Origin of the sequence: Paenibacillus sp. RC84 (genome assembly GCF_041260495.1) — a bacterium.
In the GTDB taxonomy this organism is placed as follows: Bacteria; Bacillota; Bacilli; order Paenibacillales; family NBRC-103111; genus Paenibacillus_F.
Genome location: NZ_JBGBYL010000001.1, coordinates 634,388 through 690,853, shown reverse-complemented (window position 1 = coordinate 690,853; position 56,466 = coordinate 634,388). Strand labels below are relative to the sequence as shown.

Below are 56,466 nucleotides of genomic sequence, written 5' to 3'. Positions count from 1 at the left end.
CTCCGATGATTATGCCGATGTAATCGGACAGCATCACGCCAAGAGAGCCATCATGATTGCTGCGGCCGGTATGCACAATATTTTATTTATCGGCCCTCCCGGCACGGGCAAAACGATGCTGGCCCGCCGGATTTCCGGTATACTTCCGCCTCTGTCCGACGAAGAAGCGCTTGAGGTGACGAAAATTTACAGCGTATCGGGAAAATTGGGCACGATCAGCCGGTTTATGCGGCAAAGGCCCTACCGCTCGCCTCATCACACCGTTTCGGCGGCCGGCCTCATTGGCGGCGGCTCCGTACCAAGGCCCGGCGAGGTAAGCCTGGCTCACCAAGGCGTCCTTTTTCTGGATGAGCTTCCCGAGTTTTCGCGGAGCGTGCTGGAAGTGCTGCGTCAGCCGTTGGAAGACCGTAAGGTAACCATAGGGCGGGCACGCGCCTCCTTCACCTTTCCGTCCGGGTTCCTGCTTGCCGCATCCATGAACCCCTGCCAGTGCGGATTTTACGGAACCGAGACCGCCGAACAAAGCTGCATCTGTTCTCCGCTTAAAATCAGACAGTACAGAGCGCGCATTTCAGGACCTCTCCTTGATCGGATTGATTTGCATGTAGAAGTTCCCCGGCTGGACTATACCGCCATGACGGACAAGCGCCCTTCGCTTTCCTCTGAAGACATGCGCCGGCAGGTATTTGCCGCTCACCGAAGGCAGCAGCTTCGTTATGAAGGCAGTTTTATGCGTTTTAACGCAGAGCTCGGCGGCAAATGGCTTCGTAAATACTGCGTACTGCCGCCCGAAGCCGAAGACCTTCTCCGCCAGACATTCGACCGGCTCCGCTTAAGCGCGCGGGCACATGACCGGATTTTGAAAATCGCGCGGACGATCGCGGATCTGGAAACAAGCGACGGGATTACTTACGGACACATTGCCGAAGCGATCCAATATAGAAATCTGGACAAATCTTATTCCCTCTAGCGGTGCAAGCGAGAAATCGTCCCGGAACGGGAGGGGCTTTTTAGAGACTCTAGCGCAATGCAGCCGTCATTTCAAAATCACGCAAAAATACCGCAAAAGCGAAGCTCCAATACGTGACAAAAATTCGCTGCAATCCCTTACCGCATGCAAAACAACTTGTGATTGATCACCTTCATGGGGCGTTTCAGCTAACCCACGGGGATTTCATACGGTACGAAAACAAGAAAAGGCGCCCGTTCAAGCGACGGGTGCCTTTTCTCACGATCATCTGTATGTCCGGCCTGCAGTTTCGAACCGAACTTATGAACTTTCAAACCGTTCATTCAAAACGCTCCCGGCAGATGCTCCAGACGGTTAAACTCTCCTTCAGGTGTCAGCTCGACCGTGATCACATCAAATCTCACCTTTCGTTCGCTCTGCTTGGCGGCATACAGGTACATTTGTGCGATCTGACGCACTTTCAGCTGTTTCCGGGCGTCCACGGATTCTTTCGCCGTACCGAACCGTCCCGTAAGCCTGCGCGTACGCACTTCGACAAAAACCAGCTGATCGTCCGCTTCGGCTATAAGATCGATCTCACCCGAGCGGCAGCGCCAATTGCGGGCTGCAATACCGTAACCTTGAGCGGCTAAATACTCTTCCGCTCTCTGCTCGCCGTACCGCCCCAGATCTTTTCGGGATAAAGGCGAAAACGCCATGTTACAGCCCCTTCCGCTGACTGTCTCTCATTTCCTTCATCCGGTTGTCCGACCGGTAAATGTAACTGAGCACCTCGGCGACAAGCTGATAGAGCTCCCCCGGTATTTCTTGATCGAGCTCCAGCTTCGAGAGTACTTCCACAAGTGAAGCGTCTTCCTGTACGGGAACTCCGTTCTCCCTTGCCTTCTCGACAATCGCCTCGGCGACTTTGCCTTTCCCTTTCGCAATGACCGTAGGCGCTTTCTGCTCTCCGGGCGCATATTTCAGGGCAACCGCTTTGCGGATCGCATGGGTTCCCGCACCTTCTCCGTCAGCCGTTTCCTTGGAGGGACCTGAGTTTGACGGAGTCTGGCCTTGCTTGGCAGAAAAATTCATATGCGCAGATCCACTCCCCGGTAGGCTTCTCCCGGCACGATGGTATCCATCATAACCGCGCTTAGGGAAGAGCCGGAATCCCCGCCCGTGAAACTTCCCGACGCCTTCGGATATTCCGCTGTTTTCATAGAGAGAAACTGATAACCCAGTTTATCCAAGGCCGCTGCAATCTCTTCTTTGGAGCCGTTCAGCAGCTCGCCGATTATCGGCTTGTCATTAAACACTTGAAGACTGACCATTCTGTTCATTACACCGACGTCCACCAGTGTGTGGCCCATCGATTTCATTTGCAGGTCGAACAAAAGACGGCAGTTCTCCGCATCCAGTTCTCCGCGTTTGCCCTTGCGGGATTGGATGTGAACGGCTGCCGTGGGCTGCCCGTCCGCGCCGAGAAGCGGGACAAACAGCGTCACATGCGTAAACACCCCGCTGCGGTCCGGCGAAAGCAGCAGCTGCTGCCCGGTAATCTGCTGCAGAGCCTGCTGTGCCGACTCCCGGATCGGAGCTGGGAGATCGTCGGCCGCCGTCAGCTGGAGCAGCAGGCTCTTGAGCGTCTCGGCGCTGTCCGCCTTGAGCGCCGCAGCCTGCCCTTCGCCGGCCGCGACCAAGTGTGCCCCGCTTGCGTGCGTGGGGTTGCCCGGCTGCCTCAGGAGGCGGCTTTCGTGGTCGACGCCCACCGCCCGCAACAGCTCGCGCACCCAGCCGCTGCCGGCCGCCGGGCGCTGATCGCCCGCAGCGGCCGCACGTGCGGCGTCCGCCTCGGCGGCGCCGTCCGGGCTGGCGGCTGCCTGCGCCGCTTGGGCATCGGCCGCCGCGCGCGGCGCGCTTGCCGGCAGCCCGGGCTGCGGCTGGGCTGCCGCGCCGTCAGGCCGCGCGACGCCGGCGGCAGCCGTGCCGGGCGACGCCTGTGCAGGCGGCTCCCCGCCTGCGGCGGGGCGTCCCGAGGCAGGCGTCAGCCCTGCCGGACCGCCGGCAGGCGTGCCGGGAGCTGCGGCTGGAGCGCCGCCGCCCGCTTGCGCCGCTGTCTGCCCGGCGGACGTGCCGCCGGCAGCCTGCGTCTGCGTACCTGGCGCGGATGCCCCCGCAGCAGGCCGGCCCGCTCCTTGCGGCAGCTCCGCGGCAGCGCCAGCCTGCATACCTGCGGCAGACGGCGTCAGCCGTACGCTGCCATCAGCGGGCACTCCTGCCGCAGGCTGCGGCAAGCCCGATGTCCCCGGCAGCACCTGGCGGCCTTGACCGGCGGCCTGCGCAGTACCGCCGCTTCCATCGGGGCGAATTCCTCCCGGCTGGCGTGTATCCGCCTGCCCGGCGGTTCCCGTACCGCCTCCGGAATTTGCCGTGGACATTCCCGCTGCCGGTCCCGGCTTGCCGGTTCCGTTTTCCAAAGGGGACGCCGTTCCGTTCGAGGCCGGTTCCCCCCCCACCTCCGCTGTTGTATCCTGCATCGTCCGCAAAACATCGGCTAACTGCCGGAGCAATTTTTCTCCGCTGCCGTTTGTTCCTTCGGCCAGACCGCCGTTTTGCAGCAGCCCGCTTAATGTCTGAGCCAGATTTTGCAGCGTTTCTCCGAACGGCTTGCCGAATAAAGCTTGGTGAATGGCTCCTACCGTGTCCGCAGTCAAAGGAAGGCCCTTGCTTACCGCCACGCCCACGGCCTGCACCCACTGCTCGGGCTTCACGGAAGCCGGAATCCTGCTCATGATCTCTTGGAGCGGCGCTGCCGCTTCCTTCGTCAGCGGGATACCCTGCTGCTTCATCATCTGGACAAGCTCGCGGTTCACCGCCGTATCTTTCAACCCCGTCTGCTTCAGCATTTGTCCGATCTCTTCTTGTGTCGCCGGCACAGCCGGTCCCGCTGCCGGTTTAAGAACGACCTGTCCACCCGTGCTTTCCGGCTGCACCTGCAGCCACGCGGTCTGCCCGGGCGCCAGGGGAGTCTCCAGCTTGGCCCTCACTTGTACGCCGTCGATGGACATTTGGGCTTCCTGATTATCGTAAACCTGCAAAACCACACCCTTGACAACTTGTCCGGGCTTCAACTCCAATGTTTTGGACTCCGCCGCCTGCATACCGCCGGCCAAACCACGAATCAATCCGCTAATGTTCACGCCGACCCGCCTTTCGTTTTCGCGTTCTTTATGTATATATCGGCCGGAATCTCGATTAAAATAACTCCTGCTGCATAACCATGACATTACGGATAAAAAGCTTGCGGTGCAGAGGCGTCGGCCCGTATTCGATCAGCATTTCCCTATGCTGCCGGGTCGCGTATCCCTTGTGCTTGGCAATGCCGTATTCCGGATGAAGCTTATCCCATTCCCGGCACATCCGGTCCCGGGTAACCTTGGCGATAATCGAGGCAGCCGCAATCGACTGGCTCGTCGCATCCCCGTGAATGATCGCCATCTGCCGGGTGTTCAGATCCACTTTTTCCGCGTCGACGAGTAAAAAATCGGGTGCGGGGTTAAGCTGCTCCACCGCTAGTTTCATGGCCAGCCTGGAAGCCTGTTTAATGTTGATTTCGTCAATCGTTTTTACATCTATCGTACCGATGCCCACGGCAATCGCTTCTTTCATGATCACATCATACAATTCTTCGCGTTTTTTCTCGGAAAGCTTTTTGGAATCGTCCACGCCTTCCAATATTAAGCCCTGGGGCATAATGACGGCGGCCGCAACGACATCTCCGAATAAACAGCCGCGTCCGACTTCATCCACACCCGCTATGCGGGAGTAGCCTTTCTCCCATAATCCTGTTTCTTCCTGAAGCATGGCTGCAATCTCCTCCCGTTCTCCATTATACCGGAAGAAACGACACATTGTCCCCTATAAACAACAAAAAACGTGCGACCAATCCTCTTCGTTTTCGAAGAAGACTGTGCACGTTTAGCTGCTTTGTCCTATCACATGGCTGTAAAAGACAGCCGGCACCTTACAGATACTCTTCCGGCACTTCCAGCGAAACCCGCCCTAACTTGCCGGAACGAAGTTCGCGCAAAAACAGCAGGGAGGTCTTGTCGAGATCGACGCGTCCGCCGCTGATTATAGCTCCGCGCTTTCGGCCGATGGTCTCCATGACTTCGATAACTTCGTTAGGATTCTCGCTGTCCGCGGGAAGCTCCTCGATTCCGTAGCGCTCCTTAAGACGTTCACCGTAGTACTCGGTCATGTAACGGATCGTATGAAAGGCGATATCGTCAAGATGCAGAATTTCTTCCTTAATCGCACCCGTTGCCGCCAGCTTCATGCCCACGTTCTGGTCATCGAATTTCGGCCACAAAATTCCCGGCGTATCGAGAAGGTCCATATCCGTTCCGAATTTAATCCATTGCTGGCCTTTCGTGACGCCCGGCTTATCACCGGTATTCGCAATTTTCCGTCCTGCCAGCTGGTTAATCAGAGTGGATTTCCCCACGTTCGGAATTCCCACAATGAGTCCCCGTATGGCCCGAGGGTTGATGCCTTTACGAAGCTGGGTTTCGATTTTGGCGCTCATGAGTTCTTTGCATCTCGGTAAAATCTCTTTCACTCCGGTACCGGAAGAAGCATCAATCGGCAAAGCTTTCAAGCCTTGGTCCGTAAAATACTTCACCCATTCCGCCGTAATCGCGGGGTCCGCCAGATCCGCCTTATTCAAAAGAACGAGGCGCGGCTTTCCCTTCAGAATATCATCGACCATGGGATTGCGGCTGGACATCGGAATCCGCGCGTCGAGCAGCTCAATAGCCACGTCGATGAGCTTCAATTTATCTTCGATTTGTCTTCTTGCCCGGGTCATATGGCCGGGAAACCATTGAATCGTCATCCTATCACCTCTGCATACAAAACGAGCACTTCTTCATCAGAAGTGCACGAAACCTGCTTTATTTAGGGGCCAGAACACCAGATCCGCACGGCCGACTATTTTATCGTATGAAACAAACCCGAGTTCTGCGAAACGGCTGTCCTTACTGTTGGAGCGGTTATCCCCCATAACGAATACGGAGTTGTCCGGCACTTTAATCTCCGTCGTGCCCTCGCTGCCCGCTTCGGGGAAATTGCGCCTGTTATAAGCATGCCCTTCTTTTACCGCATTATCTATGGCTTCTTTTATGTAAGGCTCTTCAATGACCTTATCGTTGATGTATACCTTGTCGCCGTCCACCTTGATCGTTTCTCCTGGCATAGCCACGACCCGCTTGATATAATCAATGCCTTCCGGCGCATGAAGTACGATGACTTCGCCCCGTTTAGGTTCACTGAATTTATACTTGATCTTATTTACGATTAACCGCTCACCCGTATGAAAGTTCGGTTCCATGGAGGGACCTTCGACGATGAAGGGGGCAAACAGCAGCCAACGAATCAAAAATACAAGAACGGCAGCGATAAGCAGGGCTTTGATCCATTCCCACGCTTCCTTTTTTACGGGATTTTTCGCCGGAGCTGCCGCATTTTCGGTTTCGGCCGAAACTTCCTGCTCTCTTCTCTCCATCATCCAAACCCCATTTCCTGATCAAATGAACATGAGCTTTTAAGAAACTAAAAGGGGACTTGAAAACAAGCCCCCTCGGTCTTTATTATCGAATTTCTTTAATTCTAGCCGCTTTACCGCGAAGACCGCGCAGGTAGTAAAGTTTCGCACGACGAACTTTACCACGACGAGCTACTTCAATCTTTTCAATCTTCGGAGAATGAAGCGGAAGTGTTCTTTCCACGCCAACGCCGTAAGAAATTTTACGAACTGTAAACGTTTCGCTGATTCCGCCGCCGCGACGCTTGATCACGACACCTTCGAACAGCTGAACGCGTTCGCGGGATCCCTCGATTACTTTTACAAATACTTTCAAAGTATCGCCGGGACGAAAGCTCGGGATATCAGAACGCAATTGTTCTTTCGTAATTTCCTGAATGAGATTCATTTAAGATTCCCTCCTTCCACAATAGGTGTTCATTCCGCCATCTCTTAGCTGTCAAACCATGTTTGTATGCGTAGAGGACCACCCGATTCAAACAACACAACATTGGATATTCTATCATACGTTCAACAGAAAAACAACCAAAATCGTTCGTATTTTCTGTTTTGGTAGAAAAGATTCGAAACAGCTGTAAAAAATCCCCAATTTCGAGTGATTTTCAGCCCTGCTGTCCCTCTTCCTCGGCCATTTTCTCACGCAGCCAGCGTTTCTCTTTGTCCGTCAGCTCGGCATTCTCAAGCAGTTCGGGCCTGCGTTTGAACGTACGGTAAAGCGACTGCAGCCGGCGCCATTCGGTAATGTTCGCGTGATGGCCCGAAATCAGCACATCCGGGACGGTCCATCCCCTGAACTCAACGGGACGCGTGTAGTGCGGATACTCCAGGAGGCCTGTGCTGAAGGAATCCGTCACCGCCGACTGCTCGTTGCCCAGTACGCCGGGAAGCAGACGCACGACACTGTCGATCACCACCATGGCCGGAAGCTCTCCGCCCGTGAGCACATAGTCGCCGATAGACAGCTCGTCCGTCACGAGATGCTCCCGTATCCGTTCGTCGTAGCCCTCATAGTGCCCGCAAATAAAAATAAGATGTTCTTCCCGGGACAACTCTTCGGCCTTCCGCTGGGTAAACGTCTCGCCTTGGGGACACATCAGAATGACACGCGGCTTGGCACCCGCCGAAACCGGCTCTCCGGCCGTTTCCGAGCCGCTCGAAGGCACATCAAGCAGGGACTCTACCGCCGCAAAGATCGGATCCGGTTTAAGCACCATTCCCCCGCCGCCGCCATAAGGATAGTCATCCACCGTGTTATGCTTGTTGCCTGCAAAATCCCTGAAATTTACGGTGGACAGATTCACGATGCCTTTTTCCCGGGCTTTGCCCAAAATGCTCGACGTAAATACGCCTTCAAACATGGCAGGAAACAGAGTCAGTACGTCTATATTCATAAATCGAGCAGCCCCTCCAGAAGATGAACCGTTACGATCTTCTCTTCCACGTTCACATCCAGCACTACGTCGTCGATCACAGGGAGAAGCAGCTGTTTTTTATTCGGCCTGCCTACTACCCAAACATGGTTCGCGCCCGGCGTCAGAATTTCCTGAATCGTGCCGAGTTCTTCACCTTCTTCAGTCAGGACCCGACAGCCTAAAATCTCGTGATAATAGTACTCGTCCTCATTCAGACTTTCCAGGTATTTTTCTTCCACCCGCAGCAGGGAGCTCTTGAAAATTTCAACCTCGTTGATGTGAGAAAACTCCTTGAACTGAGCGATGTACATATTTTTGTGCAGCCGCGTGCTTTTAATGGTCACCGGTGTAAGTTTACCTTTGGCATCCTCGATGACCAGCTTGCTGCCGTCTGCAAAACGCTGCTCGGCAAAATCCGTGTGCGGCACAACTTTCAGTTCTCCTCGCAGACCGTGCGTGTTGACGATGGTCCCGACCGTATATAATTTATCGCTCATATCCTTTATTTTTCCACCTCTGTCCCGTTTCCATACTTGTTCCGATCCCGGACGCCGAAAATGATCAAAACCGGGTTCCGTCCGCCTGTCCGGTCTTGTTTCCTCGGACGCCCTTCCGGCAGGAAACGGTTTCTCGTGTTCAGATGCAAGAAAAAGGCTAGGAATGATCCTAACCTTTTCCTCTATGACATAATTTCAACGGTAACCCGTTTGTTTTCCTTAACTGCAGCTGACGTGACGACTGTGCGAAGAGCTTTGGCGATACGCCCCTGTTTGCCGATAACTTTACCGACATCACCCGGGTGTACGGACAGTTCATAAACGACACTGTTCTCGCCTTCCAACGCATTCACACGCACGTCTTCCGGATGATCCACGAGTGCCTTCGCGATAACGGTAATGACCTCTTTCATAAAGACCTCCGAAATGCCTGGGTAGGATTACTTCTTCAGCTTAGACTCGTGGAACTTGGTCATAAGACCTGCTTTGCTGAACAGGGAACGAACCGTATCGGACGCTTGCGCGCCGTTTTGGAGCCATTTCAGTGCTTTCTCCTCGTCGATTTTAACGACTGCAGGTTGAGCTACCGGGTTATAGTAACCGATCTCCTCGATAAAACGTCCGTCACGCGGAGAGCGGGAATCGGAAACAACTACACGATAAAAAGGAGCTTTGTGAGCACCCATACGCTTCAAACGAATACGAACTGCCATGAATATCACCTCCCACATAGAATAAACGCCTTGTATCGAAACCGCCGGCCGTTAACCGAACGGAAACTTGAACCCTTTGCCCAGCTTTTTCATGTTCTTCATGGCTTTGGGATTCATCATGCCCGAGAACTGCTTCATCATTTTGCGCATGTCTTCAAACTGCTTCAGCAGCCGGTTGACATCCTGAACGGAATTGCCGCTGCCGAGCGCGATGCGTTTGCGCCGGTTGGCATTAATGATTTCAGGCTTGCGTTTCTCTTCCTTCGTCATCGATTTAACGATGGCCTCGACACGGCCCATCTGTTTATCATCGACTTTCAGGTCTTTCATGCCTTTCATTTTGCCGGCTCCGGGGAGCATATCCAGCAGCTGGTCCAGCGGACCGAGCTTCTTCACCTGTTCCATCTGTTCGAGGAAATCGTCGAACGTGAACTCGGCATTACGCATCTTGCGTTCCATTTCCTTGGCTTTATCCGCGTCGATACCCGCCTGCGCCTTCTCGATCAGGGTGAGCATATCGCCCATGCCGAGAATCCTCGAAGCCATCCGCTCCGGATAGAAAGGCTCCAGCGCGTCCATTTTCTCGCCCATTGCGGCGAACTTGATGGGACAGCCGGTAACGGCTTTGACCGATAGTGCGGCACCGCCGCGCGTATCGCCGTCGAGCTTAGTCAGGACGACACCCGTCAGTTCCAGCTGCTTGTGGAAGCTTTCGGCCACGTTAACGGCATCCTGCCCCGTCATCGCGTCGACGACCAGCAGCGTTTCGTGCGGGCCGACGGCTTCGCGCACATTTTTCAGCTCATCCATAAGCGCTTCGTCAATGTGCAGCCGTCCGGCCGTATCGACGATCACGTAGTCGTTGTTGTTGTCCTTGGCGAACTGAAGCCCGTTCTTCGCGATTTCGACGGGGCTGACCTGGTCGCCCATGGAAAACACGGGAACCTTCAGCTGCTCGCCCAACACCTGCAGCTGCTTGATGGCAGCGGGCCGGTAAATATCGCAGGCAACCAGCAGCGGCTTGTGATTTTGCTTCTGCAGCATTTTAGCCAGCTTGCCGGACGTTGTCGTTTTACCCGCACCCTGCAAACCGACCATCATAATAACGGTAGGCGGTTTGTTCGCTTTGGCCAGCTTCGTGTGCGTTCCGCCCATAAGGTCGGTAAGCTCTTTGTTTACGATGTCGATGACGACCATGCCGGGGGTGAAGCTTTTCATCACGTCTTGTCCGACCGCGCGCTCTTTCACCTTGGCGATGAAGTCTTTGACTACTTTGAAGTTAACGTCGGCTTCCAGAAGGGCCAGACGCACTTCGCGAAGCGCCTCGCTCACATCTTCTTCCGTCAGTTTGCCTTTGCCCCGCAGCTTGTCGAATACGCCCTGCAGCCTGCCGGTTAATCCTTCGAATGCCATCTAAACCGCCTCCTTTCCCTGCTTGTTTCAATTGCTTTGAACTTGCGTCTTCTTACATGTATGGGTCTCTGCCTCGGCAGAGTTATTCGTTCTATTCCGTATGAACGATCCGGCGCATGTAATCCGCGGCCCGGTCCGCAAGGTCGCCCGGCGACTGGAGGAGCAACTCCTCCGCCTCGCTCAAAAGCTTCAAGCGGCGTTCGTGTTTCGTCAGCAGCAGAAGTTTGCTCTCGTAATCTTCGAGCATCTGCTCCGCGCGTTTCACATGTTCGTAAACAGCCTGGCGGCTGATCTTGAATTGCTCGGCGATTTCTCCGAGAGAGTAATCGTCGTGAAAGTACAGTTTAAGCACAGCCTGCTGTTTGTCCGTCAGCATGGGCTCGTAGAAATCAAACAGAAGATTAATTCGGTTCGTTTTCTCCAGAATACGATCTTCCGTCATAGGGCCCGCCTCCGTCAAGGTTATGCACTTTACACCAGCAACAGTCCTTATATTAAAGGATGTCGGATGGGATGTCAAGCCCTTCACCTTGTCAGCTAAAAATTCGCGGCGCTGCGAAATACCGCCTTCGAGAAGGCTCGCGCACAAGTACCTTTCAAGCAAACGAAAAATGCCGACCGCACGGGGTTCAGCTCGGGTCGGAGGCCCCTTAAGCCTCCGCTTTTTCCTCGGCGATCCATTTGCCGAACAGCGCATGAACGAACTGCTCGGAATCAAACGGCTGCAAATCGTCCATTTTCTCGCCCAGTCCCACGAATTTTACGGGAATGTTCAGCTCCTGCCGGATCGCAACCACGATGCCGCCTTTCGCCGTACCGTCCAGCTTCGTTAATACGAGGCCGGTCAGACCGGTTTTGTCGCCGAACATTTTAGCCTGCTGAAGGGCATTCTGACCTGTCGTGGCGTCCAGCACGAGAAGCACTTCATGCGGAGCATCGGGAACTTCCCTGCGGATCACCCGGTAAATCTTGTTGAGCTCCTCCATCAGGTTCACCTTGTTCTGCAGGCGTCCCGCCGTATCGCAAAGCAGAATGTCCGCCCCGCGGTTTTTCGCGGCCTGCACGGCGTCAAACATGACAGCCGCCGGGTCGGAACCCGCCTGCTGCTTGATGACGTCCACGCCTACACGCTGTCCCCACGTTTCGAGCTGCTCGATCGCGCCGGCCCGGAACGTATCGCCTGCGGCCAGGATGACTTTTTTACCCTGCGATTTGTACATATGCGCCATTTTACCGATTGTGGTCGTTTTGCCCACGCCGTTAACGCCGACGAACAAAATAATGCTCAGCCCGCCCGGAGCCAGCCTGATGCTGCTGTCTTCGCTGCCCTTCAGGAGCTCCGTCAGCTTCTCGGACAGCACCGGTTGAAGGTCGTTCGGATCTTCGATTTTACGTTTGCGCACTTCACCGCGCAGCTGCTCGATCAGCTCCATGACCGTGCTCACGCCGACGTCGGCGCCGATCAGGATTTCTTCCAGCTCCTCGTAAAATTCTTCGTCGATTTTTTTGCGGCGGCTGAAGAGATCGTCCACACGGTCCACGAACACATCGCGCGTTTTGGTGAGACCTTCCTTAAATTTATTCGTTACCGCCTCGGTTTTGCTCGAAATGCTCTCTTTTAACCGTTTAAAAAAACTCATCTGAAGCTGTTCCTCGCTTTCTGAAATGGCTCTTAAAGAGCCTGAAAAGTGGCTGATCGAAAATACACGTTTATATAACCGGATTTACCGCCCGTGAAATCAGGTTTCCCGGACGCGGGCGATACTTGTTTCCGGGGAATCGCCGTTTCTCGTCAAGAGGCGGAAATCATCGCTTCCTCGTCTTCAAGCCGTACGGATACAAGCTTGGAAACGCCGCCTTCTTCCATCGTAACCCCGTAAAGCACGTCCGCTTCCTCCATCGTTCCCTTGCGGTGCGTGACCACGATAAACTGGGTCGTTTCGGAGAATTCGCGCAAATACTCGGCAAAACGGGTCACGTTCGCTTCGTCCAGCGCCGCCTCGACTTCGTCCAGCACGCAGAACGGAACGGGCTTGACGCGCAGAATCGAGAACAGCAGCGCAAGCGCCGTGAGCGCTCTTTCCCCGCCGGAGAGCAGCTGCAGGTTCTGCAGTTTTTTACCTGGAGGCTGGGCTACGATCTCGATGCCCGTCTCCAGCAAGTTTTCCGGATCGGACAAAATCAGATCCGCCCGGCCTCCGCCGAACAGCTTCACGAAAACGATCACGAAATGGGAGCGAATCGCATCGAAGGTCGTTTTGAAGCGCTTCGACATTTCCTGGTCCATCTCCCGGATCACGGTGTAGAGCGTTGTTTTCGCCTCCACCAGGTCATCCTTCTGGACGGAAAGGAAATCGTAACGCTCGGACACGCGGGCGTATTCCTCGATCGCCCCAAGGTTGACATCGCCCAGCGAAGAGATGGAGCGCTTCAGATCGCGAACCTTGTTCTGTGCGCCGGTGATATCTCCCGGCACCGGGTAGCGTTCTTTGGCGAGTTCGTAGCTCATTTCGTACTCTTCGCCAAGCTTTTTGAGCAGGTTCTCGAGCTCCACGTCCAGCCGGTTCACACGCACCTCGTGCTGCAGGCACTGCTCCTCCACCTGCTTGAGCTGCGTACGCTGTTCGCGGGTTTCGTTCTCGGCCTGCTGGAGCTTGTCCATCCACCCCGCACGTTCGGAACGCTTGAACTCGATGTCTTCCGTGCATTTCTGCTTGCGAAGTTTCAGCGTATTGAGCAATTCCACCTGCTTGACGCTTTCTTCCGCATGGAATTCCATCTCCGCGCGAAGCTGCCACAGCTGGCGGCGATTCATCTCCAGCTCCTGCTTCGCTTCCGCGAGATCCTGCTGGAGCCTTCGCTGCTGATCCTGCAGCGACTGCTTCTCCTGCGAAGCGGAAGCGACGCGAACCTTGAGATCCGTCAGCTGGTTCTGCAGTTCCTCCTTCGCCGATTCGTTCGCTTTGCGCGAAGACTCGGCGTCCCGGATGGCCTGCTGAAGCGCCTCCTCTTCCTGCTGCAGCTCTTCGAGCTGCCGGCGGTTTTCTTCGATGCTGCGCTCCTGCTGGCCGCGTTCCTCAAGCAGCGTCGAACGGTCGTCGCGCTCCAGCGTCAGCTGCTCCTCCATGCGGCGCACTTCCGCTTCAAGCGGAGCCAAATCCGCACGGATCTGCTGTTCTTCGATCCGCTTCTGCTCACCGCGCCCCCGCAGTTCTTCCAGATTCGCGTTGTCTTCGACAATCTCTTTGCGGGCCTGGGAAGCCCTCGTCTTGAGCTGCTGAAGCTGCGTCTCCGAAGCTTCGATCTCGCCGTCAAGCTCCTCGATCTGCCGCTGGCGGCCGAGCAGGTTGGAGCTTTTTTTCTGAAGGCTCCCGCCCGTCATGGAACCGCCCGGGTTAACGATATCTCCTTCAAGCGTAACGACACGGTACCGGTAGTGCGCTTTGGCGGCAATCCGGTTCGCATCTTCCAGCGTTTCCGCAATAATAACCGTACCCAGTAAACTGGAAAAAATATTGTGATACTGCGGGTCGAATTTAATCAAGTCAACCCCGATGCCCACGAACCCGTTCGAAGACGTCAGCGCACCGCGCTCACTTTCACCGATCGAACGTCCCCGGATGACATCCATGGGCAGAAACGTCGCGCGCCCCATCTGCCGGCGCTTCAGGAAAGCGATCGCTTCGCGGCCGTAAGCTTCCGTCGCCACGACGATATTCTGCAGGGCTCCGCCGAGAGCCGTTTCCACGGCCAGCTCGATTTCCGCCGGCACGCTGACAAGCTCCGCTACGGCCCCGTGAATCCCTTTGAGCCCGTCGGAACGGTTCTTGGCTTTTAACACTTCCTTAACGCCGTGCATAAAGCCGTCGTAATCGTTCTGCATTTCTTTCATTGTGTCGCGTCTGGATGTGAGCGCGTCGATCCGCTGCTCCCATTTGCGCAGCATGCCGGACGATTCTTCCAGCAGAGTCTGCTTCTTCTTGAGACTTTCGCTCAAATCGAGATAAGCGGAACGGATCTTCTCGACTTCTTTACGGGTCTGCTCCAGTTTTGTTTCAAGCTGCTTCTTGCGGGCGGTGATATCGGACTGCAAAGCGGTCCTCTTCTGCCCTTCTTCTTCCAGCTTTTGAAGCCGCCGCGCCAACGATTCGAGCTGCTGCTCCGCATAACGGATTTCGTTGCGGCACTGCGCCATCGCATTCATTTTATCGAGAAGCTCGGATTTCAGCTGATCCTCCACGCCCGAATTCAAGCCGCCGCTGACCCCCTGGAGACGATTCTCCTCTTCGGACAGCTTGGCTTGATACTCGAACAGCTGCGCGCCGATATGTACGATTTTCTCACGATGCCCGGCCAGCTCCGCTTCTTTCTCCGAAAATCTCGTTTCCTGAAGAACGATGGTCTGCTCCAGCTGCTGTTCGTTGGAAGCGAAATTTTTCTTCCGTTCCTTGAGCACCTCGCCGTGGCCTTCGCATTTTTCGAAATCCTCGGAGATTTGCAGCAGGGTTTCCTGAAGCTTCTCCAGTTCTTCCTCCAGCCGTTTTGTTTCCCAGCGGTGTTTCTCCAATTGGGCATCGTGCTGGCTGACAAACGTGGACAAGCTGAGCTGCTCCTTTTTCAAAGCGGTAAGCTTCTCGTTTGTCTCCGACCAGGAGACATAGATCTGATCGATCTGGTGAACGTATACGGCGATTTCGCTGTGCTTCAGTTCTTCCTTCAGCTCTTTGTAGCGGATCGCTTTCTCGGCCTGCTCACGCAAGGGATTGATCTGATCTTCCAGCTCCGTAACGAGGTCATGAATGCGCAGAAGATTCTGCTCGGTTTCCTGTAGTTTCTTCTCCGACTCCTTCTTGCGCGATTTATATTTGACGATTCCGGATGCTTCCTCAAAAATACTGCGGCGCTCTTCCGATTTATTGCTCAAAATTTCTTCGATCCGGCCTTGGCCGATGATCGAATACGCCTCTTTGCCGATTCCGGTATCCATAAACAGTTCGGTAATGTCTTTCAGCCTGCAGGACTGCTTGTTTATAAAATACTCGCTGTCTCCGCTCCGGTGCACACGCCGGCTGACCGTCACCTCGTTGTAATCGAGAGGCAGCGACTGGGACGTATTGTCGAGCGTGAGCGATACTTCGCCGTAATTAACGGCTCTGCGCGCGTCGCTGCCGGCAAAAATCACATCTTCCATCTTGCCGCCGCGCAAACTCTTCGCGCTCGTTTCCCCGAGCACCCAGCGGATGCCGTCTGAAATGTTGCTCTTCCCACTGCCGTTCGGACCGACTACAGCCGTGATTCCTTTGACGAACTCCAGCTCCGTGCGGTCCGCGAACGATTTAAATCCGGATAATTCAATCCGCTTCAAAAACATAGATTCTTTTCACCTCAAAACTTTTCGCTAGAAAAGTTACTTCGTAAGGACTGCTAAACTTTGCGGGTAGCAAAGTTACTTCGTAAGCGTCACAAAACTTTTCGCAAGAAAAGTTATTCATAAGCATGCTCAGCTTTTCGCAAGAAAAGCCGCTTTGTAAGGATTGGCGGGCTGCGTTCACAGCTCTCCTAATTGCCTAAGCTTACGGCTGGGGAAGGAACCCCGAAGCCGCTCGGCTTTACCGGCCCCTCTGACAGCCTGTCCGGTATCCGATCTCTCGGCGTTTTTTATCAAACCGGGGGATTTATCCCCTTGTAGAAGAGCCCGGACCGGCGCTAACCCAGCCTCTATTGTACCATATCCCGCGTTCAAAATAGAGCGCAAAAGAAAAGAGCAGCTCCTGGGCTGCTCTTTCTCTGCTTTATAGGACGGCGCGCTCGGAGACGATACTCCGCCGCGTCAGCCATCTTGCTTCACTTCTAACGCTCCATGGGCACATTCAGCTTCGTCAATGCTTGGGAAGCCGCCTGCTGTTCCGCTTCTTTCTTGGAACGTCCGGCCCCTTTGCCGAGCTGTTTGGCATCCATATAGACCTCAGCCACAAACTCTCTCTCGTGAGCCGGACCTCGCTCTTCCACGATACGGTATTCGAGCGCCCCCATATTGTGGTGCTGGGTATGCTCCTGCAGCTGCGTCTTATAATCGATCACGAGCAGCTTGCCCTCCGCTGATACATAGGGAAACACATGCTGCTGCAAAAAGAGCTTAACCGCTTCAAGCCCCTGGTCCAGGTACAGCGCTCCGATAAAAGACTCGAAAACATCGGCGAGAAGCGCGGGACGCGAACGGCCTCCCGTCATTTCCTCTCCTTTGCCGAGCTGTACGTAACTCCCGAAATTGAGCTTCTCCGCAAAGTTGACTAGCGAAGGTTCACAAACGATCGACGCCCGAAGCTTCGTCAGCTCTCCCTCTGTGCGGTGCGGATACTTGAAATACAAGTATTCCGACACCGTTAGTTCCAAAACGGCATCACCCAAAAACTCAAGACGCTCATTGTCCTGGTAATTCGCCATCCGGTGTTCATTCACATAGGAAGAGTGCGTAAAAGCCTGCCTCAGCAAATCGAGGTCTTGAAAGCGGATCTCCATGTCGGCTAGAAGCTGGTTGACGTCTCGGTTCATGTTCTCACCACCGGCCGGTTGTTAGGCTTGATATTTTTTCAAAATAATCGTTGCGTTATGTCCGCCGAACCCGAAGGAGTTGGACATGGCCACCTGAACGTCGCTCTTGCGGGGAACGTTCGGCACGTAATCCAGGTCGCATTCCGGATCCTGGTCGTCCAGGTTAATCGTCGGCGGAATGATACCGTTTTCGAGCGTAAGCCCGCAAATAACGGCTTCAACGCCGCCGGCTGCACCCAGAAGATGACCGGTCATGGATTTCGTCGAGCTGACAGCGACTTTGTAAGCCTGCTCACCCAGCGCTTTCTTGATGGCCGTTGTTTCGGACTTGTCCCCGACCGGCGTACTCGTACCATGCGCATTGATGTAGTCGATCTCTTCCGGCGTGATGCCTGCGTCCTTGATCGCTTTGACCATGCAGCGGGCCGCTCCGTCCGGATCGGGCTCCGTCATATGATGCGCGTCACCGCTCATTCCGTAGCCGATGACTTCGGCGTAGATGTGGGCGCCGCGCTTCTGTGCGTGCTCAAGCGACTCCAGTACGAGGACACCCGCACCCTCGCCCATCACGAAGCCGTCTCGGCCCGTGTCAAAAGGACGGCTCGCCTTCTCAGGCTCGTCGTTGCGGGTGGACATCGCACGGAGCGCGCAGAAGCCGGCAACGCCCGTCGGGCTGATGGTCGCTTCGGCTCCGCCGCAAATCATCACATCGGCATCTCCGCGCTGAATGAGTTTGAACGAATCTCCGATGGAGTGCGTTCCGGTCGCGCAAGCGGTAACCGCCGTGCTGTTCGGACCCTTCGCTCCGGTAATCATCGAGATTTGGCCTGAAGCCATATTCGCGATCATCATCGGAATGAAGAACGGGCTAACCCTCTTCGGTCCTTTTTCAAGCAGAATCTTATGCTGTTCTTCCCAAGTCGACAGGCCGCCGATTCCGGAACCGACATAAACGCCGACCCGCTCGGGATCCGTATCTTCCTGTATGTTCAAGCCGGAGCTCTTCAAGGCGTTGATGCTGGCCGCAACCGCAAACTGCACGAAGCGGTCCATTCTTCTTGCTTCACGTTTATCTATATAATCTTCGGGGTTGAAATCTTTAACGGATGCGGCGATGCGCGTCGGATACTCGCTTACGTCGAAGCTTTCGATAGCGCTGACACCGGATTTGCCCGCAAGCAGATTGCCCCAGAAAGTATCCACTTCTTGACCCAGGGAGCTCATAACTCCAAGTCCTGTAATAACAACTCTATTCACGTGTACCACCTCTGAATTAAGGGTGTTTTCTCTCGCTTTTTCTACGTTCAGAAAATGAGGAGAAGTCCCGCCTTTATGAGAACGGGACTCTTTTTAGAACGGGACTCCAAAGATTTTTACGTATGAGATTTTATGTAATTCACTACTTCTCCCACAGTCGTAATCTTCTCAGCATCTTCGTCGGAAATCTCCAGATCAAATTCATCTTCAAGTTCCATAACCAATTCTACAACATCGAGAGAATCAGCACCTAAATCTTCTTTGAAAGACGCTTCAAGGGTAACTTCAGTTTCTTCTACCCCTAAACGGTCGATGATAATTTTCTTTACGCGATCTAGTACGTCGGACATCCGGCTCACCTCCTCCTTGGTATTATACGAGAATACGAATCAAAATGCCATACTTGTCTAAGCGGGACAACCGCCGACTGCGGCACGGGCCCCGTAGGGCGTCTTACATGTACATGCCGCCGTCGACGTGAAGCGTCTGGCCGGTCATGTAGGAACCTTCGTCCGAAGCGAGGAAACGGACGATTTTCGCGATATCTTCCGGCTTGCCGAGCTTGCCGAGGGGAATTTGCTGCAGAAGGGATGCCTTCTGCTCCTCCGGCAGCTTGTCGGTCATATCGGTGGAGATGAAGCCGGGCGCTACCGCATTGACGGTAATCCCGCGGGACGCAAGCTCCTTGGCGGACGCCTTCGTGAGACCGATGACGCCCGCTTTCGCCGCCACGTAATTGGCCTGCCCGGGGTTGCCGAGCACGCCCACGACGGACGAGATATTGATAATGCGGCCCGAACGCTGTTTCATCATGGGGCGGGTCGCCGCTTTGGTGCAGTTGAAAACGCCTTTGAGATTGGTCGCGATGACGATGTCAAAGTCTTCCTCTTTCATCCGCATAATGAGATTATCCCGGGTAATTCCGGCATTATTCACCAGTATGTCCAGACTGCCCAAGGCTTCAATCGTCTGCTTGACAAGATCTTCGGCTTCCTGGGATTTGCTTACATCGCCGCGAAGCTTAACCGCGCGTCTTCCCATCGCCTCGATCTCTTTAACGACTTCTTCCGCAGCCTGTTCGCTGCCTGCATAGTTGACTGCCACATCGGCCCCGCTTGCGGCAAGTTCCAGGGCAATCGCGCGGCCGATTCCGCGGGAAGCTCCGGTAACGAGCGCCGCTTTACCACTCAGCATGGCTTGTCCTCCCACTACATCATGAATTTGTGTGACGCTTAAATCTCGGCCTGAAGCGCCGCTTCCAGGTTGTTGACGGAAACGACTTTCACGCTCCGGCTGACTTTCTTGATCAGACCGGCGAGCACCGTCCCCGAGCCGATCTCGACGAAGGTGTCGACACCCTGCTCGATCAGCCAAGCGACGGTGTCTTCCCACAGCACCGGAGAATACACCTGGCGGACCAGAAGGTCGCGGATCTCATCCGGCGAAGTGACCGGACGCGCCGTAACGTTGGCCACGACGGGCACGGCGGCTTCCTGCAGGCTGAGGCCCGCAAGCACGTCCGCCAGCTTCTCCGACGCCGGTTTCATCAGCGAGGAGTGGAACGGCCCGCTCACTTCGAGCGGAATCGCCCGTTTCGCGCCGATTTCCTTGGCGCGGTCCACGACCGCCTGCACGCCTTCGCGGGTGCCGGAAACGACGATCTGGCCCGGGCAGTTGATATTGGCCAGCTCGACTGCGCCGGTTTCAGCGCTGACGGAGCGGCAAAGCTCGTCCAGCGCCCCGCGCTCGGCTCCCAGTACGGCAGCCATCGCGCCAAGCCCGCCCGGCACGGCCTGTTCCATAAACTCGCCGCGCGCACGCACGGTGCGCACGGCATCCTCGAAGCCGAGCACGCCGGAGGCTACCAGCGCGGAATATTCGCCCAGGCTGTGCCCGGCCGTAAAGTCCGGCACGATGCCTTTTTGGCGGAACACTTCCAGATAAGCCACACTCGCGGTAAGCAGAGCGGGTTGTGTATGATACGTAATTTTCAGTTCGTCCTCGGGTCCCTCGAATACGAGAGAAGATAAGGAGTAGCCTAGTGCCTTGTCGGCCTCGTCGAAGACGCGTTTCGCTCCTTCATGAGCGTCATAAGCATCCTTCCCCATGCCGACCGACTGGGCTCCCTGTCCCGGAAATACAAAAGCTATCTTGCCCATAAACGTCAGGATTCCCCTTCCACTTTTTTACCAGACCAGCACGGACGCTCCCCAAGTCAGACCGCCGCCGAAGCCGACCAGCACTGTCGTGTCGCCTTCTTTAAGACGGTCCTGCTCGGCAGCCTCCGCCAACGCTACCGGAATGGAAGCGGCCGACATGTTGCCGTAACGGTCCAGGTTGATCATGCATTTGTCCTCGGTCAGCTCCAGACGGTTGAGCGCGGATTGGATAATCCGGATGTTCGCCTGATGCGGAATCAGAAGATCGATATCGTTTTTATGAAGTCCCGCTTTGCGAAGCGCTTCTTCCGCGGCCGATCCCATGATGCGGACCGCGAATTTGAACACTTCGCTGCCTGCCATATAGATGTAGTGAAGGCGCTGGTCGAGGCTTTCGGGGGATGCCGGATTGCGGGAACCGCCGCCGGCGATCTTAAGAAGCTCCGCACCGGAGCCGTCCGCACCGAGTTCAAAGGACTTGAATCCGCGTCCTTCCGGCACCGCGCCGATCACGACGGCACCTGCTCCGTCGCCAAACAGAATGCACGTGTTGCGGTCCGTGTAATCCGTGATCCGCGACAAGGTATCCGCTCCTATGACGAGGGCATATTTGTAAATACCGTTGGCGATAAAATTGGACGCATTGGCGAGGCCGTAGATAAAGCCGGCGCAGGCTGCGGCCAAATCGAAGGCCGCCGCGTTCTTGGCGCCCAGCTTCTCCTGCAGAATGCACGAAGCCGACGGAAACGCCATATCCGGCGTAACGGTAGCCACAATGATCAAATCCAGCTGATCCGCCGTAATTCCGGCTTTCTCAAGCGCAATGCGTGAAGCCTCAAGCGCCAAATCGGAGGTTGCCTGCTCGGGAGCCGCCATTCTCCGTTCCCGGATTCCGGTGCGCGTCACGATCCATTCATCGTTCGTCTCCACCATAGATTCCAGTTCCTGATTCGTTAAAACCCGATCAGGCACATATTTACCCGCGCCCAGAATGCCTACAGGAATGCCATTCATTAGGACCACTCACTTCCCGTTCTTGATTTCAGTAGCGATTGCGCCAACCAGGTCGTTCTGCAGCGCTGTTCTCGCCTGGCGCACGGCGTTCTTGATCGCCTTCGCGTCGGACGAGCCGTGGCTTTTCAGCACGAGCCCGGTTAATCCGAGCAGCGGAGCCGCTCCGTGCTCCGTGTAATCGAACATTTCCTTGAAAGCGGACAAGCCCGGTTTCAGCACGGCCGCGGCCAGTTTGGTCAGCGTCGTACGGGTAAGTTCGGTTTTCAAAGCGGAGAAAACAGCCAATGCCGTCCCCTCCAGCGTTTTCAGCATAATGTTGCCTGCAAATCCGTCGCACACGATAACGTCGTATTCGGCGCGGAGAATGTCCCGAGACTCGACGTTGCCCACGAAATGTACGGGAGCCTGCTCCAGCAGCGGATACGCCGCCTTCGTCAGCTCATTCCCTTTCATCGCTTCCGTGCCGATGTTCAGCAGACCTACGCGGGGACGGTCCATGCCGTGAACCTTGCTTCTGTATATACTGCCCATGATGGCGTATTGGAGCAGGTTTTCGGGACTGGAGTCCATGTTCGCTCCCAAATCAAGCGCGAGAACACCTCTGCCGTCCAGCGTCGGGATCATCGGCGCGAGAGCCGGGCGTTCGATGCCGGGTACCCGGCCGACGACGAGAAGCCCCGTCGTCATAAGGGCGCCGGTGTTGCCGGCCGAAATCATCGCGTCGGCTTCGCCTTCCTTGACCAGCCGGCCCGCGACGACCATCGAGGCGTCTTTCTTGCGGCGTACGGCCCGGACGGGCTCGTCTTCGGCTTCGATGATCTCGGAGGCATGGATGACACGCAGATTCGAGGGGCGCTCCGTAAGCAGCGCCTCGATCTTGACCGAATCGCCGACGAGCAGAAGCTCGACATCGGTCCATTCCTTGGCTGCCGCCAGAGCCCCTTCCACGACGATTGCCGGGGCGTGGTCGCCGCCCATTGCGTCAATTGCGATCCGCATTGGCTTGCCCACCTTCTGTTCGTAGTTGTTCTTTCTTGGAGTGAAAGATGACGAAGCTGCCTTCGAAAACAACCTCGTCTCCGATAAACGTCTGCACATCCACCTTGGCCTTCCCCTTCGACAGGGACTTGACGTACGCTTTCGCGATACATTTCTCGCCCAGCATGGCAGAGCGGATAAACCGGATGTCGGCCGAAGCGGTAAGCGCGATCGGATCGTTGATGACCGCAACGGCGAGTGAATTGGCCTGGGCGAAAATATGATGCCCACGCGCGATTTTCGTACGGGAAAAAACATGGTCTTCGGTCAGTTCAAACATGGAAATGCCGCTCTTGTCGAGCTGCAGATCGATGATTTCCCCGATCACTTCATCAATGGGCAGGGAACGCACCTGGTCGTAGGAACGTTCCGCCATATGCTTGATCCGTTCGCGCAGCTCGGGTATCCCCAGCTCGAGACGGTCCAGTCGAACGGTTTGAATGCTAACCTGAAACTTGCGCATTAATTCTTCATCCGTCAGAAACGGATTATCTTCAATTGCCTGCAGCAGCTGCTGCTGACGAGTGCGTTTCGGAAGACGTTCGATGACAAGCACCACCCTGCTTGTGGAGACGGCCGGTAATATGGCCTCCTCTTATTACCTAGTACTAAAAGTAGTATATATAATTTGCGTGCAAAAGGGAAGCCTTGCGGATAAATCCGCCCTGCTCCTCCCTCTACCTTATCCGCTTACAGCTTTTGGACAAAAAAAATAGCACCTCACCTAAGATGAAGTACTATTTGTCAGCTTAATAAAATTAAGCTTGTACGATTTCTCTGCCTTTGTATGTGCCGCAGTTTTTGCAAACGCGGTGAGAAAGCTTCAGTTCTCCGCACTGCTCGCACTTAACCATGCCCGGAACTTCCAATTTGAAGTGGGTACGGCGCTTGTCGCGGCGGGTTTTGGATGTTTTTCTGAACGGTACTGCCATGAATTCCACCTCCTTAACGTAATCCCCATATCCCTACGAGTTGAAAAAATCAGCCAGACCGGCCAGTCTCGGATCGATCCGTTCGTTCTTGCAGCCGCAGTCGCGTTCGTTACGGTTCGTTCCGCATTCGGGACAAAGCCCTTTGCAGTCTTCCCGGCAAACCGGCGCCAGCGGCAGCTCAAGCTGTATATTCTCTTCAATGTAAGGGTTCAATTCCACTTTATCTTCGCGAACCAGATGAACGATCTCTTCCTCATCCTCGGAAGCCTGCGCTTCCACTTCCGGTTTCGAAGTAAAAATTTCCCGAAAGGGAATGTTCAACGTCTGCTTGAACGGAGTCAAACAACGGGAACAGCCAAACTCAAGCTCGACGGAAACACGGCCGGTTACTTCCACGACGTCGGACGCCGCTTTCGCCTCCAGATCCGTAACGATCGGTCCTGCGGACAAAATATCCTTGCGGCCCTTCAGCAGCGTTTCGCTGTTAAGCGATTCGCGGATGGCAATAGGCTGTCCTTTGGCCATGATGTCTTTAAGTTGAATCCACATGTTTTTATCACCTCAAACAAACAAAGATAATTATAGCTATTATTCTTCCGGTTTGTCAATCATTTCGGAGGAAGCTCCGCCAAATACTTTAGGGCGTCGTCCATCGTCGCGACGGGAACGATCTTCATCTTCGTTCCGATTTCCTTGGCGCGGGCCAAAGCATCCGTGTAATTGTAGATCGTACCTTTGTCTGTTTTGAGATCCTGGGGAGCAAAAAAGATTTCGGCTCCTTCGCGGTCGGCCGCGATGATTTTATGCTTGATACCGCCGATAACGCCTACTTTGCCGTCCGTGTCGATCGTTCCGGTTCCCGCGATTTTGTGCCCCTTCGTGATGTCCTCGGGAAGCAGCTGGTTGTAAATCTCCAGGGAAAACATCAGACCTGCCGACGGTCCGCCTATTTCGCCCGCTTTAATGGTAACCTGCTTGGAGGGATCGTCCGCCTGGACACTTTGCATTTCGGCCATCGTAATCCCGATTCCCACGCGGCTCTTGCCCGTATCTTTATCGGGCGGCAGCTTGGCCAGCGTGAGCGGGGCCGTCATCTCTTTATTTCCGCGGATGAAGGTCAGCGTAACGGTGTCTCCTTCTTTCTTGTTTTCCAGAAAGGCAAAAAGATCCTGAGAAGTTTGGATCTTCTTCTCGTCCGCTTTGGTGACCTTGTCTCCGGCCTGCATCACTTTCTCCGCGGGAAGACCCGGCGAGAGGCCCGTGACCATGACGCCCTCTCCTTTTATATGGAAAGGAACGCCCGCCTTCTTGTAAGCGGTCTGGATCGCGTCGCTTTGGGAAGTCAGCATGACGAACTGCTGCTGCTGACTGTAATCTTTCTCGGACATCCCCCGGAGGACATCTTTCTTGAGCTGAAGTTCGTCGTATTTGTTGGCCAGGGACCACAGATACGTCACTACGTTCGCATTGGCCACTCGGACCGTAACGAGCATAAGCGAGCCTTTCTCATCGGTATTGTCGCTCTTGGGGACGCTGACCATCGGGTGCACGGCCTCAGCCGTACCGGGCATATAAATAAAAAAAGGCAGAGGAACGTAAAACAGGATAACAAAACAGAGAAAGCCGACAAGAAGCGACGTAAAAAAACGCCTGGAACGCCTCTGCGGATGCGCTCGGCGGATGACGGGCCTCTCCCGGAAATTGTCCCCGTTCTCAAAGCCGGTTTCCCGCTCGCGTTCTTCTTGTTCCTGTTCGTCGTTGTACCGCTGGTTTTCATGATCTTTGTCGTTCATTTCAAGGGTTCCCTCCCGTTCCGTTTCCGAAAATCGGAGAATGGATGTTTGTTAGTGTATGCGGGGCGGGCTTGGTCTAAACATCTTCGGTCCGGCGTACACATGTAGCAAACGAATCGAGGTGTTTACATGCCGAAATCCCTAACGCACCGCGGCGGCGGGTATCGTACCACGCTTCTGCTCGGCAGTCTTGCGGCCGCCCTGGTCGCGTCGATTATCGCTTTTCCGGACAAGGCGCTCCAGGCATCCCTGGAGGGCATCACGATCTGGTGGAACATCGTATTTCCGGCGCTGCTGCCGTTTATGATTCTTACCGAGCTGCTGCTCGGTTTCGGTGTCGTTCACGCCCTCGGCACCCTGCTGGAGCCGCTCGCGCGGCTCCTGCTCCGCCTGCCGGGCACGGGCGGTCTGGCGCTCGCCGCGGGAGCCCTGGGCGGATTTCCGAGCGGCGCCCTCTTCACGGCCAAGCTTCGCGGCCGGAAGCTGCTTACGCGCGGCGAAGGCGAGCGCCTGCTGGCGCTGTCGCATCTGGCAAGCCCGGTGCTGATCGTCACCGTGATCGGCACCGGGTTCCTGCACAGCCCGCGCCTGGGGCTTCTGCTGGCCGGCGTGCATTACGGCGGCGCGCTGCTGCTCGGCTTCGTGCTGCCTTCGCAGAAGAAGCCGGCGGGCGCGCCTGCGCCGGGGCAGCCCGAATCCGCGGACGGAGCCGGGGATTCGGGGGGAGCCGCCGGCGGGTCCGCCGCGGAGCCTGCCCGCGCGCACACGCGCCCGGGCGACGCGCGGGGGCGTGCCGTGCGGGCGGACGCGCCTGCGCGCGGCGGCGAGGCGCCGCCCGTGAAGCTCCGCGGGGCGGGAAGCGGTGCCTCCGGCGCTCCCCTGTGGCGGCAGGCCGCAGGCAGCCTGGCCCGCGCCCGCAGAGAGGACGGCCGCGCGTTCGGCCAGCTGCTCGGCGAGGCCGTCACGGCTTCGGTGCAGTCGCTGATGGTCATCGGCGGCTATATTATGATTTTCTCCGTCATCATTCACATGCTGACAATGCCGGATATACTCCAAGCCGCAGGCGGGCTCCTCGGACTGCCTGTAGGGCCGGACCTGCTGCATCATCTGGCTTCCGGCTTGTTCGAACTTCACTTGGGCGCTCATGCCGCGGCGGGTGAGCAGGCGCTTCCACAAGGCATTAAACTCGCCTTAATCGCAGCTTTTCTCGGCTTCGGCGGATTGTCTTCCCACGCACAGGCCCTGAGCGCCGCCTACGGCGCCGGTCTGCGGTATCTCCCTTTTCTGATGGCGCGCCTGCTTCATGCCTGCTTTTCGTACCTGCTTGTTCTCCTGTTATGGCGTTTCACAAGCGGGTTGTTTCCATCTGTGCCTTCCGGGCGGCAATCGCTCGAAGTCTCGGGAACTCTATCCCCTATAGCTAGGACAGGAGAAGGGTCTTTGTTTTCTTCCTTAAGCGTTTGGATGCCTGCCTTCGCGCAGCTTGGCTTTCTTCTGCTCGTGCTGGCTGCAGGCTGCATTCTGTCCTATGCACTGCATGCATTTGCGCAGCGAAGACTCCATACGGGCCCTAAAGCCTGACAGGCCCTTAAAAGAAGGAGGAAGCCTGCGCCCGGCAGCCTTCCTGGACCTACGGTTGCCGTGTGTTTGCGGCAAATTTCAATTTCAGCTCTTCTTCCACTTCCCGGGGAACGAAATGGGAAACCGGACCGTGAAAACGGGCAATTTCTTTTACGATGCTGGAGCTTAGGAAAGAATACTGCGGCGAAGAGGTCATAAAGAACGTTTCGACTTCTTCATTTAATTTGTTGTTCATCGTCGACAACTGCAGCTCGTATTCGAAATCGGAGACCGCCCGAAGTCCCCGGACAATAATATGTACATCTTTGGACTCCATGTAATTGATCAGAAGATCCCGGAACCCGTCCACCTCGACGTTCGGAATGTCCCTCGTTACTTTCGTCAGAAGCTCAATGCGTTCTTCCAATGAGAACAAAGGATTTTTCGACGTGTTATTCAGGACGGCTACGATTAATTTATCAAAAACTTTCGCCGCCCGGCGGATAATGTCCAAATGGCCGTTCGTCACGGGATCGAAGCTTCCCGGATAAACCGCTATTTTCAATCGTGGTTTTTCCTGATGCACAGCTGTGTCAGCTCCTTCTTCATGTTCGGTTTCAGTTCAGCCCGGTGTCTTCAAAGGTGTACAAGGTCACAGCCGTATCCCCGTAATCGGCACGCCGCTGCATGACAAAACCCTCGAAAACCTCAGGAAGCTTATCCGCGGCGTCATGTTCCACCACGATCGTCGCCCCCTGCTCGAGCAGTCCCAATCCCTTCATCTTTTGCATAAGTTCTCCGGTAATTTTAAACCGGTAAGGCGGGTCCAGGAAAACAAGCCCGAACTGCTTACCCCGTTTTTCCAGAGCTTTCAGTGCCCGTCCCGCATCATTGCGGTATATTTCCGCACGATCCGTCAATCCGGTAACTTCCAGATTGTGGCGCACGGTATCCAGACTTTTTTTCTCCAGGTCGATAAATATGCACGTGTCCAGCCCCCGGCTCAAAGCCTCTATCCCGAGGCCGCCGGTTCCGGCGAACAGATCCAGCCCCGCGCCCCCGTCAAAGTAAGGCCCGATCATCGAAAAGATCGCCTCCTTGACCTTATCGGTCGTCGGACGCGTGCTCATCCCGGGTACGGCCTTTAAAGAACGGCCCCGGGCACTTCCAGAAATCACTCTCATACGCTGAATTCCCCATTGTAATGTTCTTGTCGGTTTTCTGTTATCGTACCACAATCTTTGTTCGTTGCACAAAAAGGCTTTGAAAAAAATTTCCTGTCCGTGTATAGCCTGTCTTTTTTTCGGATATGATTGAATTATCGACATCAAAAGTGTCGTAGACAACCGCGGAGAAGACTTACGTTTCCCCATAAGCTCTTCGTCCGGTTTCTCCTCTCCCATGAAAGGCCCTCGTAGTGATACGGGGGCCGATTTTTATTCTAAAACCCTTATATTTAAAGACTTTATAGCATCATCTAATCCTCTTTCGTTTCATCCGAAACATAAAAAGTGGCAAATCATTTGTTTTTCTGTTTTGAAATGCGTTTTGTTCATATAAAATTTTGCTGTTCCTTCTATAGATACATGCCTAATTCACATGGTCATTTACCTGTTTGAAATAAGCGTGATACAATTTACCCAACATCACGACTTTGTCCACGAAGGAGGTACGTTTCTTTGGCGCTCCGGATTGGGAGAAGCCGCTTGCCTGAGCTCCTGGATAGTAAAGGTATGACACAAGCACAATTGGCCCAACGATTAAACCTTTCAGATTCCTTCATTTCTAAAGTTGTCCATGGTGAGAAGCGCTTATCTTTGGTTAAGACCAGGGAAGCAGCAATGTTTCTCAATTGCTATATGGATGACTTATATGAATGGACTGACACCGAAGAATGTCAACGATAGTGAGATATTTCGCTCACTCCTCACAAGCGTTACTATCCCTATAGGTCCGCACAAATAGGATGACCGAATACCAGAAAGTCTCAAATCATATGGATATAATTCCCTCTATCTGCTAAACTAGCAATTGTATTTTAAATATAGTTTACGTTCATAGGGGGAAAAATGAAAAAGATTCTTTTTGTATCCGTCGCTGCCTTAGTTTTAGCCGCTGGCTGCAGTTCTGAGCAACCGGCTAAAACATCTGCCGAAACAACACCTGCTGCTAGTTCCGCTCCTAGTGAGACTCCTAAAGCAACTCCGGAATCCACACCTAAACCTTCCGAAGCTCCTAAAGCTAAAGAAGGCGAATATACTGCGGGAGACTTTAAAGTCACGGGCGTATCCGTAAAAGAATCGGCCGGAATGTGGATGGTAACCGCTAAAGTACAAAATGCCGGAGATAAAGATATTCAAGCAGCTATGCTGAGTGCGGTACTTTATGATAAGGACGAAAAACGTCTGGGGGTTGCACAAGGCGGCATTGACGGGATTAAAAAAGGCGAAAGTAAGACTGTTCAATTCTTATCTACGGATAAGCTTGACGGGTATAAAAAAATTGAGTTTCAAGTTGACACTTCAATCTAAAAAAAGGACCCCCGTACCATTAGGCGCGGGGGTTTCTCCATTTTACATAGAATCTATATCTTTTTATTTTAAAATCTCACGCAACTCCATTTGGAAAGATTGGTTATAATGAAATGCTCCTCTTTAATTTAAAATCCCCCCTCCGTATGATAGAGACGAATCCAAACGATCATTAGAGGTGACCACTTTGAACGAAGGCATTATTCGAACCATTGATTTTAACGACACCGGGCTCGTACGCAGCCTCTACGAATTACAACGGCAATCTTACTTAATTGAAGCTAAACTTATTAATTTCTATGAGATTCCGCCGTTAAAAGAGACTTTCGAGGAGTTTCAGGCATGCGGCGAACAATTTAGAGGCTATTTCATAAACAATCAGCTTGCCGGAGCCGTTTCCTGCACGGCGGAAGAGGAAGCCGTCACGATTTGCCGGATGGTCGTCCACCCGGATCATTTCAAAAAAGGAATCGCCCAGCAGCTCTTAAACACGCTGGAGTCCGACATGGGTCACGTCTCCCTATTCAAAGTAGCGACGGGAAAGGACAACGTTCCGGCCAAAAATTTGTATGTTAAAAACGGCTACAAGCATGAATGCGACCTGGAAGTCGCACCGGATTTTTACATCAGCTTTTTTCAAAAGGCGGTCAGTTAAGTATTTTCCGAATGACCCGGACCGCCCTCTACGCCCCTGCAACAACCGCAAACAGAACAACAAACCGCCTCGCTAAACGGGGCGGTTTGTTGTTCTCTTATGCACGAACGGGTCTATCCGAACAGATGCTGCGCTTCTTTCGTGTTCTCCTGCACGATACGGTAGGTAGACCTTCCCATATACAAGGGAATTTGAAGTTTGCCCAAATCAGGCAGGCCGTTGTCCAAAAACAATTCCTCGTCCTTGTACCGCTGGAGAATTTCTCCGGCGATCCATTCATGGTCCCCGTAAGTCCGGATCTCCATGACTCTGCACTCGTAGGCATAGTACGCATCCCTCAAAACAGGAATATCCGCCGCAAGTCCGTCGTCATAAGCAATGCCGAACTCCTTGTACTTGTCCATGTCTCTTCCGCTGAACGTTCCCACCGCCTGTATGAGCTCCGACCGGGAACCCGGAAGAAAATGAACCCCGAACACGCCGCTTTTTTCAATTAGAGAGTAGGTATGGGTCTCTTTCCTTAAAGAAATCCCGTATATGCCGGGAGAGGAGCCTATGTACGTGTGCCAACCGGAAGCCATCACATTTTGCCGGCCTCCATGGCGTGAAGTCACGACGGCCACCATCCCCGGATAACTGTACCATGCCTGATCGTCCGTAGGTGTTCTCATAATAACCCCCTTTCCGGTCTCAGCCGCCATTCGCAAGCGGACCTTTTCCGATGCTTCCGCAAACAGTTAAGGCAGTTTTTTGACACCCATCACATGATCGAGCGGGATAAACCCGATCTTCCGGCTGTCATCGCTGTGGTTGCGGTTATCTCCCATCACGAAAACATGGCCTTCCGGCACCGTCCACTTATGATCGGAAACGAACTCCATCGTTTCTTTTATATACGGCTCCTCAAGCACTTGACCGTTCCGGTACACCTGATGATCTTTGAACTCCAGAACGTCCCCCGCTTTGCCGATCACTCTTTTGACGTAAAAGGTTCTCTCATTCGCGCTTCCTGTAATCAGCTGAATGACCGGCTGTTCCATAAAGCTGTCCTTAAACGTACGCGGACGATCCACCCGGCTGTCGATGACGACAATGTCCCCGTATGCCGGTTCCTGAGCAAAGGTATGCACCAGTTTGGAGATATAAATACGCTCCTCGTCCTGAAGCGTGGGCTCCATGGAATGCCCGTCAACTTTGTAGGGCTGGAAAACGAAAATACCGATAAACAGGACGAGGACAAACGAAACGCCGATAGACCCGGCCCAACCCATCGCTTCCTTGAATATTTTCACTAAGACATCTTCCTTTCTGAACCTTATTCCCTAAATTATACCACGCTCTTAGGCATCTTGCGAAAAATGGCTTGCCGGTACGTCGTCTGTCTATCCCCACCTGTTTCCATTGCTTTCACCCGCCCTCCCGGTGTATAATTGTAGCAACTTAAAATTGCAGTTCCCGGAGGAGCCTGTCACCAAGGCCTTGCTATGTCTACATAGCGGGTTTTGGTAACGGGCTCTTTTTGCATGCTTTTCCGGATTCCGGGACTACAATAAGAAAGCAAGGAGTGTGAGGCGGTACGTGCTAATTTTTCAACTGGCTATTATTTTGCTCGCATCGAAACTGGCCGGGGATATCAGTGTCCGGCTGGGTCAGCCTTCGGTTCTGGGAAAGCTTCTTATCGGGATTGTGCTGGGACCTAATCTTCTCGGACTTGTGTCGAATACGGATGTGCTGCAGGAAATCAGTCAAATCGGGGTCATTCTGCTGATGTTCATCGCGGGCCTTGAGACCGATACGGAGGAGTTTAAACGTACGGGCAAAGCCTCCGGTTACGTCGGAATCGCTGGCATTATCGTCCCGTTCGGCCTCGGTTATCTCGCCGGCATCCTGCTGAATCAATCTCCGCTGGAAGCTTCGTTTCTCGGCCTTCTCCTGTCCGCGACCAGCGTCAGCATCTCGGTCCAGGCGCTCAAGGAGATGGGCAAGCTGAAGTCCAGAGAAGGAACGACCATCCTCGGAGCGGCTGTCATCGACGATGTGCTGGTCATCATCGCGCTCGCTTTTCTGATGAGCATGGCGGGCGGAGACGTTAATTTAGGCATGATTGTCGTGAAAAAAGTCGTTTTCTTCGCGGCCGCTCTTCTTTTCGCCTGGAAGGCGGTCCCTTGGATCTTGAAAAAATTCGCTCCCCTTCGTGTCACGGAAACGGTACTCTCCGCCGCTCTTATCATCTGCTTCGGTTACGCCTATTTTGCGGAATATGCCGGAGTTGCGGCCATTATCGGCGCTTATATCGCCGGAGTCGCCATCAGCCTGACGAATTACAAGCACGAAGTGTTCGAAAAAGTGGAGACGATCAGCTACTCCATCTTCGTTCCCGTTTTCTTCACGTCCATCGGAGTTACCGTGCAATTTCAGGGAATCTCCTCTTCGATCGGGCTTATCGTGATCCTCAGTCTTCTTGCCATCGCGACGAAGCTGGCCGGTTCCGCCATCGGCGCCAGACTCGCCGGTTTCAAGTGGCGCAGTTCACTAGCCATCGGTGCAGCCATGGTATCCCGCGGCGAAGTCGCCTTGATTATTGCCGCCATCGGTCAGGAGTCCGGACTGCTTTCCGAAGAAATGTTCGCGGTCATTGTCGTGGTCGTTCTCGTGACCACTATCGTCACCCCGCCGATGATGAAGCTCTTTTTCAGCGAAAAGAGCGCCCCTGCCGCGGCACGGAATACCGCCGAGTAATTTGCGCCTGACACAAAAAAACGCCTCTCAGCCCGTTAGAATCGGCTGGGAGGCGTTTTTGCACACCGCGCGCAAGTTTCGCTCGCGCGGTGAAGTGTCGCATGACCGGGCACCCGCATGCATGCAAGGCTTCCGGTGCGCGGTGCAAGCTTCACGAAGTCTCGCACAACGCGCGGCGTGAAGCCGGGGAAACGTTCCGGCTTTCCACGACCTCGAAGTGGTAGATCGTGTTCCGGGTGAGCACCCGGAACTCCGCTCCGTCCCGGTCGATGGCTTGAACCCGGGTTGTCTGGAAAGACCGGAAATCGTCCACCCGGCAGAGTACCATGGAACTTCCCACTTCCGTGGGCTTCATTTCTTGCAGGATGGTTCCGAGCATTTGATCGTATCGGAATGAGGTGGCGCGTTTAGGCGTCATACCGTCATTTTCATAAATTTGCAGCAATTTAAGGTAGCTCATCGTCGTCCCTCCTCATTTGAAGGTATGCCCGCAGCCCTTATTCTATCCGGTTAAGTTCCGGTAAATATAGGCAGACGGACGGTAAAAGACGTTCCCTGACCCGCTTCGCTTGTGACCCGGACACTTCCGTTATGGGCCTCCACATACTGTTTGACCAGAGCCATCCCAAAGCCCAGCCCCGGTTCGGAAGCCGCGGCGGCCGACGGATAAGCGGTCCGGTAAAAGCGCTCGAACAGATGCGGAATCTCGTCGTGCGTAAGGCCGGCTCCGTCGTCTCGGACGGTGACGGTCACTTCCAGATCGTTGACGGTGACCGATACGGAGGCCGACGAACGAGCCAGCCGTACGGCATTCCCGAGCAGATGGCCGAACGCCTGCTCCAGCTTGTGGCGGTCGCCGTAAAGGCTGACCTCCCTGGACGGCGAGTAGCGCAGCTCGATGCCGGAGGCGCGCGCTTCCGCCTCTAAGCGGGCGATCAGCGGATCGAGGCTCGCCCGCAGCGAGAACCACTGCCGTTCCAGCTCCAGGTGGCCGGATTCGGCGAGCATGAGCTGCTGCATGTCGTTCACGAGCGCCGACATGCGGCTGACTTCTTCGAAGAGTGCCGCCGCCTTATCGGTCGTCAGTCTCTTCTCTTCGATCTGCGCCTGCTCCAGGCTGGAGCGGAGCACCGTAAGCGGACGCCGGAGCTCCTGGGTCAGATCGGCGACCATGCGCGGCCGCACGGTTTCCATCTGCCTCAGCTTGTCCTCGATGCCCGTAAGCAGGGCATCGGCTTCCGCCGTCCTGGCGTTTATGTCCGTGCCGCCGTTTTCTTTGCCCCGCCTGAAGGAGGGCTCCGGTCCGTCTTCTCTCGCAAGAACGGCAAGACGGAAAAGGATACGGTCGAGCACCGCTTGAAGCCGGTTGTCCCCCCGTTTCAGATAGAGGCCGGCTGCAGCTCCGACGAGCAGGGAGCCCGCCAGAACGGCGGCCCAAAACGGCGGCTCCGGATGATGGAATGGCGCGGCGGGCAAGCTATAATAACCCAGAGTCCGGTTGCCGTCCTTAACGGTTCGCAGGTCAATGCGGCCGGCTGCAGGGTCTTCCTTATCGGAAGAAGACGATGCAGCCGCGTCGAAGAGCAGCTTCTGATCGGCATTGTACAGGCGAAGACCGGCTTCTCCGGCCAAGCGCTGCGGGTCTGAATCTTCTTTTAACTGTTTAATTACGGAAGACCAATTTTTATCGACGCCATACATGGCATTTAAATACGAATCCCAGAACAGATGGTTCCGGCTGTTTGCCTTCTGCTGCTCCGTCCAGAGAAAAGCGTACGCTTGTCCGATTAGGATGCAGGCAGTCAGCAGGCCCAGCAGGGAGCCGATCCATACCGGTTTTCTGTGTTGGTTTATCGTCGTTCTCATCTATACCCTCCGCAACTATACCTGCTTTTTTCATTGTAGCACATCGGGATAGCGTTTTGCTTCTTTTCCGGCAGAGCGCTCCGTTTTTTGTAAACAGAAGGATTGACTTTTTTATATACATAACTTAATATTTATATAGTTTAAATAATAACTAGTGAAAATAATTTTTCGAATTTGAAAGGAGGAGACTATCTTCCGTGCTTGATAACGAAGATTACGTAGCCCGGATTTTGCGGGCCACGATGTCCTTTTACCGACGGATCGGGCCTCAGATGTCTCATTTTAAAGAAATGGGGCTGACCGGCCCGCAATTTCACGTGCTGAACTGGATCTCGGAGACAGGGCCGGGTAAAATCACCAAGTTGGCCGAAATGATGGAAGTGAAACCCAGCGCCATTACCGTCATGATCGACCGGATGGAACAGAACAAGCTTGTCGTCCGGCATCACGATGAGAACGACCGCCGTGTCGTCATGGTATCCCTTACGGAACACGGACAGAGCGTTCTTAAAGAAGCGAAGCTTAAATCTTTCGAAGTTATCAAACAGTATTATTCTCGGCTCGACCAGGACGAGCTGGAGTCGCTGATGAAAATTTCCGAGAAGCTGCAAAATATCGCCGGAAATGAAGATGACACAAACGGAAAATGCTGCAAATCATAGAGAAACGGAGTTTAAACAATGGGAGAACCACTTAAACTGAAGCAAGACGGGCAAGAAATGACCAAACACCGGGGCATGCTGATAGCGGGTCTGATTATCGCCATGCTTTTCGGAGCCCTGGAAGGAACGATCGTAGGCACGGCTATGCCGCGGATCGTCGGAGAACTCGGCGGTCTCGGTTATATGACATGGCTGACTACCGCCTACATGCTGACTTCCACCGCGGTTGTGCCGATTGCCGGTAAACTGGCCGACCTGCTGGGCCGCCGCGTCGTTTATGTGACAGGACTTATCATATTCATGGTGAGCTCGGCGCTTTGCGGAACGACGGACAGCATGGCCCAGCTTATCGTGTACCGCGGCATCCAAGGTATCGGCGGCGGTATTATGATGCCGATGGCGATGATTATTATCGGGGACTTGTTCACGGGCAAGGAGCGCGCCAAATGGCAGGGCGTTTTCGGCGGCCTCTACGGGCTGGCTTCCGTAATCGGCCCGCAAATCGGCGGCTGGATCGTGGACGGCCTCAACTGGAGATGGGTGTTCTACATCAATCTGCCCGTCGGGATTATCGCCGTTATCTTTATTTCCATGGGCCTCAGCAAGCACAAAACACAAGGGCCCGTCAAGTTCGACGTAGCCGGCATGTTCACCATGATTGTCGGGGTCGTCAGTCTCCTGCTCGGTCTCAGCTTCGGGGGCAGCGAGTACCCGTGGCTGTCCTGGCAGATTATCAGCCTGTTCGTTCTGGCCGTTATCGCCATCACTGCTTTCATTAGGATCGAATCCCGCACGGAGGAAGCGATCCTTCCGGTGCGATTGTTTAAAAACCGTACGTTCACCGTGCTCAACGGCATCGGCTTCCTGATGAGCATCGGCATGTTCGGCGCCATTATTTTCGTGCCGCTCTTCATGCAGGGGGTTGTCGGTGTCAGCGCCTCGGCGTCCGGCACCATTATGACCCCGATGATGGTTACCATGATCATTGCCAGTATCATCGGCGGGCAGATCGTCTACAAAATCGGGCCGAAAGTCCAGATCAGCATCGGCATGATCGTGATGGCGGCGGGATTCCTTCTGCTGACGACGATGAGCATGGATACGACGAAGCTTACCGCTACCTTGATTATGCTCATAATCGGACTTGGCATGGGGCTTGTGATGCCGATCCTAACACTCGTTCTCCAGGAATCGTTCCCGAAATCGGAGCTGGGGGTCGTCACATCGTCAAGCCAGTTCTTCCGTTCCATCGGCGGAACGTTCGGGATGACCATCCTCGGGGCGATTATGAATCATAAATCGACCAGCCAGTTGACCGACACGCTTGTTCCCGTGCTGCAAAAGCTGCCCGAGCAGGCCAAAGAACTGACGACCAAATTTACGGAAATGATTCATACGAATCCGCAAGGGCTGTATACATTTCTGTTCAGCCCGGAAGCCATGAAGGAGATGCCCGCGGAGTTCTTGAAGACCATTGCTCCGATTCTGAAAAATTCGCTCGTCTCTTCTCTGCACTCCGTCTACTTGTTCGCACTGATTTTCATCGTACTGGGAGCCGTGCTGACGGTTGCCGTACCGAAAATCAAACTGACCGAGCGAAAAAAAACGGATCCGGCAGGCAAAGCCGAACCCGCCGCGGAGTAAAATCATTCGAAAAAACGGGATCCTTCACGAGGATCCCGTTTTTTTTGGGTGTTTAGCCGGGCAGTGCCAAGCGCTATTTTACCCGGCGGTCGGTCGGGCCGGTTCAGTTAGATCAGATCAGTTCATTTCAGGTCAGGCTAATTCACACCTGCCTGATTGCGCACGGCAACAGACAGAACCGGTGATCCCGCCCGCTTCGCTGCTGCCGCACCGGCTCTTCCGGCCTGCCCGGGCCGCTTCTTACAGCAGCCACCCTTCCTGCACGGGGCTGTCCGGCGGCACGATCGGTTCGATCAGCTGCGGACTGTCATTGCGCACGTTCCCGACCAGCTGCGAAACCGGGTACGCCTCCATCTCTGCGGCTGGATAGGCCCGGAGCAAAGACAGCAGATCGACGGGGTCCTGAACCTGCCGGTCCAGCCAGAAAGCCTCGTCCTCCCGCCGCAGAATAACCGGCATGCGGTCGTGAATATCCGCCACGAGCGGGTTCGGCGCCGTCGTCAGCACAGTGCAGGTGCTGACGCGCCGGCCGTCGGGCGAAAGCCAGGTGTCGTAGAGACCGGCCATCGCAAACAAACCGCCGTCTTTCAGCCGGATTCGCATCGGCTGCTTGAGTCCCCCCTCCCGCTTCCATTCGTAAAAACCGTCAGCCGGAATAAGGCACCGCTTGCGGCGCAGCGGGATGCGGTAAGCGGGTTTGTCCGCCGCCGTTTCCGCGCGGGCGTTCAGCATTTTGGCGCCGACGCTTTCTTCCTTGGCCCACTCGGGAATCAATCCCCATTTCAGCTCGCCGATCCGGTTATTCCGGCCGTCGTTCACGACGGCAAGCACCATCTGGCCGGGAGCTACGTTATATTTCGGTCTATGATAAGGAATGCCCGGCGCATCGAAAAGGCCGAAGCGGGCCATAAGCTCCTCTACCGTTACCGTGATCGTATACCGTCCGCACATGGACATTTCCTCCTTATTCACACAAGTTATGTACAGCCTAATACAACGGCGGGTTGAATTCAAATAAAAACGAAGCCTTCGAGGGACCAAGTTCTGGGTGTCCCATGCTCCCGGCAGCCTCCCCGGCATGCTCATTTATGAATACGATCAAAAATATGCCGCTGCATTTGATGAGCCAGATCAACCGTACCCGCGTCTTTACCGTTTTGTAAAGTCCACTGTATAAGCACCATCGCATTCGCCGCGTACAGCCGGGCCAGGTAGTCGGTCGGAACGGCCGGTTCTTTGTCCAGATAAGAAAAACAAGCATCGTATAAAATCCCCTCAAACTGCGCACGCAAATCCGCCAAAGGCACATGGACATTTAGCAGGGTCGTAAGCTCCGTTTTATCGGCTGCCGCCTGATCTATAATCATTTCAATGACTTCAGCGGCATTACGCTGTTGCATCGACTCAAAACGCGGGGCAATTTCTTGTTTGAACGAACAGGCATGCCGGTTCACGATTTTTCCAAAAGGTCGTATTTATCTGTGAAATGACTGTAAAAAGTGGATTTCCGGCTTCCGGTAAGTCAGCCGGCGTGTTCGCGCGTTCTTTCGGCTCCGGCGGATTTATCCAGCCCGCCTTCTTCTTCCAGCCAGCCGATAAACAAGGTGGCGAAGTGGGGATCCCACTGCGTGCCCCTTCCTTCTTTCAAAATGGACAGCGCCTTCTCCGCGGACATGCCTTGGCGGTAGGGGCGGTCCGAGGTCATCGCGTCATAAGCGTCGGCAATGGCAATTACCCGGCCGAAAAGCGGAATATCCAGGCCCTTGAGACCGTCCGGATAGCCCCGGCCGTCAAATCGTTCGTGATGGGAACGGACTCCCGGCAGGAACGGAGCCATCAAGCTCTGCGGCTCGATCTGCCGCAGGATTCGTTCTCCCAGCGCGGGGTGCATCTGAATTTGGGCAAACTCGTCGTCCGTGAGCCTCCCCTCTTTTAACAGCACGGTGTCGCTGATTCCGATTTTGCCGATGTCATGCAGCAGCGCCGTTTTGCGCAGTTCCTCCAGGTCGTGTTCGGAGAACCCGGCCAGACTGCCGATCCGGACGGAATAGCCCGCGACCCTTTCGGAGTGTCCAGCCGTGTAAGCGTCTCTGGCATCCAATGCGGCGGCCAGCGCGGCAAAATAGCCCGAAATCAGTTCGTGGTTGATCCGGTCCCGTTCCCGGAGTCCTTCCACCATGTGGTTAAAGCCCGCCACCAGGCGCGAAAACTCATCGGGATAAAGATCCGGCGCATGAATAGCCAGATTTCCGGCCCGGACTTCTCCCATGACTTTATGGATCTGTCCGATGGGATGCTCGATATCCCGGGAAAGCAGCCAGGCGCCGAGCGAAGCGAACAGAATGCCCAGTAGGATAATCATGGCATCCCAGTTCCAGTAATCCATCAGCAAAGACGTATCCTCCCGGACCAGACGAAGCTGAACGGTCAAATAATACAGGAAAAGCGGGAAGGTACCGATCAGAAACGCGCTCCACTGGAACTTTTTCCGGATCGAAAACAACACTCTGCCGTCCAGAGACACCTCCGCGCCGTGCAGCCGCAGAGCAAGATCGTGCGAATGCCGGAGCGCCGGACGGATGGAATAGGCGGTCAGAAAAAATTCAATCATCGCATGCATGCACGCTACAAGCAAAGCGCCGAGCACGGCGAGCGTCAGGTCAAAATAACTGATCTCCAGCAGGCCCATACGGATCGCGCCCACGGCCAGTACGACGGCAGGCAGAACCATTCCGAACAAGTGCGGTCCGAAAATCCGTTTGACCGCCAGCACCGGAAGCTGGTGAAGGCGTATATAAGCTTCCTTTATTTCGTCGAGAGCGGGACTATGTTTGAGAAAAACCGCACGGACCGGCCTCATCTGACGGGCAAATACGGTCAGTTCGGCCCCTATCATCACAAGGAGCGAAACGCCCAGGATAACCAGCATGACGGACATTTCGCGACTCGTCGCCCGCAGTGCGGAATAGATCAGAACGCTGCCTACTCCCAGCACCGCAATGGCGGAGCCGATCAAGTAATTGCGGAGCAGAGCCAACAGAAGCCGCCGGTATGTATATGTTCGCAAAATGCGTCCCCTCTCCCAATCAATGGCATGTTACTCTCTTTTTATTGTACATGAGCTCTTTTATTACGGATGCACGCAAAAGGATCGCTAAACTGGCGAATTTCACTCAAAAATTCCAAATAATTCTCTTCTTGAAAATCGAATATATGTTCGGTATTCTGAATATACTACATAAGAACATATGTTTCCATACCCAAGGAGTGAGACATCATGCAGCCGCCTTTGCAAACCCGTGACGATTCGATGCTCGTTAAGCGGTATGTGCTGCTTCCGGTTCTGTTAGACGTACTGGAAAAAAACATTTCGCTGCTGGAAAGCTCCGGCAAACTTCCAGAGCCGCTGATCGGCCATCTTCGCCTGATCCAAGATCGCGTCACGGCCGACATGGCTTTTTTGCGCAAGCAGTTCCGCCGGCGGGGCATCCGGATTTACGAGGAAAGGCGCACGACAGATGGGTTGAACGTCGCTTACATATGCCGCGGGTATCACCACCGGTTTTCTTTGCTGTGGCGACTGATCCGCGCCGAAGTCGTTACCGCACTGGAGGTGTACCTGGTTCCTGCCGCCGGGCCGGACACCGAAAACACCGGGCAGGCAAACATTACCGGTTGTTAACCGAATAAACGTTCGTGTATGGTTAATGATAGACGAGAACATAAGTTCCCTTTGTTCAAATTCATTTTCTCATTCCGACAAAATGGCAGGTGTTACCGATGACCGCCTTCCCCGAGCAAGGCAAACGTGTAATCATGCTGGCGGACTGCCAGTCTTTTTACGCATCCGTGGAAAAAGCCGCCCATCCCCAATACCGCGATAAGCCTGTCGTCGTAGCGGGCGATCCCGCCCGCCGTTCCGGCATTATTCTGGCCGCCTGCCCCCTCGCTAAAGCGCACGGCGTCACAACGGCCGAAAGGCTGGGCGAGGCCCTCCGGAAATGCCCCGAGGCCGTAGTCATCCGTCCCCGCATGGAAGAGTACATTAAAGTCTCCATGCAGATTACGGCCATTCTTCAAACGTACACCGATCTCGTGGAGCCGTTCAGCATTGATGAACAGTACCTTGATGTGACGGGGAGCCTGCATCTCTTCGGCACGCCCGTGGAAATCGCCAGAGATATCCAGCAAAAGGTGCTGCAGGAAACCGGTGTATGGACGCGGATCGGCATCAGCGAAAATAAAGTGCTCGCTAAAATGGCCTGCGACAATTTCGCCAAGAAAAACCGGGAGGGCATCTACGGGCTGCCCAAAAGCGAAATCGCCAGTCTCTGGGAGCTGCCCGTCAGCAAAACGTATCTGATCGGCTCCCGGATGACCCGGCATCTTAACCGTATGGGCATCCTTACCGTCGGCGACTTGGCCGGAACCCCGCTGGCCCGTCTGCGCGCCCGCTGGGGAATCAATGGGGAAGTCATCTGGCGGGTAGCTAACGGCATTGATCCTTCTCCGGTAACCCCTCAGACTCACGAGGGACAGAAGGCCGTCGGCCATCAGATGACGCTGCCCCGCGACTATGCCACGGCCGAAGAAATCAAAGTCGTGCTGCTCGAGCTCTCCGAGCTGGTATGCCAGCGCTGCCGGGCCAAAGGCTGCCAGGGCCAAGTGGTCTCCGTAGGCTGTCAGGGCGCGGATTACGACCATCCGAGCGGTTTTTACCGCCAGATGAAGCTGCCGGACCCGACGCAGCTCACCGATACGGTCTACGAAACGGCCCAGCTGCTGTTCCGCAAGCATTGGGACGGCCTCCCCGTACGCAAGGTCGGAGTCACGCTGGGAGACCTCGTGCCCGATGATCAGTACCAGCTGCTGATGTTTGGAGACGAGGAGCGCAAAATCGCTCTGGAGCGGGCAACCGATACGATCCGGCAGCGGTTCGGAAGCACAGCCATCATGCGGGCGGTTTCCGCTACTCCGGCCGGCCAGGCCAAAGACAGATCCCATAAGATCGGAGGTCATTACAAGTGAAATCTTCTTCGGCCGGTTCCAAGACAGGCAAGAAGCTTCAGGGAAACGGTCTGTATGAATCGTCCCGCATGATGCTGCCCGAACACAAGGAAGCCTACCTGCGCCACCAGCGGGAACTGAACCGCCGGGCTCACCCGTCGCTGGAAGACGAAGAGCGCCAGCGCATAGGCAGTCTTCTGGCCCGGGCGAAGACAACGGGGCGGGTACTTACCCTGACGGTATACGCTCCTTTCGAGGACGAGGAAATAACCGGGATCGTCCGGCGCATCGACCCTCTGAAGCAGGAAATCCATCTTGAAGCGCCGGGAAATGTGCGCCGGCTCGCTTTTGACGATATTCTCAAAATCAGCGATTAAAAGTGCGGTTTCCGGGGACAAAGTAAAATCCGGAATAACTGCTCAGAATACTAGGATTAAAGCAAGGCTTTTCGGACAAATCTGCGGCAACAAATGAAAAAGCAAAAAAACCGTCTCTCTTCTTTATCGAAGAATAGACGGTTTTTTTGTAGATTGGCACGAAAAATAACGGAACCTTCCGTGTCTACTCCTCTGCAGGAGCGGCCTGCTTTTTTTAACGGAACATTCCCCACAGTTTTAATAAATGGAACGTATTGTTGGGGTCGATTTTTTGGGCGATGACAAAATCAATCAGAGACGACGACTGGGCCTGGGTAAGCGGTTCGCCCAGCACTTTGGAAAACTGGGCGACGAAAGCGGCGACTTTCTGACGGTTTTGCAGATCGTACTTCGTGACCCCTTCCAGCAGTCTTTTAACGCGTTCTTTAATTTCCGGGTTTTTCATTTTCCATTTCACGCGTTCGACCAGAGCCGGATCGATACCATATTGCTGATAGCTCACTTGAACACCTCCCCGTTATCCATCCCTGCTAACATATGTCGGCAGCGGCTCGGATGTGCCTAGATTTTACGGCTGGAAAAGCTTACGGCCCGTCCCCCAGCGGGATCGCACTCTCGTCTAAGTCTCATTCAGCAAGACGATTCACCGGGATTTCCGACCCCGGTCACCAAACACGGGCCGCCTCACGCAGCAAAGAAGCGATTCGACTACGGCAGGAACAGTGGTCAACCACATGTGACGACGTCAGACCCCGATGCGCCGGAAGCATCACGCGGCACAAAAAAAACCGATCGGCAGCTGCCGGTCGGTTTCTGTCTGTCTAAGCCGTTTATCAGTCCATAATATCCCCGTCGAAAATGAGCTCGCGCTGGAGAAAATCACGAAGTGGAATATACTCCGCCGCCGTCCAGAACTCCGGCCGCGCTACAAGCTCGGCCGCATCGTCACGGGCCAGCTCCATCGTTTCGAAGTCGACCATCATGTCGGCGATCCGGAAGTCGGGCAGGCCGCTCTGCTTCGTGCCGAAGAAATCTCCGGGCCCGCGAAGCTCCAGATCCCGCCGGGCGATTTCGAAGCCGTCCGTCGTATCCGTCATCGCCTGCATCCGCTCCTTGCCGACTTCGGTTTTCGGATCGGCGATCAGGACGCAGAACGACTGGTGCTCCCCGCGTCCGACCCGGCCCCGCAGCTGATGCAGCTGCGACAAGCCGAACCGATCCGCGTCGTATACGACCATGAGTGTCGCATTCGGCACGTCCACACCGACCTCGATGACCGTGGTGGATACGAGCGTGTGGATCTCGCCGTCCTTGAACCGGTGCATGATCTCGTCCTTCTCGGCCGCGGCCATCCGCCCGTGCAGCAGCCCGACCTTTAGATCGGGGAACGCCTGCTGAAGCTGGACGTGTACGTCTATCGCGTTCTGCACGTCCAGCTTCTCCGACTCCTCGATCAGCGGGCAGATCACGTAAGCCTGGCGGCCCGCATCCGCTTCCCGGCGGATAAAGCCGAGCACCCGGTCGAACATCTCGTGACGCACCCAATACGTTTTGATCGGTTTGCGCCCCTTCGGAAGCTCCCGGAGCGTCGAGACGTCAAGATCCCCGAACGCGGTAATCGCCAGCGTCCGGGGAATCGGCGTCGCCGTCATCGTCAGCACGTCGGGGTTCATCCCTTTGCGCCGCAGAATGCTGCGCTGGTTTACCCCGAACCGGTGCTGCTCGTCGGTGACGACAAGCCCCAGCTTGCGGAAGAAGACGTCTTCCTGGATGAGGGCATGCGTGCCGACCAGAATGTCGAGCATGCCCATTTGCAGGGACGCGAGAAGCTCCCGCCGCTGGCGGGCGGTCGTGCTTCCGGTGAGCAGGGCGACCTGCAGCCCGTAGGGCTCGAACATGGCCGTCAGCGAGCGGTTATGCTGTTCGGCAAGGATCTCCGTCGGCACCATCAGAGCGCCCTGGCAGCCGGCCGTTACCGTCGCGTAGAGCGCCGCCGCGGCAACGACCGTCTTGCCCGCTCCGACATCGCCCTGAAGCAGGCGGTTCATCGTGTAAGGCTCCTGCATGTCCTGCAGGATCTCCGCGATGACCTTCTTCTGCGAGGGCGTCAGCGTGAACGGCAGGCCGCGCACGAAGGCACGCACCTTCGGGAGATCCACCTGCTGCGCGAGCCCGTCGGCGCGGTTACGCGTAATGGCCCGGAAGGCGTGCATTTTGAGCTGAAACAGGAACAGTTCCTCATACACCATCCGGCGCCGGGCCTCGTTCCCGTCCTCCGTTCCCTGGGGGCGGTGAATGATCTCCATGGCTCTTCTGCGGGGCAGCAAGCGGTATTTGCGCAGCAGTTCCGCCGGCACGATCTCGCTTACCATGGCGCTGTACTGAGTAAGAGCCTGAGCCGTCGCCTTGCGCATAAAATGCTGGGTAAGGGAGCCTCCGACGGAATAGACCGGCTGCAAAGTGCCGGTCTTGGAAGTTCCCCTATCGGGAAATTCGGAATCCGAAACCGTCATCTGATGACGGCGCTGGTCCCACTTGCCCGTCAGGACAATTTCACGCCCGGGAGCAAGCTGGTCTTTCAGGAACGGCCGGTTAAACCAGACGGCGGTAACAAAAAAGTGGTCAATGACCACTTTGCAGCTAAGCCTGTTTTTACGGCCGTATCTTTGCAGGACAGGCTCGGACATGATCTTGCCCTGCACGGTAATTTTCTCTCCGTCCTTGACCTGGGTCAAATCGCGGATGGAATAATCTTCGTAGCGGAACGGGTAGTACTCGAGCAGATGAGCAACACGGGTGATGCCAAGAGCCTGGAGTTCTTCGGCCTTCTGTCCGCCGATTCCGCGGACTTCCGTAACCGGAATTTCGTTAAGTTCCATGTCAGGCCGGACTCACGAATGCAGCTACGGTCCCCGGTCCCGCATGGGTTCCGATAACCGGACCGATGGTGATGTACTGCATGCTCTTGATCGTAAAGTTCTGCTCGATAAGGCGGTACAGCTCTTCCGCCGCTTCCGTGTTGTTCGCGTGTGCCATGCTGATGTGAATGTCCCCGCCGGGAATGTCCCGCCGCATCATTTCGATGATCCGGGCCATCGCCTTCTTCTGCCCGCGTACTTTATCCACCGAAGCGATTTCTCCCTCGGGATCTACGGACAGAATCGGCTTAATGTTGAGCAAGGAACCGATCAAAGCGGACGCTTTGCCGATTCTGCCCCCTTTTTGCAAATATTCGAGCGTGTCGACGAGGAAGTAGATGACGAACGATTCGCGGATTTTCCGCACGATCTCCACGCATTCTTCCAGGCTTTTGCCTTCCCGGGCCGCTTCTGCGGCGGCCACGACAAGGGCGCCGATTCCGTAACACGCCGTTTTGGAATCAATCACTTGTACGCGGTCTTCCTCGTCCAGCATCGACTTGGCCAGCAGGGCGGACTGATACGTCCCGCTCATGGCCGACGACAGATGGATGGACAAAATTGTGACCTCGGGATCTTCGGCCAGCAGTTTCTCATAGAGCGCAAGAAACTCCGCGGGCGAAGGCTGAGAGGTTGTCGGCATGCTGTGAGCGGCGACCAGCTTGTGATAAAACTGCTCCGCATCCAGGGTAACCGCATCCAGATAAGTTTCTCCGTCGAGGTGGATTTTGAGCGGAACCATTTCAATACCGAGTTTTTCACGGGTAGCTTTCGGAATATCCGACGTGCTGTCCGTTACAATACGAACACGGCTCATATGCAAACCCCTCTCTTACTCTACGGAAAATATATAGGCGTACAGCGGCTGTCCGCCCGGATGAAGCTCGATCTCCACATTCGGATACTGGGCTTCGATATAAGCGGTAAGCTGCTCCGTCTGCTCGTCGCCGGCATCCTCGCCCGTCAGGATCGTCACGATCTCGGCTTCGCGGATCATATGATCCAGAAGCTTCCGGCTCGCTTCGACAAGCTCCGGTTCGGATACGACGATTTTGCCGTCCTCAATGCCGATAAAATGGCCCTCTTTGATTTCGATGCCGTCGATGGACGTATCGCGAACCGCAAAGGTAACCTGACCGGAACGAACGCCTCGAATCGCTTCATTCATGGTTTGTTCGTTGACGTCGGCGCCTGCTTTTTCTTGGAACGCCAGAATGGAGGCCAAGCCCTGCGGAATCGACTTCGTCGGGATAACGATAATCCGCTTGTCTTCCACAAGATCCTGCGCCTGCTTCGCGGCCATGATGATATTGGAGTTATTGGGCAGAATAAACACGGTTTCCGCATCGATCTGCTCAATCGCCTTCACAACGTCTTCCGTGCTCGGGTTCATCGTCTGTCCGCCGGACAAAACGACATCCACGCCTACGCTTGTGAAAATCTCCGTAATGCCCTGGCCCAGAGCCACGGCCACGAATCCGTACGGCTTGAGTTCTTTGGCGGCCGGCACCACCGAGCGCTGCGCTTCCTCTTCGGCGGCACGCTCGTAAACCTCAGCCGCTTCTTCCAGGATATGCGAATGCTGATCGCGCATGTTCTCGATTTTGATCCGGGTCAGATCTCCGTATTCCATGGCCAGATTCATGACTTGTCCGGGATATTCCGCGTGAATATGAACTTTGACAAGCTCATCGTCCGCCACGACAAGCAGCGAATCCCCATGCTTTCCGAGCTGGCTGCGGAAATTAATTTCGTTGAATTCGAGGCCTTTCGTTTTGCCGGGAACGACCTTCAGCAAAAACTCGGTACAGTAGCCGAATTCGATGTCATCCGTAGACATATGAAGCTGCGCGGGACCCGTGCGGTCCATGTGATGGGCCTCGGGAGCGAGCTGCAGCGTCGCAATGTCCTTGTCCTTGGCGGTCTGTCCCAATACGGGCGCATCCGCAACGATAAAGGAAGACGTATCCTCCTGCGGCTCGCCGTTCAGCGCGGAAACGAATCCTTCGTAAATGCAGACCAGGCCCTGTCCGCCCGCGTCGACTACACCTACCTGTTTGAGGACAGGAAGCATGTCCGGCGTTTTGGACAAGGTTTCGCTCGCCTGCTTCAGCACCTCTTCCACGAGCTCTGTGACGTCCGCACAGCGTCTTGCAGAAGCGACGGCATGCTTCGCCGCCTCCTTGGAAACGGTCAGTACGGTGCCTTCCACGGGTTTGACGACCGCTTTATACGCGGTGTCCACGCCCTGCTGCAGAGCCGCGGCAAACTGCTGCACATCGATCGCTTCCATATCATGCGTATACTTGGCGAAGCCTCGGAAAAGCTGGGACAGAATCACGCCGGAGTTGCCCCGCGCGCCCATCAGCAGTCCCTTGGACAAAGCTTCCGCCGCTTTGCCGATATGTGCGGACGGCTTGCGTTTCAGTTCCTCTACACCCGACGTAAGCGTCAGGTTCATATTCGTTCCGGTATCTCCGTCAGGGACCGGGAAAACGTTCAAACCGTTCACCCTGTCCACATTTCTGCGAAGGTTGTCAGCTCCAGCAAACACCATCTGCATAAAATCATTTCCATTTATTGTGTTAAAGCGCTTACTCAATGGTATTCTCCTTCCTGATTACCGGGATACCCTAACCCCTTGAACGAATATGTGAACTTCATCTACATGCAGACCCACTACTTCATTTAATACATACTTCACTTTGGTCTGGACGTTGTGCGCCACCACGGATATTTTGGTTCCGTAACTTACAATAATGTATAGATCAATCTCTACGCGGTCCTGTTCGCGGCGTACTTCCACACCCCGTCCCAGATTATCCCGTCCGAGCAATTCTGCAATGCCATCTTTTAATTGTTTGCGCGAAGCCATACCGACCAGACCGTAACAATCCAATGCGGCGGAACCCGCAAGTACGGCGATCACTTCATCGGTTACATGAATTTTACCTAATTCGTTGCTTACCTCGATTGGCATGGAAATACCAACTCCTTCAAAAAGGGTCAATAGGACTAATCCTCATTGTACTATAACCTATGGAATAAATAAATGACAAAAATGGCGCCTATTCGTTGACTATCTCTTTTTCGCTGTGCTATTATATTTAAGTGTGTTTATTGAATGCGGTAGAACGAAGCAAACCGATGCCCTGAACTTAAACAGGCCGACGAGCCACATGCTAACAAAAGCTGCCTTGCTGTGTGTTAGGTTTAGGCTTGCCATGCTGGCAGTTTCGTATACTTATAAGGAGGTGTCATTCATGTCTCGCAAATGCTATATTACTGGCAAATCCCCGAAGTCCGGAAACCATGTTTCCCACGCGAACAACAAAAACAAGCGTACATGGGGCGTTAACGTACAAAAAGTACGCATCCTGGTGGACGGCAAACCGAAGCGCGTTTACGTCAGCACCCGTGCCCTGAAATCCGGCAAAGTGGAACGCGTATAACGATCGCTGTAGCGAAAAGACAAAAAGCACCGTAACGGGTGCTTTTTTTCGTGCCTTTTAACAGGCGCAACGGCTGCAGCTATTAATTTTTGCTGAACGTGTTCAGTACGGCCTTGACAAAACCGCCCAAAAATTTCGGCAGCTTGACTGTGTAGAATTTCATCCTCTACCCCTCCTTCATGATTGCCGGCAAACCGCTCTCATCGATTCCAGTATATTCGCACATGCCCGAAAATGTGCTTGCCCCCGAAAACGAATACGCGGCTTTCATTCCCCTGCTGCGTGGGCATCCTGGCATCCTTTTATCCCATAAAAAAAAGGTTACAAGAATGCTTAAATTCTCGTAACCAAGTGTATGCCCCCGCCGGGGGATTTATGACACGTCCGTTCTGCAGCGGCCGCCGGACAAATGCGGCGGGCTTTAATTTCCCGCGGATTCGCGGATCAGGCGGATCGCTTCCGCGCGGTCGGGCCGGCCGAACACCGCATTGCCGGCAACCGCCATGGTGGCGCCTGCCTCAGCGACCAGCGGCGCGGTCTTTTCGTTGATTCCGCCGTCCACTTCGATCTCCACGTGATCCAGTCCACGTTCCCGGAGCTTGCCGCGAAGGCCGCGGATTTTGGAAAGCATGCCCGGTATAAAGGACTGCCCTCCGAAGCCCGGGTTAACGGTCATGATGAGGACCAGGTCCAGATACTCTTCCAGCACATGTTCGATAGCGGACAAAGGAGTGGCGGGATTCAGGACGACTCCGGCCTTGACCCCGTGCTCCTTGATCTGATGAAGCGTGCGGTGAAGGTGAGGACACGTCTCCACATGCACGGAGATCAAATCTGCGCCCGCTTTGGCGAAGTCTGCGATATATCTTTCGGGCTGCTCGATCATCAGGTGTACATCGAGCGGCAGGGACGTATGAGGCCGGATCGCGGATACGATAGGAGGACCCAGCGTGATATTCGGCACGAAGTGACCGTCCATGACGTCGACATGTATCCAGTCGGCGCCCGCTTTCTCAACCTCGCGAATTTCTTCGCCAAGCTTGGCGAAGTCGGCGGACAGAATGGATGGAGCTATGCGCAGCATCTTAGTACCTCCTCTTTTTCTCTTTCATTTCTTGCAAAAACTGCAAATAATGCTCGTAACGGCTTGCGCCGATTTCTCCCTGCTCCACGGCGTCGCGGACTTTGCAGCCCGGTTCGTGAAGATGCAGGCATCCCCGGAACTTGCACGTTTCGGCATAAGACTGGAATTCGCGGAAGCAGGACCCGAGGTCTTCGGCTTCCAGTTCGACGAAGTCAAGCTGACTGAAGCCCGGCGTGTCCGCGACATATCCGCCCTTGGCGAGCGGAATCAATTCCACATGCCGCGTCGTATGCTTTCCCCGGCCCAGCCGGTGGCTGATCTCGTTGGTCTGAAGATCCAGACCCGCTACGATTGCATTCAGCATGGACGACTTGCCGACCCCGGACTGCCCGGCGAATACGCTGATTTTGCCGTCCAGGTATTCCGCAACCTGGTCGACGCCTTCACCCTGCCGCGAGCTAGTCAGCATGACGGGGTAACCGATCTTGCGGTACAGCTCGACCGCGTCGGTAAGCCAGCCGGGCATGGACGGAGCGACAAGACCGGCGGAAGCGGATGAAGCCGTTATTGGGACAGCTTCGCCCTCTTCCGCACTTTCAGCGGCACTCTCCTCAGAAGAATCATCCGCAAGATCAACCAGATCCGCTTTGGTCAAGCAAATAGCCGCATGCAGTCCCGTATTCTCGATGTGGACGAGAAACTTATCCAGCAGCTGGAGGTTAAGATCCGGCTCCACAACCGAGAAGACGAGCATGGCCGTGTCCACGTTCGCGATGGGCGGGCGAATCATTTCGGATGTCCGCGGGTCGATCTCCGTCACCGTTCCTTCGCCGTTCTCCGTCGCTTCGTACTTTATCCGGTCTCCGACCAGCGGTGAAATCCCTCTTTTCTTGAAAACGCCTCTGGCCCTGCACTGCACGAGAGAATCGGAGCCGAGCCGGCTTCCCTCCGGTAGGACATAGTAGTACCCGCTGAGCGCTTTTACGATCAAACCTTGGGGCATTGCGGATCTCGTCCTCCTTTTTGAATCCCGATGTCGGTTCTAGTCATCTTTATCTTTGTTTTTATCCTTGTCTTTGTCCTTCTCCTTGCCTTTGCCCTTCTCTTCTCCGCCGCCGGAAACAAGCTTAGAGCCTCCGTTCTGCTGCATCGAAGTCTGCCCTCCGGTCTGCTGAGGAGTCGGTGTAGGCGAGGGACTGCCGGCCTGCTGGTTCAAGAAATCCTGGTAAGTCCGCGTCGTCACATTGACGACCTTGTCGTCTTCCTTGACGGTGATGACGGCGTTTTTGTCCGGCGCCACGATCACTTTAACATCGACTGCCGACGGCGAGGAGATGGTCTCGGTCCGGTATTCGCGGTTGTCGCCCTGGGCGTCGCTCACAAGCACCTTGAACGTGGATTTCTTTCCTTCCGACGAAGGAACCAGCGGCACGTTGACAACCATCTGCCCCGCTTCCTGCGGCATGCCGGAGCTTACGATCAAGCCGATGGCCTGGCCGACGGGAACGTCGTTATCCGGCTCGTAAGGGAACTGCTTGATGACTTTGCCTTTAGCGACTTTATAGCTGGGCTCTTCGGTGACGGCTCCCACCTTTAACTTGCTGACGCTAATCCGGCTGATGGCTTCTTCCTTCGACAGGCCGACAAGTGCCGGCATCTTGATCGTTTCTTTGCCTTTGCTTGCGATCAGCTTGACTGCGGCCGCGGCCGGATTCAGGTCTTCGCCTTCGCGCGGGGTCTGCTCCAGAACCGTATTCGCTTCCTGGTCTTCGGAGTACCGGTACGTAATCGAGATCTGATCCTCCTTGAGACCGAGCCCCTGGATCAGTTGAGCCTTGGCGTCATCCACGTTGTGATTGACCACCGAAATCATTTTCTTTAATTCAGGCCCTTTGCTGACCTTGAGTTTGACTTTCGTCTGCTCTTTGGCTTTCATCCCCGCCTGCGGATTCTGGTCGATAACGATTCCCGCAGGCTGTGGGTCGGCGACCTCTTCCACTTCGTAACCGAGCTTGGCGGCGGTCAGCTTTTCCTGGGCCTTCTGCAGCGTATCCGTTTTGACGTTAGGGACCGGAACCTCGGCAACGACTACTTTCCCCTGTACGTAATAAATAGCGCCGGCCAACAGCAGAGCGATCAGGACGAGTATCGTGACCCACAGGCCTGTCTTTTTCTTTTTCTTCGGTGGCGGGGACGATTTGGATGCGGCAGGCTCCGTTTTGCCCTTGACCGCCGATTCCTCCGCATCATCCTCGTCATCGAATATTTGCACCTGCTGATTAGGACGGATGGCGGGGAGAACGAGCGTGTTCTCGTCATCGTCATGATCGTCGTGATGAAAGCTTATTTTAGGTTCGTTGCGGCGTTCGGGCTGCAGACAGGTTTCCAGATCCTCCATCATGGCGCGGGCGGATTGGTACCGCTCATCGGGCTTTTTGCGCACCGCTTTGAGAATGATATTCTCCAGACTTTGCGGAATCATCGGATTAATCCGCCTCGGATCCTCAGCGTCTTCCTGCAGATGTTTCAAAGCCACACTGATCGGGCTTTCGCCGTGAAACGGAAGCTCGCCCGTCAGCATTTGATACATCACGATCCCAAGCGAATACAGATCCGATTTTTCTCCCGTATTGGTTCCTTTCGCATGCTCCGGCGAGAAATAGTGAACCGAGCCGACGACGGAACCCGTCTGTGTGATCGTAGAAGAAGTAGCCGCGCGGGCGATTCCGAAATCCGTCACTTTGACGCGGCCGTTTTTTCCGATCAGAATATTATGAGGTTTAATGTCCCGATGAATAATTCCGTTATGATGCGCATGCTCCAGAGCATCGCAGATTTGGGCCGCATAATGAACGGCTTCCTCGACAGGCAGCGGGGCCCGCTCTTTGATAATTTCGTTCAGCGTCTTCCCCTCGATATATTCCATCACGATGTAATGGAGATCGCCCTCCTGGCCCACGTCGTAAATGCTGACCACGTTAGGATGGGAAAGCGAAGCCGCCGCCTGGGCTTCCCGGCGGAAACGGCGGATGAACTCTTCGTCGTTCACGTACTGCTGGCGGAGCATTTTGACGGCCACCTTGCGATGGAGCAGGATATCTAGCCCTTTGTAAACAAGAGCCATTCCTCCGCCGCCAATGCGTTCCAGAATTTCGTAGCGGCCACCAAGCTTCGTTCCAATCATGCGGGATCCCCTCCCGAAGCGGGTCCTGAGTCTCCCGATGCAAGAATGATCGTGATGTTGTCGTCTCCGCCCGCATCCAGAGCAGCCTGAAGCAGGCTTTGAGCCATGGCTTCCAATTCGGATTCCCCGCGCACGATCGACAGGATCGTCTGGTCGTCGACCATTCCGCTCAGTCCGTCGCTGCAAAGAAGGAGAATATCTCCGCTCTCCAGGCTCAGATGCTGAACGTCTGGCTGCGCATCCGGTTCCGTCCCCAGCGCCCTGGTTAGTACGTTACGGCGCGGATGGCGCTCCGCTTCGTCCGGTGTCAGTTGGCCGTTCTTCAAAAGTTCGTTCACCAGAGAATGATCCTCCGTCAAACGGAGAATAGAGGGCCCGCTTATTTTATAGGCGCGGCTGTCTCCGATATGCCCCAGGACGGCCAGCTGTCCGGATGCCAGGAGAACGACGACGGTCGTGCCCATTCCCTGAAGCTCTTCCCTGGCGGAGGCATATTCGAACACCTTGCGGTTGGTCGAACGGATCGCTTCCTTCACGGCAAGCTTGCACTCTTCGACCGTCATCGAGGAACTCAGGGATTTGAGTTCTTCCCGGATGATATCGATGGTCATCTGGCTGGCGACGTCGCCCGCCTGATGACCGCCCATTCCGTCGGCCACAATGGCCAGGGAATACCCTCCGACGTCATGCTGAATAACGGCTCTGTCTTCATTTACGGACCGGACTCGGCCGGTATCTGTCACACTCACCATTTTCATCCGCATTTCACTCCGTTATTTCGCTTCCATATGCTTGGCCCGCAGTTGTCCGCAGGCGGCGGCAATGTCGCTGCCCTGCTCACGGCGTATGGTCGCGTTGATTTTGTTGCGTTCCAGAATGCGCTGGAAGTTAAAAATATCGTCGCGCGTCGTACGCACGTAATCCCGCTCCTGCACGTAATTGACCGGAATCAGGTTAACGTGGCACATCGGCAGTTCCTTCAGAACTTCGGCGAGTTCCTCGGCATGCTCGGCCTGGTCGTTCACGTTGCCCATCAGAGCGTACTCGAACGTGATGCGGCGGCCCGTTTTGGCCATGTAATATTTGCACGACTCGATCAGATCGGCGAACGGGAACCGGCGGTTAACCGGCATTAACTTGGAACGGAGCGCATCATTGGGCGCATGGATGGAAATCGCCAAATTGATCTGCGTATCCTCGTCCGCAAACCGGTAAATGTTCGGCACGATACCGCTGGTCGAAACGGTGATGTGGCGCTGGCCGATATTCAGGCCCTTCGGATGAATCATAATGTTTAAAAACTTCATCATCGCATCGTAGTTCTCGAACGGTTCGCCGATTCCCATGATGACGATGGAGCTCACGCGCTCTCCGGTCGCATCGAGAAGCTGCTGCGCTTTGACAATCTGGGCGACGATTTCGCCCGCGCGTAAATCACGCTTCAATCCGCCGAGTGTGGAGGCGCAGAACGTGCAGCCGATCCTGCAGCCGACCTGAGTCGTCACACATACGCTGTTGCCGTAGCTGTGCTTCATGATCACGGTCTCGATCGCGTTTTTGTCCGCCAGCTCGAACAGGAACTTCACCGTTCCGTCCTTCGACTGCTGCTTGGCGATTTCAGTCAGCGTGACGAAGGAAAAGCCGGCCTTCAATTTCTCGCGAAGCGCCTTCGACAAATTCGTCATTTCCTCAAAGTCCGTGACACGTTTCACATACAGCCAATCGAAAATCTGTCCGGCACGGAAGGCCGGCTCTTGGTTCTCCTCGGTCCACTGCTTCCAGTCTTCCAGACTGTAGTCGTACACAAAGGGTTTATCTACTTGCAAGGTTTTATTTTTCACAGTAATCACACCTAACTTATTTTCCAAATAAAAAAATGGGTTATCCAGCCGAATCCTTCCTATTTTAGCATAAAAGACGGCTGAACACACTAGAGCTCGGCGTGCGAGCCCAGTGTCGCTTGTAGGCAGCGGAAGAAGCTGCCCCCGCCTAGCGTGCGAAGCTGCAGCCGAAGCGTTTAGCGGGTTCATCCGGCTGCACGATGCAAAATCGCCAAACGGATGAGCCGGGCGGCAGAGGGAGAACTGCCTGCGGGCGCCTCCTCCCGAACGATATCGCAATGCCGGACCGGGACTGCTTCCTCACCCATCCCGTTCTTTTTATCCGCAGCTTACGCCAAGCGCCGGATCCGGGCGATAAAGAAGCCGTCCGTCCCGTACTGGTCCGGCATAATCGAGATCATGCCCGAAGCCGCCTGCTCCAGAGGCGCGGATTCCGGCCAGCCTGTTGTCGGAATCGGATCAAGGACAAACTTGGGATGAGCCTCCAGGAAGCGGGCCACCGCGTCCTCGTTCTCCGTCCGCTCGATTGTACATGTGCTGTAGACAAGCACACCGCCGGGTTTGAGCAGACCGTGAACAGCCTCCAGGATGCTCTGCTGGACGGCCGCGATCCCGGCGATGTCCTCCTCCCGCTTGCCCCATTTCAGGTCGGGCTTCCGGCGGATGACGCCGAAGCCCGAACAGGGAGCGTCAAGCAGGATGCGGTCAAACGAGGCCGGCTCGAATTCCCCGGCAAGTTCCCTGGCATCCTTCACCAAGGTGCGGACCGACTTCAGGCCCAGCCTCTGGGCCTGTTCGTCGATCAGCCGCTTTTTGTGAGGATGCAGGTCGCAGGCCCACACCGTGCCGGTGTCGTCCATCTTCTCCGCGATGTGCGCCGTTTTGCCGCCCGGAGCGGCACAGCAGTCCAGGACGGTCATGCCTGCCTCCGGCCGAAGCGCTTCGGCAACGAGCATGGAGCTTTCGTCCTGGATGGAGTAGTCGCCCTGGCCGAAGCCCGGCGTCAGCGCCATGTTTCCGCCCGAGGATACGACAATGCCGGCGGGCGACAGTGCCGAAGGCTCGGCGTCGAATCCGCCCAGCCGCAGCTGCTCCAGCAGCGCATCGGGATGCTGGCGGCGTGTATTCGCGCGGATGCTGATGTGCGGCGGTTCGTTGTTCGCCTTGCAAATGCGCTCGCACGCTTCGGCACCGTACTGCAGGGTCCAGCGCCGGACCAGCCACTCGGGATGGGAATGTTCGAGCGAAATGCGCTGGGTGTCCGTCATCCCTTGCGGAAGCGTCAGCTCCGCACGCTGGCGGATAGCACTGCGCAGCACGCCGTTGACCATGCCGGAGATGCCCTGATGGCCACGACGCTTCGCTATGTTAACGGCTTCGCTGACAACCGCGTGGTCGGGCACACGTTCCAGATACAGGAGCTGATACAAGCTCATCCGGAGCAGACTGCGTACCCAGGGCTGAAGCTTGCCGAGCCCCTTGGTCACCAGTTTCGCCAAGTAATAGTCGATTGTATTCCGTCTCTGGATCGTTCCGTACACAATTTCCGTAGCCAGAGCGGCATCCGGACGCGGGAGATCCGCTTCGCGCAGTATCTGATTCAGCTTGA

General features: G+C 55.2%; 60 protein-coding genes (2 of these 60 only partly in view). 12 read left to right on the top strand and 48 right to left on the bottom strand.

The window, feature by feature from the left end:
* Positions 1-970 carry the 3' portion of a YifB family Mg chelatase-like AAA ATPase gene (locus ABH899_RS03200; RefSeq protein ID WP_369993917.1) on the top strand. Its footprint begins 626 nt before the window's first position, so the window shows 970 of its 1,596 coding nt (coding positions 627-1,596); its start codon lies beyond the left edge, outside the window; its stop codon occupies positions 968-970.
* A 188-nt stretch (positions 971-1,158) separates the two neighbouring features.
* On the opposite strand, the gene ABH899_RS03195 is transcribed toward ABH899_RS03200, so the two are convergent.
* The 27 genes from ABH899_RS03195 to ABH899_RS03065 form a co-directional block, all read right to left on the bottom strand.
* Complete coding sequence (locus tag ABH899_RS03195; RefSeq protein WP_369993915.1) at positions 1,159-1,293, bottom strand: hypothetical protein; 135 nt, start codon at positions 1,291-1,293, stop codon at positions 1,159-1,161.
* Positions 1,294-1,668, bottom strand: a complete 375-nt coding sequence (locus ABH899_RS03190) for a YraN family protein (protein WP_369993912.1) — start codon at positions 1,666-1,668, stop codon at positions 1,294-1,296.
* A gap of 1 nt (position 1,669) precedes the next feature.
* Positions 1,670-2,044 (bottom strand): EscU/YscU/HrcU family type III secretion system export apparatus switch protein, encoded by a 375-nt coding sequence (locus tag ABH899_RS03185; protein ID WP_256123704.1) that lies wholly within the window; start codon positions 2,042-2,044, stop codon positions 1,670-1,672.
* Positions 2,041-4,152, bottom strand: a complete 2,112-nt coding sequence (locus ABH899_RS03180) for a hypothetical protein (RefSeq protein ID WP_369993910.1) — start codon at positions 4,150-4,152, stop codon at positions 2,041-2,043. Before ABH899_RS03180 ends, ABH899_RS03185 begins: the two co-directional genes overlap by 4 nt.
* Positions 4,153-4,207: 55 nt before the next feature.
* Complete coding sequence (locus tag ABH899_RS03175) at positions 4,208-4,864, bottom strand: ribonuclease HII (RefSeq protein ID WP_369993907.1); 657 nt, start codon at positions 4,862-4,864, stop codon at positions 4,208-4,210.
* Positions 4,865-4,976: 112 nt separating this feature from the next.
* The gene (gene ylqF / locus ABH899_RS03170) at positions 4,977-5,849 is read right to left on the bottom strand and encodes a ribosome biogenesis GTPase YlqF (RefSeq protein WP_009673373.1); all 873 of its coding nucleotides are present in this window, start codon (positions 5,847-5,849) and stop codon (positions 4,977-4,979) included.
* A 36-nt stretch (positions 5,850-5,885) separates the two neighbouring features.
* Positions 5,886-6,521, bottom strand: coding sequence for a signal peptidase I (gene lepB / locus ABH899_RS03165; protein ID WP_369993904.1), 636 nt, complete (start codon positions 6,519-6,521; stop codon positions 5,886-5,888).
* Between the two features lie 82 nt (positions 6,522-6,603).
* Positions 6,604-6,945: a 50S ribosomal protein L19 gene (rplS, locus tag ABH899_RS03160; protein ID WP_009673374.1), complete on the bottom strand. Its 342-nt coding sequence runs from the start codon at positions 6,943-6,945 to the stop codon at positions 6,604-6,606.
* Positions 6,946-7,159: 214 nt separating this feature from the next.
* Entirely contained in the window at positions 7,160-7,948 is a 789-nt protein-coding gene (gene trmD, locus ABH899_RS03155; RefSeq protein ID WP_369993900.1) for a tRNA (guanosine(37)-N1)-methyltransferase TrmD, read from the bottom strand.
* Positions 7,945-8,466: a ribosome maturation factor RimM gene (gene rimM / locus ABH899_RS03150; RefSeq protein ID WP_009673377.1), complete on the bottom strand. Its 522-nt coding sequence runs from the start codon at positions 8,464-8,466 to the stop codon at positions 7,945-7,947. Before rimM ends, trmD begins: the two co-directional genes overlap by 4 nt.
* Before the next feature lie 182 nt (positions 8,467-8,648).
* Positions 8,649-8,879 (bottom strand): KH domain-containing protein, encoded by a 231-nt coding sequence (locus tag ABH899_RS03145; RefSeq protein ID WP_369993897.1) that lies wholly within the window; start codon positions 8,877-8,879, stop codon positions 8,649-8,651.
* Between the two features lie 27 nt (positions 8,880-8,906).
* Positions 8,907-9,179, bottom strand: coding sequence for a 30S ribosomal protein S16 (gene rpsP, locus ABH899_RS03140; protein WP_009673359.1), 273 nt, complete (start codon positions 9,177-9,179; stop codon positions 8,907-8,909).
* 51 nt (positions 9,180-9,230) lie between these two features.
* Positions 9,231-10,592 (bottom strand): signal recognition particle protein, encoded by a 1,362-nt coding sequence (gene ffh, locus ABH899_RS03135; protein WP_218228498.1) that lies wholly within the window; start codon positions 10,590-10,592, stop codon positions 9,231-9,233.
* A gap of 91 nt (positions 10,593-10,683) precedes the next feature.
* Complete coding sequence (locus tag ABH899_RS03130; protein WP_009673356.1) at positions 10,684-11,034, bottom strand: putative DNA-binding protein; 351 nt, start codon at positions 11,032-11,034, stop codon at positions 10,684-10,686.
* A gap of 208 nt (positions 11,035-11,242) precedes the next feature.
* Entirely contained in the window at positions 11,243-12,232 is a 990-nt protein-coding gene (gene ftsY, locus ABH899_RS03125) for a signal recognition particle-docking protein FtsY (RefSeq protein WP_009673370.1), read from the bottom strand.
* Between the two features lie 152 nt (positions 12,233-12,384).
* The gene (smc, locus tag ABH899_RS03120) at positions 12,385-15,963 is read right to left on the bottom strand and encodes a chromosome segregation protein SMC (RefSeq protein WP_369993893.1); all 3,579 of its coding nucleotides are present in this window, start codon (positions 15,961-15,963) and stop codon (positions 12,385-12,387) included.
* A gap of 479 nt (positions 15,964-16,442) precedes the next feature.
* On the bottom strand, positions 16,443-17,144 hold the full coding sequence (gene rnc, locus ABH899_RS03115) for a ribonuclease III (protein WP_009673364.1): 702 nt from the start codon (positions 17,142-17,144) through the stop codon (positions 16,443-16,445).
* Positions 17,145-17,165: 21 nt separating this feature from the next.
* Positions 17,166-18,401, bottom strand: coding sequence for a beta-ketoacyl-ACP synthase II (fabF, locus tag ABH899_RS03110; protein ID WP_369993890.1), 1,236 nt, complete (start codon positions 18,399-18,401; stop codon positions 17,166-17,168).
* 116 nt (positions 18,402-18,517) lie between these two features.
* A complete protein-coding gene (gene acpP / locus ABH899_RS03105; RefSeq protein ID WP_009673355.1) occupies positions 18,518-18,751 on the bottom strand; it encodes an acyl carrier protein in 234 nt (77 codons plus the stop codon).
* A gap of 103 nt (positions 18,752-18,854) precedes the next feature.
* Complete coding sequence (gene fabG / locus ABH899_RS03100; RefSeq protein ID WP_103993776.1) at positions 18,855-19,595, bottom strand: 3-oxoacyl-[acyl-carrier-protein] reductase; 741 nt, start codon at positions 19,593-19,595, stop codon at positions 18,855-18,857.
* Positions 19,596-19,633: 38 nt separating this feature from the next.
* Positions 19,634-20,560, bottom strand: a complete 927-nt coding sequence (gene fabD, locus ABH899_RS03095) for an ACP S-malonyltransferase (protein ID WP_218228494.1) — start codon at positions 20,558-20,560, stop codon at positions 19,634-19,636.
* 27 nt (positions 20,561-20,587) lie between these two features.
* Complete coding sequence (locus ABH899_RS03090) at positions 20,588-21,574, bottom strand: beta-ketoacyl-ACP synthase III (RefSeq protein ID WP_009673372.1); 987 nt, start codon at positions 21,572-21,574, stop codon at positions 20,588-20,590.
* Positions 21,575-21,583: 9 nt separating this feature from the next.
* Positions 21,584-22,573 (bottom strand): phosphate acyltransferase PlsX, encoded by a 990-nt coding sequence (gene plsX, locus ABH899_RS03085; protein WP_369993886.1) that lies wholly within the window; start codon positions 22,571-22,573, stop codon positions 21,584-21,586.
* Entirely contained in the window at positions 22,557-23,171 is a 615-nt protein-coding gene (gene fapR / locus ABH899_RS03080) for a transcription factor FapR (RefSeq protein ID WP_036739470.1), read from the bottom strand. The genes plsX and fapR overlap by 17 nt, the downstream gene beginning before the upstream one ends.
* A 199-nt stretch (positions 23,172-23,370) precedes the next feature.
* Positions 23,371-23,544, bottom strand: a complete 174-nt coding sequence (gene rpmF / locus ABH899_RS03075; protein ID WP_009673368.1) for a 50S ribosomal protein L32 — start codon at positions 23,542-23,544, stop codon at positions 23,371-23,373.
* Between the two features lie 33 nt (positions 23,545-23,577).
* Complete coding sequence (locus ABH899_RS03070) at positions 23,578-24,093, bottom strand: YceD family protein (RefSeq protein ID WP_218228493.1); 516 nt, start codon at positions 24,091-24,093, stop codon at positions 23,578-23,580.
* Between the two features lie 59 nt (positions 24,094-24,152).
* Positions 24,153-25,337: a SepM family pheromone-processing serine protease gene (locus ABH899_RS03065; protein ID WP_369993883.1), complete on the bottom strand. Its 1,185-nt coding sequence runs from the start codon at positions 25,335-25,337 to the stop codon at positions 24,153-24,155.
* Positions 25,338-25,466: 129 nt separating this feature from the next.
* Here ABH899_RS03065 and ABH899_RS03060 point away from each other — a divergent pair, with 129 nt between their 5' ends.
* The gene (locus ABH899_RS03060; protein WP_369993880.1) at positions 25,467-26,918 is read left to right on the top strand and encodes a sporulation protein; all 1,452 of its coding nucleotides are present in this window, start codon (positions 25,467-25,469) and stop codon (positions 26,916-26,918) included.
* Positions 26,919-26,967: 49 nt separating this feature from the next.
* Here the strand turns inward: ABH899_RS03060 and coaD are convergent, their stop codons facing one another.
* Positions 26,968-27,483, bottom strand: a complete 516-nt coding sequence (coaD, locus tag ABH899_RS03055; RefSeq protein WP_009673015.1) for a pantetheine-phosphate adenylyltransferase — start codon at positions 27,481-27,483, stop codon at positions 26,968-26,970.
* A 31-nt stretch (positions 27,484-27,514) separates the two neighbouring features.
* Positions 27,515-28,081, bottom strand: a complete 567-nt coding sequence (rsmD, locus tag ABH899_RS03050; protein ID WP_326053585.1) for a 16S rRNA (guanine(966)-N(2))-methyltransferase RsmD — start codon at positions 28,079-28,081, stop codon at positions 27,515-27,517.
* Between the two features lie 495 nt (positions 28,082-28,576).
* On the opposite strand from rsmD, the gene ABH899_RS03045 reads away from it, so the two are divergent.
* The 3 genes from ABH899_RS03045 (at position 28,577) to ABH899_RS03035 (ending at position 30,083) form a co-directional block, all read left to right on the top strand.
* Positions 28,577-28,804 carry a helix-turn-helix domain-containing protein gene (locus ABH899_RS03045; RefSeq protein WP_369993878.1) on the top strand — a complete coding sequence of 76 codons (228 nt, stop codon included), beginning with the start codon at positions 28,577-28,579 and terminating at the stop codon, positions 28,802-28,804.
* 162 nt (positions 28,805-28,966) lie between these two features.
* Positions 28,967-29,428, top strand: coding sequence for an FxLYD domain-containing protein (locus tag ABH899_RS03040; protein ID WP_369993877.1), 462 nt, complete (start codon positions 28,967-28,969; stop codon positions 29,426-29,428).
* A gap of 187 nt (positions 29,429-29,615) precedes the next feature.
* A complete protein-coding gene (locus tag ABH899_RS03035) occupies positions 29,616-30,083 on the top strand; it encodes a GNAT family N-acetyltransferase (RefSeq protein ID WP_369993874.1) in 468 nt (155 codons plus the stop codon).
* A gap of 113 nt (positions 30,084-30,196) precedes the next feature.
* Here ABH899_RS03035 and ABH899_RS03030 read toward each other — a convergent pair whose 3' ends face one another.
* Positions 30,197-30,754 carry a flavin reductase family protein gene (locus ABH899_RS03030; protein WP_009673010.1) on the bottom strand — a complete coding sequence of 186 codons (558 nt, stop codon included), beginning with the start codon at positions 30,752-30,754 and terminating at the stop codon, positions 30,197-30,199.
* 66 nt (positions 30,755-30,820) lie between these two features.
* The gene (gene lepB / locus ABH899_RS03025) at positions 30,821-31,354 is read right to left on the bottom strand and encodes a signal peptidase I (RefSeq protein WP_218228835.1); all 534 of its coding nucleotides are present in this window, start codon (positions 31,352-31,354) and stop codon (positions 30,821-30,823) included.
* 307 nt (positions 31,355-31,661) lie between these two features.
* Between lepB (ABH899_RS03025) and ABH899_RS03020 the strand changes: the two genes are divergently transcribed.
* Entirely contained in the window at positions 31,662-32,822 is a 1,161-nt protein-coding gene (locus tag ABH899_RS03020) for a cation:proton antiporter (RefSeq protein ID WP_218228489.1), read from the top strand.
* A gap of 151 nt (positions 32,823-32,973) precedes the next feature.
* Here the strand turns inward: ABH899_RS03020 and ABH899_RS03015 are convergent, their stop codons facing one another.
* The gene (locus ABH899_RS03015; protein WP_009673019.1) at positions 32,974-33,282 is read right to left on the bottom strand and encodes a hypothetical protein; all 309 of its coding nucleotides are present in this window, start codon (positions 33,280-33,282) and stop codon (positions 32,974-32,976) included.
* A gap of 50 nt (positions 33,283-33,332) precedes the next feature.
* Positions 33,333-34,688 (bottom strand): sensor histidine kinase, encoded by a 1,356-nt coding sequence (locus ABH899_RS03010; protein ID WP_369993871.1) that lies wholly within the window; start codon positions 34,686-34,688, stop codon positions 33,333-33,335.
* 197 nt (positions 34,689-34,885) lie between these two features.
* Between ABH899_RS03010 and ABH899_RS03005 the strand changes: the two genes are divergently transcribed.
* Entirely contained in the window at positions 34,886-35,350 is a 465-nt protein-coding gene (locus ABH899_RS03005) for a MarR family winged helix-turn-helix transcriptional regulator (protein ID WP_009673009.1), read from the top strand.
* 18 nt (positions 35,351-35,368) lie between these two features.
* The gene (locus ABH899_RS03000) at positions 35,369-36,994 is read left to right on the top strand and encodes an MDR family MFS transporter (RefSeq protein WP_369993868.1); all 1,626 of its coding nucleotides are present in this window, start codon (positions 35,369-35,371) and stop codon (positions 36,992-36,994) included.
* A 240-nt stretch (positions 36,995-37,234) separates the two neighbouring features.
* On the opposite strand, the gene ABH899_RS02995 is transcribed toward ABH899_RS03000, so the two are convergent.
* The 3 genes from ABH899_RS02995 to ABH899_RS02985 all read right to left on the bottom strand — a co-directional run bounded on the left by ABH899_RS02995 (position 37,235) and on the right by ABH899_RS02985 (position 40,061).
* Positions 37,235-37,945 (bottom strand): SOS response-associated peptidase, encoded by a 711-nt coding sequence (locus tag ABH899_RS02995; RefSeq protein WP_369993865.1) that lies wholly within the window; start codon positions 37,943-37,945, stop codon positions 37,235-37,237.
* Positions 37,946-38,076: 131 nt separating this feature from the next.
* The gene (locus ABH899_RS02990) at positions 38,077-38,361 is read right to left on the bottom strand and encodes a hypothetical protein (protein ID WP_369993863.1); all 285 of its coding nucleotides are present in this window, start codon (positions 38,359-38,361) and stop codon (positions 38,077-38,079) included.
* A 155-nt stretch (positions 38,362-38,516) separates the two neighbouring features.
* Positions 38,517-40,061: an HD domain-containing phosphohydrolase gene (locus tag ABH899_RS02985; RefSeq protein ID WP_369993861.1), complete on the bottom strand. Its 1,545-nt coding sequence runs from the start codon at positions 40,059-40,061 to the stop codon at positions 38,517-38,519.
* 210 nt (positions 40,062-40,271) lie between these two features.
* Between ABH899_RS02985 and ABH899_RS02980 the strand changes: the two genes are divergently transcribed.
* From ABH899_RS02980 to ABH899_RS02970, 3 genes are all read left to right on the top strand, one after another.
* Positions 40,272-40,676 carry a YhjD family protein gene (locus tag ABH899_RS02980; RefSeq protein ID WP_369993858.1) on the top strand — a complete coding sequence of 135 codons (405 nt, stop codon included), beginning with the start codon at positions 40,272-40,274 and terminating at the stop codon, positions 40,674-40,676.
* 98 nt (positions 40,677-40,774) lie between these two features.
* On the top strand, positions 40,775-42,022 hold the full coding sequence (locus ABH899_RS02975; protein ID WP_369993856.1) for a DNA polymerase IV: 1,248 nt from the start codon (positions 40,775-40,777) through the stop codon (positions 42,020-42,022).
* Positions 42,019-42,378, top strand: a complete 360-nt coding sequence (locus ABH899_RS02970; protein WP_369993854.1) for a YolD-like family protein — start codon at positions 42,019-42,021, stop codon at positions 42,376-42,378. Before ABH899_RS02975 ends, ABH899_RS02970 begins: the two co-directional genes overlap by 4 nt.
* 214 nt (positions 42,379-42,592) lie before the next feature.
* On the opposite strand, the gene ABH899_RS02965 is transcribed toward ABH899_RS02970, so the two are convergent.
* The 5 genes from ABH899_RS02965 to ABH899_RS02945 all read right to left on the bottom strand — a co-directional run bounded on the left by ABH899_RS02965 (position 42,593) and on the right by ABH899_RS02945 (position 48,276).
* Positions 42,593-42,880: a stage VI sporulation protein F gene (locus ABH899_RS02965; RefSeq protein ID WP_009672620.1), complete on the bottom strand. Its 288-nt coding sequence runs from the start codon at positions 42,878-42,880 to the stop codon at positions 42,593-42,595.
* Between the two features lie 331 nt (positions 42,881-43,211).
* Complete coding sequence (gene recG / locus ABH899_RS02960; protein ID WP_009672599.1) at positions 43,212-45,257, bottom strand: ATP-dependent DNA helicase RecG; 2,046 nt, start codon at positions 45,255-45,257, stop codon at positions 43,212-43,214.
* Between the two features lies 1 nt (position 45,258).
* On the bottom strand, positions 45,259-46,113 hold the full coding sequence (locus ABH899_RS02955) for a DegV family protein (protein WP_218228482.1): 855 nt from the start codon (positions 46,111-46,113) through the stop codon (positions 45,259-45,261).
* A gap of 15 nt (positions 46,114-46,128) precedes the next feature.
* A complete protein-coding gene (locus ABH899_RS02950; RefSeq protein ID WP_369993850.1) occupies positions 46,129-47,898 on the bottom strand; it encodes a DAK2 domain-containing protein in 1,770 nt (589 codons plus the stop codon).
* Between the two features lie 18 nt (positions 47,899-47,916).
* Positions 47,917-48,276, bottom strand: a complete 360-nt coding sequence (locus ABH899_RS02945; protein WP_009672588.1) for an Asp23/Gls24 family envelope stress response protein — start codon at positions 48,274-48,276, stop codon at positions 47,917-47,919.
* Positions 48,277-48,559: 283 nt separating this feature from the next.
* Between ABH899_RS02945 and rpmB the strand changes: the two genes are divergently transcribed.
* Complete coding sequence (rpmB, locus tag ABH899_RS02940; RefSeq protein ID WP_009672666.1) at positions 48,560-48,748, top strand: 50S ribosomal protein L28; 189 nt, start codon at positions 48,560-48,562, stop codon at positions 48,746-48,748.
* An 82-nt stretch (positions 48,749-48,830) separates the two neighbouring features.
* On the opposite strand, the gene spoVM is transcribed toward rpmB, so the two are convergent.
* The 7 genes from spoVM to rsmB form a co-directional block, all read right to left on the bottom strand.
* The gene (gene spoVM / locus ABH899_RS02935; RefSeq protein WP_036739476.1) at positions 48,831-48,911 is read right to left on the bottom strand and encodes a stage V sporulation protein SpoVM; all 81 of its coding nucleotides are present in this window, start codon (positions 48,909-48,911) and stop codon (positions 48,831-48,833) included.
* A 258-nt stretch (positions 48,912-49,169) separates the two neighbouring features.
* Positions 49,170-49,832, bottom strand: a complete 663-nt coding sequence (gene rpe, locus ABH899_RS02930; RefSeq protein ID WP_326053627.1) for a ribulose-phosphate 3-epimerase — start codon at positions 49,830-49,832, stop codon at positions 49,170-49,172.
* Between the two features lies 1 nt (position 49,833).
* Entirely contained in the window at positions 49,834-50,835 is a 1,002-nt protein-coding gene (rsgA, locus tag ABH899_RS02925) for a ribosome small subunit-dependent GTPase A (RefSeq protein ID WP_369993846.1), read from the bottom strand.
* 39 nt (positions 50,836-50,874) lie between these two features.
* On the bottom strand, positions 50,875-53,016 hold the full coding sequence (gene pknB / locus ABH899_RS02920) for a Stk1 family PASTA domain-containing Ser/Thr kinase (protein WP_369993845.1): 2,142 nt from the start codon (positions 53,014-53,016) through the stop codon (positions 50,875-50,877).
* Positions 53,013-53,774, bottom strand: coding sequence for a Stp1/IreP family PP2C-type Ser/Thr phosphatase (locus ABH899_RS02915; RefSeq protein WP_009672585.1), 762 nt, complete (start codon positions 53,772-53,774; stop codon positions 53,013-53,015). The genes pknB and ABH899_RS02915 overlap by 4 nt, the downstream gene beginning before the upstream one ends.
* Positions 53,775-53,789: 15 nt before the next feature.
* Positions 53,790-54,857 (bottom strand): dual-specificity RNA methyltransferase RlmN, encoded by a 1,068-nt coding sequence (gene rlmN / locus ABH899_RS02910; protein ID WP_369993842.1) that lies wholly within the window; start codon positions 54,855-54,857, stop codon positions 53,790-53,792.
* A 329-nt stretch (positions 54,858-55,186) separates the two neighbouring features.
* Positions 55,187-56,466: the 3' portion of a 16S rRNA (cytosine(967)-C(5))-methyltransferase RsmB gene (gene rsmB, locus ABH899_RS02905; protein WP_369994082.1), read on the bottom strand. The gene runs 205 nt beyond the window's last position; 1,280 of the gene's 1,485 nt are visible here — the last part of the coding sequence; the start codon falls outside the window, past its right edge; the stop codon is at positions 55,187-55,189.

What these genes read in the sequence shown, in the direction of transcription:
- ABH899_RS02945 (WP_009672588.1), bottom strand. Translation starts at nt 48,276, where the DNA reads ATGCCAATCGAGGTAAGCAACGAATTAGGTAAAATTCATGTAACCGAT.
- smc (WP_369993893.1), bottom strand. Translation starts at nt 15,963, where the DNA reads ATGTTTTTGAAGCGGATTGAATTATCCGGATTTAAATCGTTCGCGGAC.
- ABH899_RS03065 (WP_369993883.1), bottom strand. Translation starts at nt 25,337, where the DNA reads ATGAACGACAAAGATCATGAAAACCAGCGGTACAACGACGAACAGGAA.
- fabD (WP_218228494.1), bottom strand. Translation starts at nt 20,560, where the DNA reads ATGGGCAAGATAGCTTTTGTATTTCCGGGACAGGGAGCCCAGTCGGTC.
- ABH899_RS03145 (WP_369993897.1), bottom strand. Translation starts at nt 8,879, where the DNA reads ATGAAAGAGGTCATTACCGTTATCGCGAAGGCACTCGTGGATCATCCG.
- recG (WP_009672599.1), bottom strand. Translation starts at nt 45,257, where the DNA reads ATGGAACTTAACGAAATTCCGGTTACGGAAGTCCGCGGAATCGGCGGA.
- trmD (WP_369993900.1), bottom strand. Translation starts at nt 7,948, where the DNA reads ATGAATATAGACGTACTGACTCTGTTTCCTGCCATGTTTGAAGGCGTA.
- rsmD (WP_326053585.1), bottom strand. Translation starts at nt 28,081, where the DNA reads ATGAGAGTGATTTCTGGAAGTGCCCGGGGCCGTTCTTTAAAGGCCGTA.
- ylqF (WP_009673373.1), bottom strand. Translation starts at nt 5,849, where the DNA reads ATGACGATTCAATGGTTTCCCGGCCATATGACCCGGGCAAGAAGACAA.
- rsgA (WP_369993846.1), bottom strand. Translation starts at nt 50,835, where the DNA reads ATGCCCCAAGGTTTGATCGTAAAAGCGCTCAGCGGGTACTACTATGTC.
- ABH899_RS02980 (WP_369993858.1), top strand. Translation starts at nt 40,272, where the DNA reads ATGCAGCCGCCTTTGCAAACCCGTGACGATTCGATGCTCGTTAAGCGG.
- ftsY (WP_009673370.1), bottom strand. Translation starts at nt 12,232, where the DNA reads ATGAGTTTTTTTAAACGGTTAAAAGAGAGCATTTCGAGCAAAACCGAG.
- rplS (WP_009673374.1), bottom strand. Translation starts at nt 6,945, where the DNA reads ATGAATCTCATTCAGGAAATTACGAAAGAACAATTGCGTTCTGATATC.
- ABH899_RS02915 (WP_009672585.1), bottom strand. Translation starts at nt 53,774, where the DNA reads ATGAAAATGGTGAGTGTGACAGATACCGGCCGAGTCCGGTCCGTAAAT.
- ABH899_RS03040 (WP_369993877.1), top strand. Translation starts at nt 28,967, where the DNA reads ATGAAAAAGATTCTTTTTGTATCCGTCGCTGCCTTAGTTTTAGCCGCT.
- spoVM (WP_036739476.1), bottom strand. Translation starts at nt 48,911, where the DNA reads ATGAAATTCTACACAGTCAAGCTGCCGAAATTTTTGGGCGGTTTTGTC.
- ABH899_RS03030 (WP_009673010.1), bottom strand. Translation starts at nt 30,754, where the DNA reads ATGAGAACACCTACGGACGATCAGGCATGGTACAGTTATCCGGGGATG.
- lepB (WP_218228835.1), bottom strand. Translation starts at nt 31,354, where the DNA reads ATGGGTTGGGCCGGGTCTATCGGCGTTTCGTTTGTCCTCGTCCTGTTT.
- ABH899_RS03190 (WP_369993912.1), bottom strand. Translation starts at nt 1,668, where the DNA reads ATGGCGTTTTCGCCTTTATCCCGAAAAGATCTGGGGCGGTACGGCGAG.
- ABH899_RS03015 (WP_009673019.1), bottom strand. Translation starts at nt 33,282, where the DNA reads ATGAGCTACCTTAAATTGCTGCAAATTTATGAAAATGACGGTATGACG.
- ABH899_RS03130 (WP_009673356.1), bottom strand. Translation starts at nt 11,034, where the DNA reads ATGACGGAAGATCGTATTCTGGAGAAAACGAACCGAATTAATCTTCTG.
- ABH899_RS03090 (WP_009673372.1), bottom strand. Translation starts at nt 21,574, where the DNA reads ATGAATGGCATTCCTGTAGGCATTCTGGGCGCGGGTAAATATGTGCCT.
- acpP (WP_009673355.1), bottom strand. Translation starts at nt 18,751, where the DNA reads ATGTCCGACGTACTAGATCGCGTAAAGAAAATTATCATCGACCGTTTA.
- ABH899_RS02975 (WP_369993856.1), top strand. Translation starts at nt 40,775, where the DNA reads ATGACCGCCTTCCCCGAGCAAGGCAAACGTGTAATCATGCTGGCGGAC.
- ABH899_RS03060 (WP_369993880.1), top strand. Translation starts at nt 25,467, where the DNA reads ATGCCGAAATCCCTAACGCACCGCGGCGGCGGGTATCGTACCACGCTT.
- rpe (WP_326053627.1), bottom strand. Translation starts at nt 49,832, where the DNA reads ATGCTGCGCATAGCTCCATCCATTCTGTCCGCCGACTTCGCCAAGCTT.
- ABH899_RS03000 (WP_369993868.1), top strand. Translation starts at nt 35,369, where the DNA reads ATGGGAGAACCACTTAAACTGAAGCAAGACGGGCAAGAAATGACCAAA.
- ABH899_RS03195 (WP_369993915.1), bottom strand. Translation starts at nt 1,293, where the DNA reads ATGAACGGTTTGAAAGTTCATAAGTTCGGTTCGAAACTGCAGGCCGGA.
- fabG (WP_103993776.1), bottom strand. Translation starts at nt 19,595, where the DNA reads ATGCTGAGTGGTAAAGCGGCGCTCGTTACCGGAGCTTCCCGCGGAATC.
- ABH899_RS03185 (WP_256123704.1), bottom strand. Translation starts at nt 2,044, where the DNA reads ATGAATTTTTCTGCCAAGCAAGGCCAGACTCCGTCAAACTCAGGTCCC.
- rpmB (WP_009672666.1), top strand. Translation starts at nt 48,560, where the DNA reads ATGTCTCGCAAATGCTATATTACTGGCAAATCCCCGAAGTCCGGAAAC.
- rpsP (WP_009673359.1), bottom strand. Translation starts at nt 9,179, where the DNA reads ATGGCAGTTCGTATTCGTTTGAAGCGTATGGGTGCTCACAAAGCTCCT.
- ffh (WP_218228498.1), bottom strand. Translation starts at nt 10,592, where the DNA reads ATGGCATTCGAAGGATTAACCGGCAGGCTGCAGGGCGTATTCGACAAG.
- pknB (WP_369993845.1), bottom strand. Translation starts at nt 53,016, where the DNA reads ATGATTGGAACGAAGCTTGGTGGCCGCTACGAAATTCTGGAACGCATT.
- lepB (WP_369993904.1), bottom strand. Translation starts at nt 6,521, where the DNA reads ATGATGGAGAGAAGAGAGCAGGAAGTTTCGGCCGAAACCGAAAATGCG.
- plsX (WP_369993886.1), bottom strand. Translation starts at nt 22,573, where the DNA reads ATGCGGATCGCAATTGACGCAATGGGCGGCGACCACGCCCCGGCAATC.
- ABH899_RS02955 (WP_218228482.1), bottom strand. Translation starts at nt 46,113, where the DNA reads ATGAGCCGTGTTCGTATTGTAACGGACAGCACGTCGGATATTCCGAAA.
- rnc (WP_009673364.1), bottom strand. Translation starts at nt 17,144, where the DNA reads ATGAACCGAGACGTCAACCAGCTTCTAGCCGACATGGAGATCCGCTTT.
- ABH899_RS03070 (WP_218228493.1), bottom strand. Translation starts at nt 24,093, where the DNA reads ATGTGGATTCAACTTAAAGACATCATGGCCAAAGGACAGCCTATTGCC.
- rpmF (WP_009673368.1), bottom strand. Translation starts at nt 23,544, where the DNA reads ATGGCAGTACCGTTCAGAAAAACATCCAAAACCCGCCGCGACAAGCGC.
- ABH899_RS03175 (WP_369993907.1), bottom strand. Translation starts at nt 4,864, where the DNA reads ATGTGTCGTTTCTTCCGGTATAATGGAGAACGGGAGGAGATTGCAGCC.
- rimM (WP_009673377.1), bottom strand. Translation starts at nt 8,466, where the DNA reads ATGAGCGATAAATTATATACGGTCGGGACCATCGTCAACACGCACGGT.
- ABH899_RS02990 (WP_369993863.1), bottom strand. Translation starts at nt 38,361, where the DNA reads ATGATTATAGATCAGGCGGCAGCCGATAAAACGGAGCTTACGACCCTG.
- ABH899_RS03010 (WP_369993871.1), bottom strand. Translation starts at nt 34,688, where the DNA reads ATGAGAACGACGATAAACCAACACAGAAAACCGGTATGGATCGGCTCC.
- ABH899_RS02995 (WP_369993865.1), bottom strand. Translation starts at nt 37,945, where the DNA reads ATGTGCGGACGGTATACGATCACGGTAACGGTAGAGGAGCTTATGGCC.